The 57,671-nt window shown below is 61.8% G+C and carries 47 protein-coding genes and 1 tRNA gene (1 of these 48 only partly in view); 11 read left to right on the top strand and 37 right to left on the bottom strand.

All coding sequences use genetic code 11. From position 1 onward, the window contains the following. Both ACQ4WO_RS15975 and ACQ4WO_RS15970 read left to right on the top strand, forming a co-directional pair. Positions 1-2,386 carry the 3' portion of an indolepyruvate ferredoxin oxidoreductase family protein gene (locus ACQ4WO_RS15975; RefSeq protein WP_436482292.1) on the top strand. The gene continues 1,211 nt to the left of window position 1, outside the view, so only the last 2,386 of its 3,597 coding nucleotides appear in the window; the start codon falls outside the window, past its left edge; its stop codon occupies positions 2,384-2,386. Between the two features lie 543 nt (positions 2,387-2,929). Beyond that, complete coding sequence (locus tag ACQ4WO_RS15970) at positions 2,930-4,024, top strand: type I restriction endonuclease (RefSeq protein WP_139091386.1); 1,095 nt, start codon at positions 2,930-2,932, stop codon at positions 4,022-4,024. A gap of 65 nt (positions 4,025-4,089) precedes the next feature. Here the strand turns inward: ACQ4WO_RS15970 and ACQ4WO_RS15965 are convergent, their stop codons facing one another. Beyond that, a complete protein-coding gene (locus tag ACQ4WO_RS15965) occupies positions 4,090-5,100 on the bottom strand; it encodes a substrate-binding domain-containing protein (protein WP_436482291.1) in 1,011 nt (336 codons plus the stop codon). 444 nt (positions 5,101-5,544) lie between these two features. On the opposite strand from ACQ4WO_RS15965, the gene ACQ4WO_RS15960 reads away from it, so the two are divergent. Continuing rightward, positions 5,545-5,877, top strand: a complete 333-nt coding sequence (locus ACQ4WO_RS15960; protein ID WP_436482290.1) for a hypothetical protein — start codon at positions 5,545-5,547, stop codon at positions 5,875-5,877. Between the two features lies 1 nt (position 5,878). Here the strand turns inward: ACQ4WO_RS15960 and ACQ4WO_RS15955 are convergent, their stop codons facing one another. Then, entirely contained in the window at positions 5,879-6,922 is a 1,044-nt protein-coding gene (locus tag ACQ4WO_RS15955) for an MBL fold metallo-hydrolase (RefSeq protein ID WP_436482289.1), read from the bottom strand. 169 nt (positions 6,923-7,091) lie between these two features. Between ACQ4WO_RS15955 and ACQ4WO_RS15950 the strand changes: the two genes are divergently transcribed. Further along, positions 7,092-7,715 (top strand): TetR/AcrR family transcriptional regulator, encoded by a 624-nt coding sequence (locus ACQ4WO_RS15950; RefSeq protein ID WP_436482288.1) that lies wholly within the window; start codon positions 7,092-7,094, stop codon positions 7,713-7,715. Here ACQ4WO_RS15950 and ACQ4WO_RS15945 read toward each other — a convergent pair. Both ACQ4WO_RS15945 and ACQ4WO_RS15940 read right to left on the bottom strand, forming a co-directional pair. Beyond that, entirely contained in the window at positions 7,688-8,785 is a 1,098-nt protein-coding gene (locus tag ACQ4WO_RS15945) for a WD40/YVTN/BNR-like repeat-containing protein (RefSeq protein WP_436482287.1), read from the bottom strand. The two genes, ACQ4WO_RS15950 and ACQ4WO_RS15945, sit on opposite strands and share 28 nt — an antisense overlap. Before the next feature lie 14 nt (positions 8,786-8,799). Continuing rightward, positions 8,800-9,069: a MoaD/ThiS family protein gene (locus ACQ4WO_RS15940; protein ID WP_436482286.1), complete on the bottom strand. Its 270-nt coding sequence runs from the start codon at positions 9,067-9,069 to the stop codon at positions 8,800-8,802. Positions 9,070-9,161: 92 nt separating this feature from the next. Between ACQ4WO_RS15940 and ACQ4WO_RS15935 the strand changes: the two genes are divergently transcribed. Next, on the top strand, positions 9,162-9,473 hold the full coding sequence (locus ACQ4WO_RS15935) for a hypothetical protein (RefSeq protein WP_046681950.1): 312 nt from the start codon (positions 9,162-9,164) through the stop codon (positions 9,471-9,473). 18 nt (positions 9,474-9,491) lie between these two features. Here the strand turns inward: ACQ4WO_RS15935 and ACQ4WO_RS15930 are convergent, their stop codons facing one another. From ACQ4WO_RS15930 to ACQ4WO_RS15870, 13 genes are all read right to left on the bottom strand, one after another. Further along, positions 9,492-11,171, bottom strand: coding sequence for a BamB-related PQQ repeat family beta-propellar protein (locus ACQ4WO_RS15930; protein ID WP_436482285.1), 1,680 nt, complete (start codon positions 11,169-11,171; stop codon positions 9,492-9,494). A 115-nt stretch (positions 11,172-11,286) separates the two neighbouring features. Then, entirely contained in the window at positions 11,287-11,583 is a 297-nt protein-coding gene (locus ACQ4WO_RS15925) for a 2Fe-2S iron-sulfur cluster-binding protein (RefSeq protein ID WP_436482284.1), read from the bottom strand. Positions 11,584-11,592: 9 nt separating this feature from the next. Continuing rightward, positions 11,593-12,744, bottom strand: coding sequence for a Gfo/Idh/MocA family protein (locus ACQ4WO_RS15920; RefSeq protein ID WP_436482283.1), 1,152 nt, complete (start codon positions 12,742-12,744; stop codon positions 11,593-11,595). A 10-nt stretch (positions 12,745-12,754) separates the two neighbouring features. Further along, positions 12,755-13,807 (bottom strand): sugar phosphate isomerase/epimerase family protein, encoded by a 1,053-nt coding sequence (locus ACQ4WO_RS15915; RefSeq protein WP_436482282.1) that lies wholly within the window; start codon positions 13,805-13,807, stop codon positions 12,755-12,757. Between the two features lie 92 nt (positions 13,808-13,899). Beyond that, a complete protein-coding gene (locus ACQ4WO_RS15910) occupies positions 13,900-14,835 on the bottom strand; it encodes a substrate-binding domain-containing protein (protein ID WP_436482366.1) in 936 nt (311 codons plus the stop codon). A gap of 88 nt (positions 14,836-14,923) precedes the next feature. Then, positions 14,924-15,931: an ABC transporter permease gene (locus ACQ4WO_RS15905; RefSeq protein ID WP_436482281.1), complete on the bottom strand. Its 1,008-nt coding sequence runs from the start codon at positions 15,929-15,931 to the stop codon at positions 14,924-14,926. Continuing rightward, complete coding sequence (locus tag ACQ4WO_RS15900) at positions 15,912-17,399, bottom strand: sugar ABC transporter ATP-binding protein (RefSeq protein ID WP_436482280.1); 1,488 nt, start codon at positions 17,397-17,399, stop codon at positions 15,912-15,914. The genes ACQ4WO_RS15905 and ACQ4WO_RS15900 overlap by 20 nt, the downstream gene beginning before the upstream one ends. Beyond that, positions 17,399-18,424 (bottom strand): LacI family DNA-binding transcriptional regulator, encoded by a 1,026-nt coding sequence (locus ACQ4WO_RS15895; RefSeq protein ID WP_436482279.1) that lies wholly within the window; start codon positions 18,422-18,424, stop codon positions 17,399-17,401. Before ACQ4WO_RS15895 ends, ACQ4WO_RS15900 begins: the two co-directional genes overlap by 1 nt. A 192-nt stretch (positions 18,425-18,616) precedes the next feature. Next, on the bottom strand, positions 18,617-19,528 hold the full coding sequence (locus ACQ4WO_RS15890; RefSeq protein ID WP_436482278.1) for a glycerophosphodiester phosphodiesterase: 912 nt from the start codon (positions 19,526-19,528) through the stop codon (positions 18,617-18,619). Further along, positions 19,503-21,143: a hypothetical protein gene (locus tag ACQ4WO_RS15885; protein WP_436482277.1), complete on the bottom strand. Its 1,641-nt coding sequence runs from the start codon at positions 21,141-21,143 to the stop codon at positions 19,503-19,505. The genes ACQ4WO_RS15890 and ACQ4WO_RS15885 overlap by 26 nt, the downstream gene beginning before the upstream one ends. A 1-nt stretch (position 21,144) precedes the next feature. Then, positions 21,145-22,002 (bottom strand): hypothetical protein, encoded by an 858-nt coding sequence (locus ACQ4WO_RS15880; RefSeq protein WP_436482276.1) that lies wholly within the window; start codon positions 22,000-22,002, stop codon positions 21,145-21,147. A gap of 34 nt (positions 22,003-22,036) precedes the next feature. Then, positions 22,037-23,062: a hypothetical protein gene (locus tag ACQ4WO_RS15875; protein ID WP_436482275.1), complete on the bottom strand. Its 1,026-nt coding sequence runs from the start codon at positions 23,060-23,062 to the stop codon at positions 22,037-22,039. Continuing rightward, a complete protein-coding gene (locus ACQ4WO_RS15870; RefSeq protein WP_436482274.1) occupies positions 23,059-23,823 on the bottom strand; it encodes a hypothetical protein in 765 nt (254 codons plus the stop codon). The genes ACQ4WO_RS15875 and ACQ4WO_RS15870 overlap by 4 nt, the downstream gene beginning before the upstream one ends. A gap of 173 nt (positions 23,824-23,996) precedes the next feature. Between ACQ4WO_RS15870 and ACQ4WO_RS15865 the strand changes: the two genes are divergently transcribed. The 4 genes from ACQ4WO_RS15865 (at position 23,997) to ACQ4WO_RS15850 (ending at position 28,361) form a co-directional block, all read left to right on the top strand. Beyond that, positions 23,997-25,391: a caspase family protein gene (locus ACQ4WO_RS15865; RefSeq protein WP_436482273.1), complete on the top strand. Its 1,395-nt coding sequence runs from the start codon at positions 23,997-23,999 to the stop codon at positions 25,389-25,391. A gap of 75 nt (positions 25,392-25,466) precedes the next feature. Next, positions 25,467-26,276 carry a hypothetical protein gene (locus ACQ4WO_RS15860; RefSeq protein WP_436482272.1) on the top strand — a complete coding sequence of 270 codons (810 nt, stop codon included), beginning with the start codon at positions 25,467-25,469 and terminating at the stop codon, positions 26,274-26,276. 33 nt (positions 26,277-26,309) lie between these two features. Next, complete coding sequence (locus tag ACQ4WO_RS15855) at positions 26,310-27,041, top strand: hypothetical protein (RefSeq protein WP_436482271.1); 732 nt, start codon at positions 26,310-26,312, stop codon at positions 27,039-27,041. 54 nt (positions 27,042-27,095) lie between these two features. Continuing rightward, entirely contained in the window at positions 27,096-28,361 is a 1,266-nt protein-coding gene (locus ACQ4WO_RS15850) for a DUF6445 family protein (RefSeq protein ID WP_436482270.1), read from the top strand. Between the two features lie 108 nt (positions 28,362-28,469). Here ACQ4WO_RS15850 and ACQ4WO_RS15845 read toward each other — a convergent pair whose 3' ends face one another. The 17 genes from ACQ4WO_RS15845 to ACQ4WO_RS15765 all read right to left on the bottom strand — a co-directional run bounded on the left by ACQ4WO_RS15845 (position 28,470) and on the right by ACQ4WO_RS15765 (position 50,154). After that, a complete protein-coding gene (locus ACQ4WO_RS15845) occupies positions 28,470-29,411 on the bottom strand; it encodes a LysR family transcriptional regulator (RefSeq protein WP_128140959.1) in 942 nt (313 codons plus the stop codon). A gap of 93 nt (positions 29,412-29,504) precedes the next feature. Next, the gene (locus tag ACQ4WO_RS15840) at positions 29,505-30,479 is read right to left on the bottom strand and encodes a glycoside hydrolase family 43 protein (protein ID WP_436482269.1); all 975 of its coding nucleotides are present in this window, start codon (positions 30,477-30,479) and stop codon (positions 29,505-29,507) included. Positions 30,480-30,483: 4 nt separating this feature from the next. Next, the gene (gene yjfF, locus ACQ4WO_RS15835) at positions 30,484-31,458 is read right to left on the bottom strand and encodes a galactofuranose ABC transporter, permease protein YjfF (RefSeq protein WP_436482268.1); all 975 of its coding nucleotides are present in this window, start codon (positions 31,456-31,458) and stop codon (positions 30,484-30,486) included. Then, positions 31,455-32,537, bottom strand: a complete 1,083-nt coding sequence (locus ACQ4WO_RS15830; protein WP_139091368.1) for an ABC transporter permease — start codon at positions 32,535-32,537, stop codon at positions 31,455-31,457. Before ACQ4WO_RS15830 ends, yjfF begins: the two co-directional genes overlap by 4 nt. Next, positions 32,534-34,075 (bottom strand): sugar ABC transporter ATP-binding protein, encoded by a 1,542-nt coding sequence (locus ACQ4WO_RS15825; protein WP_436482267.1) that lies wholly within the window; start codon positions 34,073-34,075, stop codon positions 32,534-32,536. Before ACQ4WO_RS15825 ends, ACQ4WO_RS15830 begins: the two co-directional genes overlap by 4 nt. Before the next feature lie 9 nt (positions 34,076-34,084). After that, positions 34,085-35,047 (bottom strand): ABC transporter substrate-binding protein, encoded by a 963-nt coding sequence (locus ACQ4WO_RS15820; RefSeq protein WP_166446032.1) that lies wholly within the window; start codon positions 35,045-35,047, stop codon positions 34,085-34,087. Positions 35,048-35,206: 159 nt separating this feature from the next. Beyond that, positions 35,207-36,241, bottom strand: a complete 1,035-nt coding sequence (locus ACQ4WO_RS15815) for an arabinan endo-1,5-alpha-L-arabinosidase (RefSeq protein WP_436482266.1) — start codon at positions 36,239-36,241, stop codon at positions 35,207-35,209. 69 nt (positions 36,242-36,310) lie between these two features. After that, a complete protein-coding gene (locus ACQ4WO_RS15810; protein ID WP_436482265.1) occupies positions 36,311-37,861 on the bottom strand; it encodes an alpha-N-arabinofuranosidase in 1,551 nt (516 codons plus the stop codon). Positions 37,862-38,098: 237 nt separating this feature from the next. Next, positions 38,099-38,866 carry an SDR family NAD(P)-dependent oxidoreductase gene (locus ACQ4WO_RS15805; protein ID WP_436482264.1) on the bottom strand — a complete coding sequence of 256 codons (768 nt, stop codon included), beginning with the start codon at positions 38,864-38,866 and terminating at the stop codon, positions 38,099-38,101. Positions 38,867-38,913: 47 nt separating this feature from the next. Next, entirely contained in the window at positions 38,914-40,491 is a 1,578-nt protein-coding gene (locus tag ACQ4WO_RS15800; protein ID WP_436482263.1) for an aldehyde dehydrogenase (NADP(+)), read from the bottom strand. Beyond that, positions 40,488-41,480 carry an AraD1 family protein gene (gene araD1, locus ACQ4WO_RS15795; RefSeq protein ID WP_436482262.1) on the bottom strand — a complete coding sequence of 331 codons (993 nt, stop codon included), beginning with the start codon at positions 41,478-41,480 and terminating at the stop codon, positions 40,488-40,490. Before araD1 ends, ACQ4WO_RS15800 begins: the two co-directional genes overlap by 4 nt. 12 nt (positions 41,481-41,492) lie before the next feature. Then, a complete protein-coding gene (locus ACQ4WO_RS15790) occupies positions 41,493-43,235 on the bottom strand; it encodes an IlvD/Edd family dehydratase (RefSeq protein WP_034752921.1) in 1,743 nt (580 codons plus the stop codon). 200 nt (positions 43,236-43,435) lie between these two features. Then, positions 43,436-44,506 carry an aldose epimerase family protein gene (locus ACQ4WO_RS15785; RefSeq protein WP_436482261.1) on the bottom strand — a complete coding sequence of 357 codons (1,071 nt, stop codon included), beginning with the start codon at positions 44,504-44,506 and terminating at the stop codon, positions 43,436-43,438. A gap of 17 nt (positions 44,507-44,523) precedes the next feature. Then, positions 44,524-45,471, bottom strand: a complete 948-nt coding sequence (locus tag ACQ4WO_RS15780; RefSeq protein WP_436482260.1) for a glycoside hydrolase family 43 protein — start codon at positions 45,469-45,471, stop codon at positions 44,524-44,526. 24 nt (positions 45,472-45,495) lie between these two features. Continuing rightward, the gene (locus ACQ4WO_RS15775) at positions 45,496-46,848 is read right to left on the bottom strand and encodes an MFS transporter (protein ID WP_436482259.1); all 1,353 of its coding nucleotides are present in this window, start codon (positions 46,846-46,848) and stop codon (positions 45,496-45,498) included. Between the two features lie 109 nt (positions 46,849-46,957). After that, positions 46,958-49,615: a TonB-dependent receptor gene (locus ACQ4WO_RS15770; RefSeq protein WP_436482258.1), complete on the bottom strand. Its 2,658-nt coding sequence runs from the start codon at positions 49,613-49,615 to the stop codon at positions 46,958-46,960. Between the two features lie 463 nt (positions 49,616-50,078). After that, positions 50,079-50,154 (bottom strand) — tRNA-Arg (locus ACQ4WO_RS15765). A gap of 199 nt (positions 50,155-50,353) precedes the next feature. On the opposite strand from ACQ4WO_RS15765, the gene ACQ4WO_RS15760 reads away from it, so the two are divergent. Then, positions 50,354-50,914 carry a c-type cytochrome gene (locus ACQ4WO_RS15760; RefSeq protein WP_072455912.1) on the top strand — a complete coding sequence of 187 codons (561 nt, stop codon included), beginning with the start codon at positions 50,354-50,356 and terminating at the stop codon, positions 50,912-50,914. A gap of 183 nt (positions 50,915-51,097) precedes the next feature. Here ACQ4WO_RS15760 and ACQ4WO_RS15755 read toward each other — a convergent pair whose 3' ends face one another. From ACQ4WO_RS15755 to ACQ4WO_RS15745, 3 genes are all read right to left on the bottom strand, one after another. Then, positions 51,098-53,173: a M13 family metallopeptidase gene (locus tag ACQ4WO_RS15755; RefSeq protein WP_436482257.1), complete on the bottom strand. Its 2,076-nt coding sequence runs from the start codon at positions 53,171-53,173 to the stop codon at positions 51,098-51,100. 181 nt (positions 53,174-53,354) lie between these two features. After that, positions 53,355-55,430 carry a M13 family metallopeptidase gene (locus ACQ4WO_RS15750; RefSeq protein ID WP_436482256.1) on the bottom strand — a complete coding sequence of 692 codons (2,076 nt, stop codon included), beginning with the start codon at positions 55,428-55,430 and terminating at the stop codon, positions 53,355-53,357. Between the two features lie 174 nt (positions 55,431-55,604). Then, positions 55,605-55,826 (bottom strand): hypothetical protein, encoded by a 222-nt coding sequence (locus tag ACQ4WO_RS15745; RefSeq protein WP_436482255.1) that lies wholly within the window; start codon positions 55,824-55,826, stop codon positions 55,605-55,607. 367 nt (positions 55,827-56,193) lie between these two features. Here ACQ4WO_RS15745 and ACQ4WO_RS15740 point away from each other — a divergent pair, with 367 nt between their 5' ends. Beyond that, the gene (locus ACQ4WO_RS15740; RefSeq protein WP_034752905.1) at positions 56,194-57,636 is read left to right on the top strand and encodes a S41 family peptidase; all 1,443 of its coding nucleotides are present in this window, start codon (positions 56,194-56,196) and stop codon (positions 57,634-57,636) included. Positions 57,637-57,671: the final 35 nt, after the last annotated feature.

Raw genomic sequence — 57,671 nt, 5'->3', positions numbered from 1 at the left:
ATGGGTGGCGCCGCGCGGCGAATGGCTGCTGACCTCGAAGGCGGATTTTTCCGTCTCGCAAGTGGCGCGTGTCATCGCCAGCCGCATCGCGCGCCTGATTTCCGACCCCGTCACCTGTGACCTGATCAAGGCGCGCCTGAGCTTCCTCGACGCCAAGGATGCGGTATTAAAGAAAGCCGTGAACACACCGTTCCGCCCCGCGTTTTACTGCTCCGGCTGCCCGCACAACACCTCGACCAAGGTCCCGGACGGCAGCTTGGCGCTGGCGGGCATCGGCTGCCACGTGATGGCCACGTCGATCTATCCGGAAATGAACAAGCTGACCACGCACATGGGCGGCGAAGGCGCGCCGTGGATCGGGCAAGCCGCGTTCTCGGAGTTGCCGCACGTGTTCCAGAACCTGGGCGACGGCACGTATTTCCATTCCGGTTATTTGGCCATCCGTGCCGCGCAGGCGGCCAAGGTCAACATTACCTACAAAATCCTCTACAACGATGCCGTCGCCATGACGGGAGGCCAGCCCGTGGACGGCCTCATCACCGTGCCCATGATGGCGCAGCAGGTGGCGGCCGAAGGCATCGCCCGCATCGCGCTGGTCACGGAAGACCTGAGCCGCTACAGCGACCGCAGCAACCTTCCCGCCCACGTGACCTTGCACGACCGCAAGGACATGGATGCCGTACAGCGCGAATTGCGTGAAGTACAAGGCGTGTCCGTGCTGATCTACGACCAGACCTGCGCGGCCGAGAAACGTCGGCGCCGCAAGAAAGGCGAGTATCCGGACATTGCCAAGCGCATGGTCATCAACGACGCCGTCTGCGAAGGCTGCGGCGATTGCGGCGTGCAGTCGAATTGCGTGTCGATCTTGCCGAAAGAGACGGAATTTGGCCGCAAGCGCACCATCGACCAATCCTCGTGCAACAAGGATTACTCGTGCGCCAAGGGCTTTTGCCCCAGCTTCGTCACTGTCGAGGGCGGCAGCCTGAAGAAGACCAAGACGGGCGCGAGCAAAGCGGGCGAGACGGACAACTTCGGCCCCCTGCCGGAACCCGTCCTGCCCGCTTGCGACGCGCCGTACAACATCCTCATCAACGGCATCGGCGGCACCGGTGTCATCACCGTCGGCGCCCTGATGGGCATGGCGGCGCACCTTGAAGGCAAGGGCGCGTCCGTGCTGGACATGACGGGCATGTCGCAAAAGAACGGTTCCGTCACCTCGCACGTGAAAATCGCCAAATCCCCCGCGCACATCCGCGCCCAGCGCATTGCCACGGGCGAAGCGGACCTGATCCTGGGCTGCGACATGCTGACGGCCGGGGCGCAGGATGCCGTATCGAAAATGCGTCCGGGCCGCAGCCTGGCCGTCGTCAATCTGCACGAGCAGCCGCCGGGCACGTTTGCGCAGAATGCGGACTGGCAATATCCGACGGCCGAAGTGCGTCAGCTGATCGAGGAATCCGTCGGTGGCGCCGATGCGGCCGACTTCATCGACGCGACAAAACTGGCCACCGCGCTGATGGGCGACTCGATTGCCGCCAACCTGTTCATGCTCGGCTACGCCTGGCAAAAGGGCCGCATCCCGTTGACAGAAGCGGCCTTGCTGCGCGCCATCGAATTGAATGGCGTGGGCATCGAATCGAACAAGAAGAGTTTCCTGTGGGGCCGCCGCGCCGCCGTCGACGTGCGCCGTGTAACGCAAATCGCCACGCCGTCGCAAGCGATCATCGTGCAGATGCCGCAAAGCCTCGATAGCGTCATCAAGAAGCGCGTGGAATTCCTCACGGCCTATCAGAATGCCGCGTATGCGGATGGTTATGCGACCTTGGTGAAGCAGGTGCGCGACCGCGAAAACACTCTGGGGCTGGGACAGAAATTGTCGACCGCCGTGGCGAAAAGCTATTTCAAATTGCTGGCCTACAAGGACGAATACGAAGTGGCGCGCCTGTACACGGATGGCCGTTTCGTAGAGCAATTGCAGCAGCAGTTCGAAGGTAACTTCTCCGTGAAATTCAACCTGGCGCCGCCGCTGTTCGCCAAGAAAGATGCGAAAGGCCACCTGGTGAAAGCGGAGTTCGGTTCCTGGATGTGGCGCGCCTTCAAGCTGCTGGCCAAAGCCAAGGGCTTGCGCGGCGGTACCTTCGACCTCTTCGGTTACACGGCCGAACGCAAGATGGAACGCGCGCTGATCGTCGAATATCGCGAACTGCTGGCCGGCCTGCTGGTCAACCTGACGGCGGACAACCTGACGACCTGCGTGGAACTGGCCTCCCTGCCCGAGAAAATCAGCGGCTTCGGCCACGTCAAGGAAGCGGCAGTCGATACTTACCGCAAGGATAAGGCGAGACTATTGGCGGTGCTGGCGGCTGGAAGCAAGCACGCGGCCTAAGACTCTAAGCTACAGCGCTTGATTCGCAATGCGCTATGCCAGCAGCAGTACACACTGCCGGCATAGCGCATTTTTATTCAAGTCTGTACATTTTTTATCACACCAGAAAAACGATAACATCACATTTTCCATAAAAATCAGTCACTTACTATCACATGACCAAGCACCGGCTTACCCGGGCCATCGCGCTACTTCAGTCAAGCCGCGACCCGGTACCGCATGAGATCAATGAACTGGATTGAAAGCTGAACCTGTCTGACAATAAAGCGCGGCTCATCGAGCATCTAAGTTCCCTCGCTAATCTCAATAGGCCTCGTGACGGCAGATTTTCAAAAAAATATTAAATTATTCATATTTTCAATAAAAATAATTTCATTTAAGTTATCTAAATCGTCTCATGATTTTTCTCTGAATTTTCCTTTTTCATAAAATCCGATTTTCATTGCCACGAAGATGAAATTCGTGCAAAACTTATTCGTTCATTCTGTACTTCAACAGGAACGAGTACGTTCACGCATTTCTACCCACGTCATAGGAAAAGCAATGGATTTAATCGACCAACTCAGAGCACTTGCCTCCCGAATCGCAGCGACCAAAGATATTATCCAGACGGAGGAAGCCACAAAAAACGCGATGATCATGCCTTTCATCCAGATGTTGGGCTACAACGTATTCGATCCCACGGAAGTGACACCAGAATTAATTGCCGACGTCGGTACAAAAAAGGGAGAAAAAGTTGATTACGCCATTCTGAGTGATGGCAAGCCAATTATTCTCTTCGAATGCAAGAAAAGTGGCGGAGACCTGAGCATCAATCATGCTGGGCAGTTGTTCAGATATTTCCATGTCACCGCAGCACGATTCGGGGTGTTGACAAATGGACTTACCTATAAATTCTTCACCGACCTTGAACAACCCAACAAGATGGACGAAAAACCCTTCTTTGAGTTTAATATTTTGGACTTCAAAGAGCGGGATGTGGATGAACTCAAGAAATTTGCCAAATCTCAATTCGATATCGACACCATATTGACGACAGCGAATGATCTAAAATATACGCGTGCCATCCAGAACCGTCTGGCAGAATGGACACACAATCCCTCCGAAGAATTTGTAAAAATACTGTCATCAGATTTACTTGGAGGAAAGCGCTTTACACCCGCTGTCAAAGATCAATTTACCGTCATTACTAAACGGGCTTTTGAGCAATTATTGGGGGAGCGTATCAATGATCGCCTCAAGGGCGCAATGACGCCGGAATCATCGCCGGCACAAGAATTGGCACCAGTCATTCCTCCTGAAGGGGTCGTTGAAAACCCGATTATCACGACACCAGAAGAAATCGAAGGATTGCACATCATCCGCGCGATACTGCGCGGTGTTGTCAGTTCGCGCCGCATTGTTATGCGTGATTCGCAGAGTTACTGTGCGATCTTGTTAGACGACAATAATCGCAAGCCAGTTTGCCGCCTACGCTTCAACAATACTGAAAAACTTGCCGTTGGCCTGTTCAATCAAAAGAGGGAGGAGGAAAAGTTCCCAATTGCCAGCCTAGACGATCTGTACACCCATGCCGAACAACTGAAGGCTACCGTCCTGATGCATTTGCCTGCGGAAGATGCAGAGAAAACAGCGTAAGAGATAGCATTAGATACTGTAGAACCAAGTCCGGGACAAGTCCCGGGCTTGCAACGCATCCAGATTCAATCCAGGCAGCGCCCCACCGTCGCCCCCGGCAACAGCACCGGCTGCCATATTTCCTGCAGCCGTTCCGGCGGCGTGCCGGCCAGCAGGGATTCCAGCATTTCGACCATCTTGGCGCCGGCGCGGCGCAGATCGGGCTGGTCGATGGTGGTGACGTTGATGCCGATCAAGGTGTCTTCCACATTGCCCCAGACGATGACGGAGATTTCCTTGCCGATCTCGATGCCCGCATCCATCAGCGCGCGCACCACGCCCACGCCGGACAAGTGGTTGTCGACGATGACGGCCGTGGGACGCGGCGAGCAGGCCAGCAATTGCTGCATGGCCTGGTAGCCGCTGCGGCGATCAAAAGTATTGTCGAGCAGACAGGCGGGATCGACCGGCAACCCCGCTTGCGCCATGCAGCGGATAAAGCTTTCCTTGCGCTCATACGCAAAATGCAGATCCAGCGGCGCGCTCAGCAAGGCGATGCGCTGATGCCCGTGCGCCGCCAGGAAAGACACGGCCAGGTCGATGCCCGTGTCGTTGTCGTAGTCAAAATAGGCGTACGGCGCATCGATGCGCGTGCGGCCATTCGCGACAAAGGGAAAGCCGACTTTCGTCAGGTAGGCGATGCGTTCGTCGACCACCTTGGTGCGGCCCACCACCAGGCCATCGACCTGGCGTCCGCGCACCATGTTTTCATACGAGGGCTGTTCGTTCTGCGGCGACACGGGCGCGATGATCAAACTCATCTTCGACGCTTCGACGGCGTCGGACATGCCATTGACCACGGAAAGAAAGACGCTGTCGCCCAGGTCGCTGGGCAGCAAGGGGTAGATCATGCCGAGCACATTCGTGCGGCCGACGGCCAGGCTGCGCGCAAGCGGGTTGGGCCGGTAGCCGACTTTCTTGGCGGCGGCCAGGACGATTTCACGGGTGCGGGAATTGACTTCCGGATAGCCGTTCAACGCCCTGCTGACTGTCGTTTTCGACATGCCGAGGGCAATTGCGAGGCTCTTGAGATTCATGTTAACTACCTGTCTGTATGGCAAAAGAAACCAACTCTGACCGTCCATTATAGCCCAGAGCGCCAAACAGGCCGCGCATTAGCGGGCGCAGACATGGTATAAAAACAACAATACATTGACTATCTAAAAAGCAACGTTTTAAATGTGATCACTTGTGCCCCTCTACGGCATGGCGTCACCGATGGCAGAGAAACAATGCTCGCAGGCGACAGCATGTACTCACTTCGACAATCATCCCCTTACTTTCGGCATGACGCTTCGGCAACACGGGGCGCGCGCGATAGCATTATCAAGAAAACATATTTACTGGAACTGTGCGAGAATTTGTCCTACTCTTGATTCAGGTAAAGGTTACTGCCAAGCATGTTGCGCCTGGTGCAGCACATCTTCCTGGACTCCCCTCTTTTCTGTACACGCTTGGGCATACTTTCAAAGGTGAACAATGTGGTATCGCTAACGTCCGTCAACAACTTGCAAGCCTCGCTGGTCACGGCGCAGCGCAGGGTCGAACAAGGCCAGAACCAGGTGCAGCGCGACAGCGAACAGCTGGCGCAAAGCCGCCATTTGCTGGCGCGGGAACAGGAATCGCTGAGCCAGACCCAACGCAGCAGCCAGCAAGCGCAGGCCGATGCCCCGGCCGCCGTCAAGACGCCGCAGCTGGACCAGGCGATCAAGGTGGCCGTGCCGCAACAAGCGGCCCCGGCCGCACCGAAAAGCACGCCCCAGCTGAACGGCTATGGCCAGACCCTGGGCCGCCTGATCGATGTGACGGCGTAAATTACTGCCCCATCTCCTCCTCCAGCATCGCCAGCCACCACGTATCCCCCTTCTTCGGCTGCGCCAGGTCGACCGCTTCGCCCATCTGCGGCGTGGCCAGGTTCACGCCCTGCTTGGCCGCCAATCCCGTGATGCGGTCGAACGGTTCATGCCAGGCGTGCAGCCCCAGGTCAAACGTGCCGTTGTGCACAGGCATGAGCCACTTGCCACGCAAGTCCTGATGCGCTTGCAAGGTCTGTTCCGGCTGCATGTGCACGTCCGGCCAGAGTTTGTCGTAGGCGCCCGTCTCGATCATGGTCATGTCGAACGGGCCGTACCTGTCGCCGATCTGCTTGAAACCACCGAAATAGCCGGAGTCGCCGCTGAAAAACACGCGCACGTCCGGAGCATCGATGACCCACGAGGCCCACAGGGTTTGATTGCTGTCAAACAAGCCGCGCCCCGAGAAATGCTGTGATGGCGTGGCGACGAGTTTCACGCCGGCAATCGTCGTGCCTTGCCACCAGTCGAACTGCTGCACCTTTTCCTTCGGTACACCCCATTCGACGAGGGTATCGCCCACGCCCAGCGGCGCAACAAAATGTTCGGTCTTGGCCGCCAGTTGCAGCACGGCGGCATAGTCGAGGTGGTCGTAATGGTTATGCGACAGGATGATGGCCTTGATCGGCGGCAAGTCGGCGATGCTGATGGGGGGCTGATGGAAACGTTTCGGTCCAGCCCACTGCACCGGCGAGGCGCGCTCGGAAAACACGGGGTCGGTAAGGAAGAATTCATTATTCAGTTTCAGCAGCAGGGTCGAATGGCCGAGGCGAAACAGGCTGTTGTCGGGCGCGGCCAGCAGCTGCGCCCGGGTCAAGGCTTGCACGGGAACGGCTGCGGCCGGCACCGTGCTGTCCGGCTTGTCGAAGACAAACGTCCACAGCAGCTTGAGCGTCGCTGTCGTGCCCAGCTTGTACATTTCCACGGGATTGCGGAACTTGCCTTCGTGGCGTTGTGGGGATTCAGCGGGCGCGGCAGGCGCGGCGCGCAAGGTGCAAGAACTCATGAGGATCAGGACTCCCAGAAAGAAGAGACGGCGTGCGGCTCGGTGCAAGTGCATATGTGGCCCGGCAAGGAATTAACAAGGGTTAAATTACACTACACAGTGTAGTTCCTATTTCTGGCAAAGTAAACCAGGAGGTGTAAAATATTGTTTTCAAAGGAGATTTTCAGCCATGGCCGCACCGCAACGCCTCACCGACCGCAAGCGCGTCGCCATCGTCGATGCCGCCATCGCCGAGTTCCGCGACCACGGTTTTGATGCGACCAGCATGGACAGGATCGCTGCCACGGCCGCCGTTTCCAAGCGCACCGTGTACAACCATTTCCCCAGCAAGAACGAGTTGTTCGCGGAAATCCTGCAGCGCATGTGGGAAAGCAGCGTGACCCAGCCCGCCGTGCCCTATGTGGCCGACCAGCCGCTGCGCCCGCAAGTGCTGGCCCTGGTCGAGCAGAAAATGGAATTGCTGTGCGATCCGGCCTTCATCGACCTGGCGCGCGTGATCTTTGGCGAAACCATCCACTCGCCCGAGCGGGCGCAAGCCATGGTGGCGCGCCTGAATGAGAAGGAAACGGGACTGAATATCTGGATCCGCGCGGCGCAGCAAGACGGGCGCATCAAGGCGGGCGAAACCCTGGAAGTGGCGCACCTGCTGATGTCGCCTTTAAAAACCTTTGCCTTCTGGCCGCAGATCACCATGGGTGAGCCCCTGCTGGGCCCGGCACGCCGGCGCGAAGTAACGGAGCTGGCCGTCGATATCTTCCTGTGCTATTACGGCTTGGCGAAACAGACGGCATAAACGGGCGGCAAGTGGGCGGACAGCGTCTGCCAGTGTTCGCCCTCATCGCCGGAATACCAGGCGCCGCCCGTCGTCGACGCCATCAATAAACTGCGCCCGTCGTCAGCCAGCGCCAGCCCGTGGCGGTAGATCAAGTCGTAGCAATGCTGCTGCGGCAATCCCGCACGCAACACCTCGAAGGTTTTTCCGCCATCGCGCGTGCGCGTGACGGCCAGCGCGCCATCGATGGGAATGCGCACCACGTCCGCTTGCGCCAGCACGAACCAGGCCATGCCGCCATCGCGCGGATGCACGGCCACGGCAAAGCCGAAATGCGACAGCGGCGCCGTCGTCACTTCCTGCCAGTGCCAGCCGGCATCGTCCGAACGCCAGATGCCATTATGGTGCTGGCACCACAGCGCGTCCGGCGTGCCGGCGCTGCGCACGATGCGGTGCGGGTCTTGCACGGCTTCGTTTTCATCGAGCTCGGGCGGCATGTAGTCGGCGCGCATGCCCGTCGCGCTCAAGGCCCAGCTGGCACCGCCATCGAGCGTTTGCCACACACCGCCGCAAGACACGCCAACCAGCACTTTGTTGCTGTCGCGCGGGTCGACGCAGATGCTGTGGATGCCGGGCACGTCATAGCCGCCGCCAAACCACTGCGCCCGCTGCGGCACGTTCCACAACGACTCCACCAGCAGCCAGCTTTCGCCGCGGTCGCTTGAGCGGAACAGGCCGCCAGGCAGGGTGCCCGCCCACAGCACGCCGGGCTGGTCCGGGCCGCCGGCCGCCAGCGACCAGATTTGCCGCAAGGTCCAGTCCACGGTATCGGTGCTGTCTTCCGGCTTGGTGGGATAGGCGGGCACGGCAACTTCCTGCCACGCGCTGGCGCCCGCGTCGAGGCGGTGCAGCTTGGCGCCGAAGTGGCCCAGGTTCAGGGCAGCGTACACGGCACCGTCGCGGCCATCGTGCAGCAGCATGGAGACGGGATCGCCGGCAAACTGCACCAGCGCCAGCTGCCAGGCGCCGGCCGCATCGACATCGAGCTGAAACAGCCCCTTGCGGGTGCCGAGATACGCGCGTTGAGCCATGCCTTGTCCCATGCTTAACCTCCGGAAAGTGCCTGCAAGATATACACCTGGCTGTCGGGCAGCAAGGCGTCGTCGAGCACGCGCCGCTCGCGGCAGCGCACGCCGTCGATGAAGATCACCACGTTCGGACGCAAGGCGCCCTGCTCGTCGAGCACATAACCGCGCAGGCGCGGCTGCTGCGCAAACGCGGCATCGAGGGCGGCGCGCAGGCGTGGTGCATCGACGTCCACCGTGGGGACGTCGAGGTAGCGTGCCAGTTGTTGCGTAAAATGCAAATGCGCCATGCTGCCCTTCGACGTCGTCGGCCTCGACTCATTCTAGTCCGCTTTGCGGCCAATACAATTAAAATAGCGGCAAGCACACAAGGAGGCCAGGCATGACGATTACCCCGGAAGAACTAGCGGTGCTGATGCAGGAAGTGGAGGTGGCCGATCCCATCGATTTTGCCGACCTGCCCTTCAACGAGCAGGAATTGCGCGGGCTGATCGCCAACCACCTGTGCGAGATGGCCGACGCCATGGAAAGTTTCAGCCCGGAAGACCGCAACCTGGCCCTGCTGGCCGTGGCGGCCAAGCTGGTGCTGGAAAACCTCGTCTTGCACGTGCAACTGCTGCGCCGCCACGGCTTGCCCGTGAGCGACAGCGTGGATGCGCTGCTGCAGCGGCTCAAAAGCCCGGGCAAGCCCTAGCCGCCGCGCGGCAAGCCGCTATTGCAGGTTGATGGCGGTCAAGACCATGCTGCTGCCGGGCAAATCCGTGCTCTGGCGGATGTACAGCACGCCATGACGCGACAGCGCCAGGCTGCCGCCCATGCGGTAGGTCCAGACGGCCTTGCGGCTGGCCAGGTCGATCGCATAGGTATTGTTGCGCCCGCCAACAAACAGCAGATTGCCTGTGACGATCAGATCGCCGCCAAAGTACTCATCGAGAGCCGTATCGAGGGGCCAGCGCCACAGGAGCGCGCCATCGCCAAGCTGGCGCGCTTCGAGCGACCGGCTGGCCTGGTTGCCCACGTACACGATGCCCTGCGCCACCACCGGCTGCGTGCTGAACTGTCCCTGCACCGTCCAGCGCACGGCGCGGCTATCCACGTCAACCAGGCTCAGGCTGTTATTCGCCGCCTCGCCGGCCGGCGGCCGCTGATTGAGCACCAGCACGCTGCCGGCATCGGCCAGTACGGGCGCCTGGCGCAGGCTGCTCTTGTTGAGTCCGCCCAACACCTGTCCCGGCACCGCCACGCTGAAACGGGCCGTGCCATCGGCGATATTGAACGCCGTCAATGTCCCTGCCGCATGGCTGTACACCGTGCCCCCACTGACGGCGGGGGTCCAGTCATTGACATTGCCCAGCTTGGGCAAGCCGAGGCTGGCAGACCAGCGCGTCTGGCCCCCCGCCGCATCGATGCCGCTGACATCGTTATTGCCGCCCACGTAGACATTACCGCCAGAAAAGGTGGGCGCCGTCGCCAGGGAAACGCCCAGCAGTGCGCCGTTCGTATTCGGCGGACGCACGCCGAGCGGCGCGCCGCCAGCGAGCGCATCGAAAACATACACGGTATCGCTGCCGGCCATGGCCAGCTTGCCGCCCGCAACGGCCGGCGCGCCCAGATAGCCCTCCGAGGTGAGCGACTGGGTCCAGCGCACCTGGCTGTCGCTCTCGCTGAGCGCCGTCACGGTCGAGGTGGTCACATATTTGGTGCTGCTGCCTTCCACCGGCGCGGCGGACTGCTGGCTGACATACACGAGGCCGTTGGCAGACACCACGGGACTGCCGACGAAACCGCGCGGGGAAGTGGGGCCCAGCCAGGTCCAGCGCCGCGTGAAGCGGCCGCTATCGAGGGTGACCGGCACCAGGCCCGTATGCGCGGCATTGCCATTCACGCCTTCCCAGTCGCCCACGCCGGGCAAGGCCTGCAACGCGCCCATGCTGCCGGCGAGCGGCGCGACAGTGACCTTGTAATCCATGCTTTCCGTCTTGTAGAGGCCCACTGTGGCAGGCAGGGCCAGCTCGATCTTGCCCGTGTACACGCCGGGTGCCAGGTTCGGCAGCGCCTTGAACGTCAGCAGCCAGCTGCCATCGGCCTGCTTCTGGCGGTCGGCCATCTGCAGCACACTAGCCGTGCCGCTGGCCGGTTGTTCATGCGGCTGGGGACGCGCATCGGTCACGCCATCGGCCAGGCGCACGGTCACGCGGATGTCATCGCAGGTGGCGCCAGGCTGGGCCGTGCAACTGCCGCTCACTGCCGACAGTATCATGCCGGGTTTTTCCTGCAAGCCAGGCGGCACGCCAACGGCACTGCCGGAACCGCCGCCACAGGCGGACAAGGTAGTCATGATAGCCAGCGGCAATGCGGCGGCCTGCCACAACGAAGGGAATAATGTACGCATGCAATATCCATGTTGAGGTTTCATTTCCTCCCCAATGGAGGTGTGCTGGAAACCTTGACTGAACGTTATAACATGGGAAACATTGTTAAATCTAACAGATACTCACGGCAACACTTTACTTGCGCACGGCCCGCGCCTGTACCGTGAGATCGCTTTCGGCCACGGCCACGCAAGGCAAGATGTAGCCGTCGAGCCGTTCATCGGGACTGATGCCTGGCCAGTCCACCGTGTAGCGCACCTGGCCCGCCGGCATATGGCATAGGCAGGTACGGCAAGTGCCGTTACGGCAGGAACTGAGCAGGCGGATACCGGCCAGCTCGGCGGCAGCCAGCACGGTGGTGCCAGCCTCTGCCGGGAATTGCCAGCCTTGCGGAACGATGGTGATGGTAAAAGTGGTCAGGGGCGCGCTCATGCGCCCAGTTTAACAGTCCGCCAGCGCCGTCCAGCTGGCGCCCGCCGCATGGCTGCGCAGCACGGCCTCGGCAAAGGCCAGACCCGCCACGCCATCGGCCACCGTCGGCAACCAGCTCGCTTCCCTGGGTACGGGCAAGCCCGCTTGCAGCGCGCGGATGGCCAGGGCCGCATCCAGGTACAGCTGGGCGAACGCTTCCAGATAACCCTCCGGATGGCCGGCCGGCACGCGCGTGGCATGGCGCGCGGCGGCGCTGTCGACCCGCCCCGGACGCAGCAGCTGGCGGTTGCCGCCCTGCGGGGTACACCACAATTCGTTCGGTTTCTCCTGGTCGAAGTCCAGCTGCGCCTTGCTGCCGAACAGGCGCAGACGCACCGTGTTTTCGCAACCGGTCGCCACCTGGCTGGCCCACAACGTACCCTTGGCTCCATTCGCATAGCGCAGCATCACCTGCACGTGGTCGTCCAGCGTGCGGTTCGGTACAAAAGTCGACAGTTCCGCCAGCACGGCCTGCGGCGTCAATCCGCTGACGAATTGCGCCAGGTGATACGCATGCAGCCCCACGTCGAGCAGGGTGCCGCCGGGTCCGGCTTTCTGCGGGTCGTTATGCCAGTTGCCTTCGTTCATGCCGCCCGCCGCAATCGCATCGGCCAGCCAATCCTGCGAATACTCGACTTGCACGAGGCGCAGTTCGCCGATATCGCCCGCCTCGACCATCGCTTTCGCATGGCGCAGCAGCGGGTAGCCGCTGTAGGTATGCGTGAGCGCAAACAGCAGATTTTTCTGTTCGGCCAGCGCCGCCAGCTTTTGCCCTTCCGCCAGAGAAATGCCCAGCGGCTTGTCGCAAATCACGTGGATGCCCGCTTCCATGAACGCCGTGGCGACCGGTGCATGCAAATGATTGGGCGTGACGATGGCCACGGCCTCGATACCGTCCACCCTGGCGGCCTCCGCCTGCGCCATGGCGCGGTAATCGCTGTAGCAGCGGTCCGGCGCCAGGTGCAGCGCGGCGCCGCTGTCGCGCGCACGGTCCGGGTCGGACGACAAGGCGCCCGCCACCAGTTCGTACTGGTCGTCGATGCGTGCCGCGATGCGGTGCACGGCGCCGATGAATGCGCCCTGCCCGCCCCCTACCATACCCAGCCGTAAGCGTCGCTGCATGTCGTTTTCCTTATTTCAAGCCAAGCAAGTGATGGATTTGATCCTGGTCAACAGCGCTGCCGGCAAAATCGTCGAACGCGCGTTCGGCCACATGGATGATGTGCTCGCGGATGAAACGCGCCCCTTCGGCCGCGCCATCCTCCGGATGTTTCAGGCAGCATTCCCATTCCAGCACGGCCCAGCCCGGGAAATCGTACTGCGCCATCTTCGAGAAAATCGCCTTGAAATCGATCTGCCCGTCGCCCAGCGAGCGGAAGCGCCCGGCCCGGTCTTGCCAGTCGGCATAGCCGCCATACACGCCCTGGCGTCCGTTCGGCCGGAATTCCGCATCCTTGACGTGAAACGCCTTGATGCGCGCGTGATAAATGTCGATAAAGGCGAGATAGTCGAGCTGCTGCAGCACGAAGTGGCTGGGGTCGTACAAGATCGACGCGCGCGGGTGGTCGTTGACGGCGGCAAGAAAGCGCTCGAAGGTCACGCCGTCATGTAAATCCTCGCCCGGATGCAGTTCATAGCAGACGTCCACGCCAGCGGCATCGAAGGCATCGAGGATGGGCAGCCAGCGTTTCGCCAGTTCCGCGAACGCCGTTTCCACCAGGCCGGCCGGGCGCTGCGGCCACGGGTACAGATACGGCCAGGCCAGCGCGCCGGAAAACGTCACGTGCGCCGTCAAACCCAGGCGCTGCGAGGCGGTAGCCGCCCACAGCAGTTGCTGCGAGGCCCAGGCCGTGCGCGCAGCCGAGTCGCCACGCACGTGCTCGGGCGCAAAGCCGTCGAACAGCGCGTCGTAAGCGGGATGCACGGCGATCAGCTGGCCCTGCAGATGCGTCGACAATTCCGTCACCTGCAAACCGTGGCGCGCCAGCAAGGCGACCACGTCGTCGCAGTACTGCTGGCTGGCCGCCGCCTGCTCCAGGTCGAACAGACGCGGTGCCGTGGGCAGTTGCAAGCCCTTGTAACCGAGGCCGGCCGCCCATTGAGCCAGGTGCTCGAGCGAGTCGAACGGTGGCTCATCGCCGAGAAACTGGGCCAGGAAAATGGCCGGGCCCTGGATGGTTTTCATGTCAATATCCTGTTAGATAAAGCCGGGGTCAGCCCCTCAATGCCGCTAACGCACAGGCCATTGCTAGCGGGCGAGGGGGCTGACCACAGAATTTAAAAAGGCGAGTTCGGAAAGTAAAACTGCTTGGCGTTCTCGCGCGTGATCAGCACCGATGGGATGATCGTGTTGGCCGGCAATTTATCACCTTTCAGGCGCGCTTCCGTCGTCAGTTTGATGGCGTCGTACATGAACTTGGGTGAGTAGGACACATCGGCCACGATCAGCGGGTCGGAACCGTCCATGATCTTTTTCACGGCGCCCTTCGCACCCGCGCCGCCGAACACTTGCTTGATGTCCGTGCGCTTGGCTTGCGCGATGGCTTTTTGCACGCCGATGGCCATGTCGTCATCGGCGGCCCAGACGGCGTCGATCTGCTTGAAGCGCGTCAGGTAATCCTGCATGACCTTGAAGGCATCGTCGCGGTTCCAGTTGCCATACTTGGCATCCAAGATCTTGATCTCGGGATGGCTCTTCATGACGGCACTGAAGGCATCGTAGCGCTCGTTGTCCAGGGTGGTCGGCATGCCGCGCAGCACGACGATATTGCCCTTGCCATTCAGGCTTTTCGCCAGGTATTCGGCCGGCAGCTTGCCGAAGGCCGTGTTGTCGCCGGCGATGTAGGCATCCTGCGACTGCGTGTTCGTCAAGCCACGGTCGACCACGGTGACGTAGACGCCCTTGTTTTTCACTTGCGCGACGGGCTGCGTCAGCGAGGCCGATTCGATGGGGAAGATCACCAGGGTGTTGATCTTGTTCACCGTCAACATGTCCTGCAACTGGTTCGCCTGCTCGGGCGCCGTGGCGGCCGTCTTGACGATGATTTTCAGCCCCGGATGGGCCTTTTCCAGTTCCGCCTTGGCCTGGTTCGCCCACCAGACGATGCCCGACGTAAAACTGTGCGTGGCCGTGGGGATGGCCACGCCGACCACCAGCTTTTCAGCGGCCTGTGCGCTCGGCAGCGCCCACGCCTGCATCACCAGCACTGCCATCCCTGCTACCCGTATAAAGCTCTTCATGCTGCTCTCCTCCAAGGTTGTGGGCGCCCGTTGGCTGCCCTTTCAGAACGCCGCCATGTTTTTATTTGCGGCCTCGCTGCAGGAAGGCGACGGCGATGATCACCACGCCTTGCACTGCGGCATTCAGGTAGACACTGATGATGCTGGTCAAATTCAAAATATTGCTGATCACGGACAAGAGGATGGCGCCGATCACGGTGCCGACGATGCGTCCCTCTCCCCCCTTCAGCGCGGTGCCGCCCACGACGACGGCGGCAATGGCTTCGAGTTCCCACAGCAAGCCCGTCGTCGGCGTAGCCGAGCCCAGCCGCGGCACGTACAGTACCGTGGCGATGCCCACGCAGACACCCAGCAGCATGTAGGTGGCAATCTTGACTCTATCGACATGGATGGCCGCATAGCGCGCCACTTGCTCGTTGGACCCGATCGCTTGCACGTGGCGGCCAAAGGTCGTGCGGTTGAGGATGATGGCGCCGGCCGCGGCAACGAACAGAAAAATCCAGATCGGTATCGGCGCGCCCAGCACGCTCGTGTAGTAGACGGGGCTGTACAGCTCGGACAGGGTGGCGTCCAAGGTCAGGGCGCCGCCATCAGCCAGGTAAGTCAGCACGGCGCGGAAGATGCCTAGCGTGCCCAGGGTGACGATGAACGGTTCGATATTGCCCTTGCTGATCAACAAGCCATGCATCAGGCCAAAGCCGGCGCCCAGGACCAGGGCCATGGCGATGCCCAGCACCAGCATGGTGATCGGCGCCAAATCGCCGCCCGCGCCTTGCGCCAGCGCATTCATGAAATAGATCATGCAGCCGGCGATCAGGGCCGCCATGGAGCCGACCGATAAATCGATGCCGCCGGAAATAATTACGAAGGTCATGCCGACGGCGATGATGCCGATGAAGGCCGTGCGCGTAAGCACGTTCATCAGGTTGTCCACGGTGGCGAAGTCGCCGTTGAGCAAGGTTCCCGCGATGCACAGAGATAACAGGCCCAGCACGGGGCCAAAGCCCTTGATGCGCGCGCCGAAGCTGGCAAGCGGGGATACGGTGGTGTCAGTGCGTACCGGTTGCATGGGCAATCAACTCCTCTTCAGTCAGGTGGTCAGCAGACAGGGTGGCTTGCAAGGTGCCGGCGCGCATCACGGCGACCCGGTGGCACAGGCCAATCAATTCGATCAGTTCGGATGAAATCACGATTACGGCGCGCCCTTCGGCGGCCAGGCGGTGTATCAAAAAGTAAATGTCGCGCTTGGCGCCCACGTCCACGCCACGGCTCGGCTCGTCGAGCACGACGACACGCGGGTCCGAATGCAGGTATTTCGCCAGCGCCAGCTTTTGCTGGTTGCCGCCGGACAGCATGCGCGCGCGGCTGTCCAGGTCGCCCGTGCGGATATTGAAATCCTCGACGGCCTTGGCCAGCGCCGCCTTTTCCCCGGCCACATCGAGCCACGGCCTCGCATAGCGCTCCATCGTCATCATCGTGAGGTTTTCGCGCAAGCCCAGGTTCACGTGCAAGCCCTTGCCCTTGCGGTCTTCGCTCAGATAGGTCATGCCGTGCTGCATGGCTTGCTTGGGGGTACGGATGTCCACGGGCCGGCCATTGAGTTCGATCGTGCCCGCGCTGCGCGGACGCAAGCCCAGCAAGGCTTCGAACGATTCCGTGCGCCCCGCGCCCACCAGGCCCGCAAAGCCCAGCACTTCACCGGCGCGCACCTCGAACGACAGCTCTTTCGCCCAACCGGGCACGCACAAGCCATCGACTTTCAACAGCAAGGGCGCATCAACGGCCAGCGCTGCTTTCGGGGGGAACATGTCGGACAATTCGCGCCCCACCATCAGGTTCGCCATCTGCTGGCGCGTGAGGCTGGCCGTCGGCTCGCGCGTAACAAAACGCCCGTCGCGCATGACGATGACCTCGTCCGTGTTGCGCTCGACTTCATCGAGCTTGTGCGAGATATACAAAATCGTCACGCCGTCCGCTTTCAGCTGCGCCATCACGGCGAACAGGCGCTGCGTTTCCGACGACGTCAGGGTGGCTGTCGGCTCGTCCATGATCAGGAAACGGGCGCGACGCGACAGGGCCTTGGCGATTTCCACCAGCTGCTTCTCGGCGACGATCAGGTCGCGGATTTTCGTGTCGGGCGACACGTCCAGGCCCACCTGTTTCAAATAGCGCGACGCTTCTTCCTTCATGGCGGCCTCGTCGAGCAGCCAGCCGCGCGTCTTTTCGTGGCCCAAAAACATGTTTTGCGCCACCGTCAGGTGTTCGGCCAGGTTGAATTCCTGGTGGATCAGCACGATGCCGGCACTCTCCGCCGCGCGCGAACTGGCAAAGTGCTGGGGCTGGCCATCGATCAGCAGCTGGCCTTCGCTGACGGCTTCGTAGCCGGCAAGGATTTTCATCAGGGTCGACTTGCCGGCGCCATTTTCACCGAGCAAGCCATACACGCGTCCCGGCGACAGGCTGAAACTGACGCCATGCAAGACGCGCACGGGGCCGAAATCCTTGCAGACCCCCTCGAAACCGACGGCAACGCTCACTATGCACTCCCTCGCAGAATTAATTGGTGTTGCAGCAGCACACCCGGCACTTGCGCGGCCGGGTCCGCCAAGCGTTGCAGCAGCAAGCGGGCCGCCGTCTCGCCCAGTTCGCGCATCGGCTGGGCAATCGTGGTCAAGCCCGGGGCGATCTGCGCGGCGATGGCGATATCGTCGAAGCCGATGACGGCCACGTCCTCGGGCACGCGCTTGTTCAGCTGGCGCAGCGCGCTCAGCACGCCAATGGCCAGGGTGTCGGAAACGGCAAAGATGGCCGTCGGTGCGTCGGGCTGCGCCATCATGCGCAAAGTGGCGGCCGTGCCCGCTTCGTAATCGAGGCTTTGCACCGTGTGCACCCACTGCGGCTGCACGGGCAGGCCGGCCGCCGCCAGGGTGTCCAGGTAGCCTTGCTGGCGTTGCCGCGCGTACAGATAGCGCTCATCCGAATTGATCAGGCCGATGCGCGTATGGCCGCGCGACAGCAGATGCGCGACGGCGTCGGAAGCGGCCCGGTGGTTGTCGATGCCGACATAGGCCACGGCCACGGCGGGGTCGAATTCGCAGCAGGCCACCCACGGCAGGGTGACGGACTCATGCGACAAGGCATGCTGCACCGTGTCCGGATCGAGGCAGATGGCGCCGTCGGCGCGGTGCATGCGCAGCAGGTCGAAGTAGGAACGCTCGCGGCCCGCGTCGGCGCCCGTGTCGCACAGCAGCACGAAATAGCCGTGTTCGCGCGCCACCGTATCGATGCCGCGCACGATCTGCGCATAGAACGGGTTACCCACGTCGGGCACCATGGTGAGCAGCATGCGGCTCTCGGCCGTACGCAGGCTGCGCGCCAGGTGGTTCATGCGGTAGCCGAGCGCCGCCACGGAAGCGAGCACCTTGTCGCGCGTGGGCGCCCGCACTCCCGCCTGCTCGTTCATCACGCGCGAGACAGTGGCCACCGACACGCCCGCATGCGCGGCGACGGCGCTGATGGAGACGGTTTCTGTCGGCAAAGGAGAAGGAAGGGCTGCTGGCATGGCGCTTTTCAACAAAATGTAATCGATTACATTTATAAGCCAGTCGCGCGCGCGATGCAAACATTATCGATGTTGCGATGCGCAAAAGATGGGCAAAAAACGGCCCTGTGCGGGCCATTGGAAAAGCTATTTCTGGGGCGGCAAGACGTTCTGCTGCATGGCAAAACCGCCGTATCGCAGATCGGGGAGAACTTACTGCATCATCGCGCAAAACGTCTCGGGATTGCCGTCAAGGATGACGCCGCTGGGCCAGCGGTGGCTGCGCTGCTGGGCGCGCAGCAAGGAGGCGGCCAGGGCCGAATCGCCATCGATGGCATACACGAAGACGGGCATGTTCAGGCTGGCCGCGTCGCTGAGCAAATTCGGATTGGCGTCCAGGCTGCGCGCATCCACATGCACGCCCGTGGGCATGCCGATCTGCTGCTGCACGCGCTGCAGCCAAGGCTTGTCCAGCTTGGGCGGGCGGGCATTTTTCGCGATATAGCGGCTGACGCGGTTCGTGCCGGCCGCCTGCGCATTGCGCGCGTCAAACACGAGCAAGCCCAGGTAGCCCTGCGGATCGGCGCGGCGCGCGCAAGCGAGGTTGTTCGGCACGCCCGACGTCAAGAACCAGTTGCCGTGCTTGATGTTCGCGCGCAACTGCCCCACCAGGGAGGCGATCGGTGCGCACGATCCCACGACATCCTTGATTTCCGCGTTCAGGGTTTTACTTGGGAAAGCTGTGGCCAGGTCGGCGATGTCGGTCACAAAAGGCGGCGTTTCCGGCGTGGCCACGCCACGGTTCTTCATGCTGGCGGCGCGCCAGTCGTCGGCCGTCAATTGCTTGACGGTACGGGGCGAGCCCGTGTCGACGACTCTGCCCGTCAACAGGTCGTGGTGCACCACCCAGCTGCCGTCACCGAGCAGCTGCAAATCCGTCTCGACGCCGTCCCAGGTGCCGAAATACGTGTTGCGCAGCGCGCTCAGCGAGTTTTCCGGCGCATTGCCGGCGCCACGGTGGGCATGCACCTTCATGCCCAGGCAGTCCGCTTGCACGGCCGTGCTGGCCATGGAAAGCAGCAAAGCCAGTGCGGCCGCCTTATTTTTGTCCCGGATGATAGCCATAGTGAATTCCCTGCAAAACGTGGATGCGGATCGCTTCGTTGACGGGGTAGCTGTAGCCCTGCCCCACCGCCACGACGTGCGTGATATTGGCCAGCAAGCCCTTGCCGGCGATTTGCCAGCGCGTGCTGTCGTCGGCGGCCTGGCGGTTCCAGTCCAGCATCTGGCGGAACAGCTCGCTCTTCGTGACATTATTGTCCGAGAGGGTAAAGATACCCCAGGTTCCCAGGAAGGCGCCAGCCAGCACGCCCGTGGCGATCCAGGCGGAACGGCGGCTCAGCTGGTCATCGGCGCCCGCCTGCTCGCCGCGGCGCGCCGCCAGCACCAGCAAGCCCACCGTGGCGATCAGGTACAGCAATTTCGAGAAGTGGCCGATGGCGCCCAGCAAGGAGAAGAACAGGGCCACGGGCGGCACGATGGCCGCGCGCGCCGCTTCCTTGCCCTCTTCAAAGTACTTGCCGCCCACTTCGAAATCGTTGCGGCTGGCGCGGTATTCCACGAGTTTTTCCGCCGTCTGGCGCGCGGCGAACTGATCGAACAGGCGGCTGAACTCGGCCGGGCTCGCATACGCATCCTGCACCACGGCACCCTTGGGCAAACGCAAGCCCTTGCTCGCTTCGCTGCCATCGCCGCCATCCGGCCCGTCGCGCAGGACGGCCTGGATGCCGGGGCGCGCCACGAAGGCGGGGAAAGACAAGCCAGGCGGAATGCGGTCGCCCTTGATATGCAAACCCTTGCTGGCCGCTTCCGACGCATAACGGCGCTTGACGGCGGCGCGGAAGCTCAATTGGTCGGCAGGGTGCCAGTTGGCCGATACGGGCACTTTCTTACGCACATTGTTGACGACAGCCGCCTTGCGCCGCGCCGGAACGGAATGCGGTTGCCAGCCGTGGCGCGACAGGCTTTGCCGGTAATCGCTCCACGCCGTTTCCTGCTGCTGGCGCAAGCCCGCATCGTCGTCGGGAATGATGCCCGAATACAGTTTCCACTTGTCGCGCACTTCGCCGATCGCCTGCTGGTATTTTTCATAGTAACCGGCGGCGCCGCCAGCGATCTTGCGCACGTTGAAATTGATCAACTGTTCCTTGGCCGGCTCCATGCGCTCATCGAGGTGGCCCACCGAGACGGCCAGGAAGGGGAACAGCGCGAGAAAAGCCTTGCCTTCGGGCTTGGCAAACAGGGTGGCGTCATCAACCAGGCCCTGCAATTGCAGGCTGCCACCGACCAGCGAGCGCTGCATCAGGGTCGTGTTGAAGGCCAGACGGCGAAATTGCGCGTCACGCGTTTCGACCAGCATGGTGACCGTCGTTTTCAAAATGCCGAACACGACCGCCGCCGTGGCGACGCAGCAAAAGATGATCTTTTTCCAGCTGGGGCCGCTGCCATTGTTCTTCAGGCGGCGGCGCCACATCAGCTGCAGCACCACCAGCGCGGCGGCGATGCCCGACAGGCTGCGACCATAGAATTCCACACCCTCCACGTCGTGCGGCTTGACGTCGCCGCCCACCACGTCGAGCAAACGGGCATTGAAGCCCAGCTCGAAGCACAGGTAAACGATCGTCAGGACGATCAGGATCAAGGTCTGCCGGATCTGCAGACTGCGCAAACTCGCGGCCATCTTATTTCCTCAAATCGATGACGACGGGCTTGATCTCTTCAGCCTGGAAGATCATCGGCGCCGCCGGAGCAGGCGCAGCGCTACGCTGCGCGGGCAGGCTGATGGCGGCGGGTGCCGCCGCCCTGGCCGGGGTCTCCTGGCGGCGCGCCTTGGCGCTGGCGCGGCTGGCCGCTTTCGGCGCGGCGGCAGGCGCCGGGGCCGATGCCGGGGCCGGTGGCGCGGGGATCACGCGGCCGCTATCGCTGCCGGGCGTGGTGGCGATGGCAGGACCCATGCCGCGCAAGGCGTCGTCGGCAAACGGCTGGGCGCGCGTATCGACACCGGGCGGCACGGCCACGCTGGCGTTGAGCAGGCGGTTGTCCGTGTAGATCATGCGCGACAGGCGGTTGTAGTTGGGGAAGTCGATATTGAGCGATTTTCCATCGGCCGCCAAGTCCGCGCGGGGGCGGTCCTTGCAATTGCCGACCGTCCACTGCAGCACGTCCGAGCCCTGGAAAGCCAGCACTTCATAGCGGTAGGCGCAGCCGCGCTCCTGGGTTTCCACGATCACCACGGTGCGCTCGCCCACGTTTTCCACGCGCGCCACGCGGGCCGTGATGGCGTTGGCCAGCGGCACGACGCGAAACGCCTGCGACAGCTTGATCGAATACTTGCCCTGCGGATCCTTGCGCAAGGTCCCTTCCGTGCCGTCGCGCAGGCGGAAGGTGGAAATCGGCGTGCCGAACAGCTCGGCCGTATCGAGGCCCATCAACACGCCGCCACGGCCGTTCGGCGTCATGGCGCAGCCCGTCAACAGGATGCCAGCGGCCACGCCGGCGATCAATTTGCGCCAGTGCGCGGATGCAAAATTCTTATACATTGTCATACTCGATAACTTTCTCTTATTTTACAATTCAGGGATTGATGACAGCCAGCGGATTGCCCGGGCCTGGCGGCGGCAAGACTTTCTGGCGGTTGCGCGACAGCACGGTGAAGGCGCCCAGGGTGTCCGGTCCGGCGACGATTTCCAGCTGCTCGCGCTGCAGCCAGGTGCGGATTTCCGCCTCCGTTGCCTCGGCGCGGAACAGCACGCGCGTGCGCACGCCCGTCTCGACGCCGCTGCCGCCGCTGCGGAATTCCGCATTGCCGACGACGGCGCCCTCTTTCGGCAGGAACAGCCACGCCGATTGCACCACCATCACGCTAGCGGCCACGGCCGTGACGATCTTCAGCCAGCGGCTGGCATTGGCCGCCTGCACCGGCGTCTTCATCTGTGGCGCGGCGGCATCGGCCGAAGCGATCTGCAATTGCTGCAGCCCCTGGCGCAGCAGTTGGCGGTACGCCACGCGGCCATCCTTGCCCAGTTCGCTCGACAGCGGTGTGCCGGTCAAGGCGTAACCATCGCCGGGCAAAACCACGCGGGCGATCACGCCGGGCGCGGCCGTGGCGCCATTCGCGCGGCCATGCAGCTCCAGCCAGCGCGCCGCCTGCAGGCGCTCTTGGCTGAATACGCCCAGGCAAGCGCCCAGGTCCGTCACGGCCAGGGCCACCGGCATGTCGCACAACACCAGGCCCGCGCGCGGGTCGGCGGGCGCATCACGCTCCTCGACCACGAGGCCGCAGGCGTCCGCATACGCCGTGTCCGGCGTGACGAGCCAGCCGCGCCAGCGCTGCCGCGTGCTATCCCAGGCGTCGAGCAGCACGGCGCCAAAGCCGGGAAGGCGCGCCAGCAGGTGGATCTGTCCACCGGCGATGGGCCGCGCGGCCAACGGTGCCGCATCGCTGCGGCGCGCAAAGCGTTGCAGCAGGTGTTCCGGCACGGCAATGCCGCGCCAGTCCGGGGTAGTGCCCGCCACGTCCCCCTCCAGCAATTCGGCTGAAGATGGAGGCGACGACAGGCGCGCGGCAACGATGGCCAGCGAGGGCGTCAATGCGTTCATGCCGATGGCCTTTCATCAGGGTTCGGGTGGGTGGACGCGGGGTCCATGTGCAGGGATAACGCGGCCACGCACAAGATATCCAAAACTATTTGCGCCGCCTGCATATCGCGCGCGGCCAGGGCATCGCCCACGCGCAGCTTGAGCAGGTTCAAGACCCAGCTGCCCAGCAAGGTGGCGCGGTGAGCCGGCTCGACGATCTGGCGACCCGCGCTAGCAGGATCGCCCTTCTGCTTGTGGACGAGGCCCAGCTTGCCGCCGTGGTAATGCGCGGAAGCGATCTGCTCGGCCAGTTCCTTGACGGGCATGCCGCCGCAGCCGCAATGGCGCAGCAGCAAGATCAAGTCGTCGGGCAAGGTGGTGATGAACACGTCGGCCGCGTCGCGCACTTGCTGCGGCGTGAGCTGGTAATCGCGCAGCGGTTCCGCATACGCATCGGGCGCGCGCAGCTCGCAGCCCTCTTGCGCATCGGCATCTTCGTCATCGCGCTGCTTGCGCAGCTGGTCGATGATGAAACGCTTGAAGTACAAAAACAGGGCGCCGATGTGGTGGGGCGCGGCCTCGCTGTCGCCGTGCAGGACTTTTTCGATGAAAAACTGGTGGCGCAAGTCGGCCAGCGAGTCGCCCAGCGACGCCGCCTCGCGCGGACGGCACGGCGTCAGCGCGGCGATAACGCGCTGGTAAAACTCGCCCAGTTCGCCTTGCGTCAGTTGCTGGCGGCGGGTCCAGAAAGCATGAATCCGTTCAAATTGTTCCGATTGCAAAGCCGGTCCGATCGTGTGTTGGGCGGCACGCGCCACTGGCCGGCGGCGACGCACCGTGCGCTGGCCAGACAAGAGAAACTTGTCAGTAAGGTAAAATGCATTTAAGCAATTTTCTCATATCACAGTAAAAATCGCTAACTTTTGTTACTTTCACGACAATTCCCGAGACGCCGATGCATCGCCTGATTCCCCTGTTTTTCAGCCTCATCTTTTTACTCTATGGTAACGTCGCGCAGGCGGCCGTGGGCAACGCCGCCAGCGGTCCCGGCAAGCGCATCGCCCTGGTGATCGGCAATGCGGCCTATCCGCAGCCTCTATTGAATCCCGTGAACGACGCGCGCGCCATGGCCGAGCGCCTGCGCCGCTTGGGCTTTGAAGTGCTGTTGCGCACGGACATCAATGCGCAACAGCTGCAAAAGGCGTCGGCCGAGTTTTCCACGCAGGCGCGCGGCGCCGATATCGCCCTCGTGTTTTACGCGGGCCACGGCGCCCAGGCGGGCGAAGCGAACTATGTGTTGCCGCTGGGCGCCAACATGAATGCATTGAGCGCGGCCGCCATCGCCGCGCAGGGCGTGTCCGTCTCCAGCCTGGCCGGTGATTTGCAGCGCACGGGTGCGCGCGGCGCCGTGCTGATCCTCGACGCTTGCCGCCAGGAATATACGCGCGGCGGCGCCGTGGCGATTCCCGGCGGCGGCAATGCGGCCAGCCACGGCTTTGCCGACACGCAAGCGCCACGCGGCGTGGTAATCGCCTATTCGGCCGGTCCCGGTGCCCTGGCGCGCGATTTCTGGTCGCCCGATTCGCGCAACAGCCCCTACACGAGCGCCCTGCTCGACGCGCTCGACGCACCGGGTTTGCCGATGAGCGACGTGTTTTCGCAAGTGGCGGCCAGGGTTGCCGCCATGACGCACGACGTGCAAAAGCCCCGCGTGTCGTTTGGCGAAACGTCGGCGCGCCTGGTACTGAACATGGGCAGCGGCAAGGGTGTCAGCCAGGCCACGCCGGGCGTGCTGGCCGGCGCGCAAGGCCAGGGCGGCGTGCGCGCGCCTGCGCCAGCGGTGGAAAAGCCGGCCGCACCGGGCGCCAAAGTGTGGCCAGGCAATGTACTGCAAGACATCAACTATGAAATCCGCATGCAGATCGCGGCCCGTCCGTTTCCCCGCCAGCAGCTGGAAAAACGCGCACGGGGCGGCGATCTGGTGGCGCTGACGGCCCTCGGCTATGGCATCGGCGGCGGCGACGCCGGCATCAAGCAGCCGAAGGCGGGCATGCAGTGGCTGGAAAAGGCGGCCGCCAAGGACTTTCCGATTGCCCAGACCTATCTGGCGGAATTGCTGATGGTCAAGGGCGACCCCGCTTCGCTGAAGCGGGCGGGCGTGCTGCTGGACGCGGCATCGCAAGCCGGCTACAGCCCCGCCCATGCGTATAAATTCGATCTGGCCCGGCGCACGGGCGCGCCGCCGCAGGATGCGGCCCGGCATTTGCAGGATGCTTTCATGGGTTTGATGAAGGATTACCAGGGTGCCGCCAAGGACATGATGCAGCCGCAAAAAAATAATTCAAAATAATTTTAGATTTCCCTGAACTGCCCCCGTTATCCGTGGGTACATGCAATAGAGCATGACAGTGACCAGGGAAATCTCATGCAACCATTCACCACCACCGGCCAACGTGGCCGTATCCTCGCCTACCAACCGAGCGGACAAGGTTCCGTCAGCGTGGCCGGCATTCAACATGCGTTCGACGTGGCCACGCACTGGCGCTCGGACGTGGCGCCCGCCATCAACGCCGTCGTCGACGTGCGCTTCGATGACGCCGGCAGCCTCGCCACCGTCAGCGCCGTGGCGACACAGCAACTGGCGCAGGAAGAAATGGCCGGCGCGGCGAAACTGGCGCGCGAAAAAAGCCAGCAGTTGTGGGGCCAGGCCGTGTCCGCCCTGGGCATCAAGGTGCTGGCCAGCCTGGGCGTCCTGATCGCCGGCGCCTTTATCTTCAACACCATCGGCATCCGTTTGTTCGCCTCCGTCTCGCGCACCTACTGGCAATTGCTGGGCTTGTCCGCCGACAGCCTGGAAAGCTTTGCCCGCGATGGCGGCGGCGGTTTTACCTCGGCACAATTTTTCTTCCTGCTGGCCATTGCCGGATGCTGCGCCACCATGGTTAGCCGCCACCCGAAAGCGGCGCTGGGCAAGTGCGCCCCGCTGCTGTTCATCGTCATCCACAGCAGCTTGCTGTTCATCAAGATCAAGGGCGCCGTCAGCGACGCGGGGAGCGCCATGGGCGGCATCATGGGCACCCGCGCGGCCCGCATGGCCGAGCAGATGGCCAGCGAAATGCTGGGGCAAGTGTGGCAAGGCCTCTCGTTCGGCATCGGTTTTTACCTGGTGCTGGCCTCTTCCATCGTCCTGGCCGCTTACGGCGTCGGCGAATACAAACGTAAAACCATCGGCTAATTCACCTCTTGCACATTCATTGAAGGAAATATCATGAACCGTACTCTGCCTACCCTGCTCGCCATCGCCGTCCTGCTGTCCGCCTGCGGCAAGACCGAAACCGCCACACCGGCCGCCTCCGCTCCCGTCGCCGCGAATGTCGCCGACCTGGCCGCCAAGGCGCAAGTGAAGGCAGCCGCCGCCAGCCTGCCGCAAGCGGACGCTGCCACGCCAACGTCCAGCTATGTCGACATCACGAGCGGCCACCAGCTGATGTACAGCTACCTTGCCCTGTCCGGCGTGCCGCCCGACTACGCGGCCGTGGCCCAGCGCATCTCGCGCGAATATGCGGCCAGCAACGACGCCTTCCGCAAGCAGGAAGTGCTCGACGCGCTGAAACCGCAGATCGACGCCAAGGTCAGCGAAGCGAAAACCAAACGCTACCTGCGTTACCAGATCAATGGCCAGGGCGCGCTGTCGCCGTATGCCATGGACAAGGCCGCCTTCCCCGCCAAGTTCGCCGACGCGGGCACCTATTACTACATGTACGACAACGGCGACTACAAGCTGGCGTTTACGAATGGCGACGGTTATTCGCTGCTGAAAGTGGACCAGGATGCGGCGCGCAAGATCGAAGCGGCGCGCAGCGGCTACAAGGATTTCGCCATCGTCGTGTATGCCTATGCCCAGGAAGCGGACATGGCCAGCAACCAGGTCAAGGCGCAGATCGTCAAGGTGGCGATCAAGCTGAACGGGGAAGAAATTCCCGTCAGCCAGGCGCGGTAGAACGGGCTCGGTTACACTGTTCGCCACATTGCATCGGGATCGGGATCGGGACATATGGGCGAACAGACACTGGCGGAACAACATCTGGCAAACGGGCAACGGCTGCAGCAGGCGGGCAAGCTGATCGAAGCGATCAACGCCTACCAGGCCGCGTATAAACTGAACCCGGCCCTGGCCGAAGCGCAGCATTTCCAGGGACTGGCCATGCTGGAGCTGGGCCAGGGCGCCATCGGCCTGGGCTTGCTGAAACTGTCGCTCAAGCAGCAGCCGGACAACGCCCTGTTCCATTACAACCTCGGCAACGTGCTGCGCGGCACGGACAGCGACGCGGCGCTGGCCAGCTACGCCACGGCGGCGCGGCTGGCGCCACACGAACATGATTTCGCCATCAGCCATGCGGAATTGCTGATGGGAAAACAGCGGCTGATGGATACCATCGCCGAACTGGAACGTGCCCACGTCCTGCGTCCGCAGCGCTGGCAAACACTGCAGGGACTGGCCGAACTGTACTACCGCACGGGACAGCAGGAACTGGCGTTGCAACGCTACGCGCAAGGCCTGGCGCTGCATCCGGCGCTGGCGCAAACATGCCGCATCGGCTTTGCCAGCCCCGGCACGGACAATACAGAACGGCTGACGACGCCCGACGTACCGGCAAGCTTGCACGATTTCCTGCGCGAAACGGATTTGCACATCCTCGACGATTTCCTGCCCGATCCCGCCGCCTGGCGCGCGCAAGCGCTGGCTCTGCCGTTCGAGCAGCAGCGCTATGCGGGACAAAACTATCCGGGCAGCCAGACGGCGGGCCAGCCCAGCCAGGCCATCATGGAGCGCATCGCCACGGCGCTGGGCCGCCCCATCCGTTTTATCTCGCCCGACAATGGCTCCTACCGCCTCAGCTATGCAGACGCGATGGCGCGCACGGATATCCACGTGGATAACGAGACGGGCAACAATTTCAATTTCTATGCGGGCGTGCTGTACCTGAACCCGCCCGAGCAGTGCCAGGGTGGCACCACCTTCTGGCGCCACCAGCCCAGCGGCTGGTACCGGCGATTACCCGAAGCGGACGTGAAAGCGGGCGGCTACGCCAGCTTCAAGGATTTCCAGAAACGCTGGCTGCCGAACAGTAAAGTACAGAAATTCAATGACTTGCAGGAACAGCGCGACAGTTGGCAAGCCCTGCTGGAAGTGCCGATGCGCCACAACCGCCTGATCGTGTATAAGGGACACTACTTTCACTCGATCAGCAATGTGTTTGGCGACACGCCGGAGAATGGTCGATTGGTGCAGCTGTTTTTCTTTGAGGTACCGGATTGAGCATGCTGCGCGGATATTGTCGGATTACGCCCTGCGGGCTAATCCGACCTACCATGTGGCGTAGGTCGGATTAGCGGAACGCGTAATCCGACAACACCAGCACAGCACTCAATACATATCCGCCGCAGTCGCCCGCACAGCTTTCAACAGCATATCCGCCCCCGGCGACAGCAAATGGTCCTGCTGGCGAATAATGCCGAACGCATCCATCTTGCACGGCAATTCGATGGGCAGGATGCTCAGCACGTTCAACGATTCGTAGTAATGGGCCACTTCCGTCGGCATCACGTGCAGCGAGTCCGTTTGCTGCAGCAAGGATGTGATCAGGAGCAAGGCGGTCGTGTCGACCACGTCGACGGGCGGTTCCTGGCCCGCGCGGCGGAACATCATGTCGAAGCGGTGGCGCAGGATGCTGCCTTGCGGCGGCAAGATCCACGGCTGGGCCGCCAAATCCTTCAATTGCAGATTCTTGCGCGACAGCAGCGGATGGCCATTGCGCGCCACGGCGCTGGCAGGCTCTTCCGTCAATTCCTCGTAGATGAGTCCCGCGCTGCTTTCCTTTTCCAGGATGCGCCCGATCATGAAATCGAGGGTGCCGTGCTGCAGCATGTCCATCAGGGTGTTGCTGTGCTCCAGATGCACGCCGATGCGCATCAACGGTGCCTGCTGCTTGATGCGGGCAATCGCGCGCGGCAGCAAGGCCATGGCCGGCGTCATGATGACGCCCACCTCCACCTGGCCCGTGAGGCCCGACTTCAGGGCAACGATGTCGTCATGCGCCAGCGACAGACTCGTCAGGGCCATGCGCGCGTGGCGTATCATCGTCTCGCCGTAGATCGTCGGCTCCATGCCGCGTGGCAACCTGTCGAACAGGCGCACGTCCAGCATCTCTTCCAGGTCCTTGATTTGCTTGGACGCGGCCGGCTGCGTCATGTGCAATTCTTCCGCCGCGCGGTGAATGTTGCGCTGCTCGTCAAGGGCGATCAACAGCAGCAATTGCCGCGTCTTCAGGCGGGCTCGCAAGAACCAGTTGGGGTTGAGGGTATCCATGAATAAATCATATCATGATCGATATCAGTTTTAATTCAATATCGATGTTATAGATATCGGTATGTCTCCTTTTGATGCGTGGTCAACAAGCGTTCACAATGCCTTGCAGCCGGCGCTCGGGTTGGCGGCCGGGCCAGCCGTTTGCGCGATGAATTCGATGGTGCCGTCCGGCTTGTATTTCAGCTCTTCCACGGCCACGGAACGCCGGTATTCTCCGCCACCGGGCAACTTGTCGTTGTGATAGAAGATGTAGGACTTGCCGTTGAATTCGATGATGGCCTGGTGAATCGTTTTCACGACGGCGTTCTTGTCCATGATGGTGCCGCGGAAATGCCAGGGGCCAGTGGGCGTCGGGCCCGTCGAGTACGCCGTCTCCTCGGGGAAATTGCGCGAGTACGACAGGTAATACGTGCCCGCATGCTTGTGCATATAGGCCGCTTCCGTGAACGCATCCATGCCGAAGGTGAGAATCGCACCGTCCAGCTCCGTCATATTGGGCTTGAGCTTGGCGTATTTCAAGACCGTGTTACCCCAGTAAATGTAGGCCTGGCCATCCGTGTCGATGAAGACGGCCGGGTCGATGTCGTCCCAGGGAATGGCCGTCTGCTTCGTCATGTCGTTCGTGACCAGGGCGCTGCCGCGCGCGTCGACAAACGGCCCGGTCGGGCTGTCGGACACGGCCACGCCGATGGCTTTGCCGGGGATGGTTTTATGGTCGACGGTCGAATAGAAATAGTATTTATTGCCGCGCTTGACGATGTCGCCGGCCCACGCATCCTTGCCGGCCCAGGCGAAGGTGGAAAAGCGCACGGGCGAGCCATGATCCGTCCAGTTCGCCATGTCGCACGAGGAATATACGCGCCACTCGTTCATGCGGTAATCCGTATCCGTGGCGCTCGCTTCATCGTGGCCCACGTACAGGTAGACCCTGCCATTATCGACCAGCGCGGCCGGGTCGCCCGTGTAGATATCCTTGACGATGGGGTTGGCCGCCTGCGCGCCGAATGGGGCGCAGGCGAGCGCCGCCGCCATGCCGATGGCTGCGGCAAGTTTATTCTTGTGAAACATGGTATTAACTCCGATTGGTATTTTTCTGGCCCATGGCCATCAGTCTTTGCACGACGCAAAAGACGAACAGCAGGCCGCCGATGACGATCTTGGTCCACCACGAGCTGAGCGTGCCGTCGAAGGCGATCAGGGTCTGGATGGTGCCGAGCACGAGCACGCCCGACAGCGCGCCCGCCACATAGCCGTAGCCGCCGCTGAGCAGGGTGCCGCCGATGACGACGGCGGCAATCGCGTCCAGTTCCGTGCCTTGCGCATGCAAGCCATAGCCGGACAGCATGTAGAACGAAAACAGCACGCCGCCGAGTGCGGCGCAAAAGCCGCTGAAGGCGTAAATGAAAACCTTGGTGCGGCCCACGGGCAGTCCCATCATCAGGGCCGACTGCTCATTGCCGCCGATCGCATACACGGCGCGGCCGAACGGCGTGGCGTGCGCCAGCCAGATGGCCAAGAGCAACGTGATCACGGCGATCACGACGCCGGGCGAAACGAAGCCGCCGAGAAACTGCAATTGCGTCTGCGACATGGCGACGAACAGCGGGTCATCGATGGTGATGGAATTGATGCTGATCAAATAGCACAGCCCGCGCGCCAGAAACATGCCGGCCAGGGTGACGATGAACGGCTGCAATTTGAAATAATGGATCAGCGCGCCCATGCTGGCGCCAAACACAGTGCCCAGCGCCAGCACCGTGACGATCACCAAGAGCGGCGGCCAGTGCACCACGTTCAGCAGCCAGGCGGCGATCATGGTCGACAGGGCCAGCACGGAACCGACGGACAGATCGATGCCGCCGGAGACGATGACAAAAGTCATGCCGACGGCGATGACCAGCAAAAAGGCGTTATCGATCAACAGGTTAAAGATCACTTGCGTCGACAGCAGGCCCGGATAGGCGGCGCCGCCCAGGCCCAGCATCACCACCAGCAGCAGGACCGTGACGAGCGAAGTGAAATACGGGGTGTGCAGCAAGCCCTTCATGCTTTTCTCCGATGCAGCAATTGCTTGAATTCCGACGATTGCGACAGGCAAACGAGGAAGACGACGACCGACTTGACGACCATGTTCACTTCCGGCGGCACACCCAGCGAATAAATCGTGTAGGTCAGGGTCTGGATGATGAGCGCGCCGATCATGCTGCCCACGAGGCTGAACTTGCCGCCAGCCAGCGAGGTACCGCCCAAAGTGACTGCCAGGATGGCGTCCAGTTCCAGCATCAGGCCCGCGTTATTCGCGTCGGCGCTCTTGATGTTCGAGCTGATCATCAGGCCCGACAGGCCCGCGCAGGCGGCGCAAAACACGTAGACGAAGAAGATCAGCGTCGCCGTCTTGATGCCGGCCAGGCGCGCGGCGACGGGGTTGATGCCGACGGCCTGGATGAACAGGCCCAGGGCCGTCTTGCGCATCAGCACGGCCGTGATGATGAACACGGCAGCGACGAGGAACAGCGAGAACGGCAAGCCGAACAGGTAGCCGCTGCCGATGAAAAAGAACGGTTGATAATAGACGGTGACGATCTGCCCATCCGTCAGCAATTGCGCCAGGCCACGCCCCGCCACCATCAGTATCAATGTCGCGACGATGGGCTGCAAACCGAGGCCAGCCACCAGCACGCCATTCCAGGCGCCGCACAGCAGGGCCGCGCCCAGGGCGGCCGCCAGGGCCCAGCCCATGGGGATATTGCTCACGTAGGTCGGCACGCCGTTGTCCATCACCATGGTGCCGCCGATCAGCATGGCGGCCACCGTGCCGGACAGGGCCACGACGGCGCCCACGGAAATGTCGATGCCGCGCGTGGCAATGACCAGGGTCATGCCCAGGGCCGCCAGCATCAGCGGGGCGGCACGGTTGACGATGTCGATCACGCTGCCGTACAGGTGGCCGTCACGAATTTCCAGATGGAAAAAGCCGGGGATGGCAAAGAAGGCCACCAGCAACAGCAGCAACAGCGCGGCCAGGGGCCGGCTCAAGGGGTGATGCAGAACGGTATGCAAAGCGGACGTACCCGTAGTGGAAGCCGGACGCGCCAGGGGCGCGTTCGATGGCGTGGATAAACTCATGTGGCGTCTCCGGCGATCACTTGCAGCACGGAGCTGTCGTCGAGCTCGCCGCGCGCATAGTCGCCGCAGGCCTTGCGGTCGCGCATGACGAGAATACGGTCGCTGCAGCGCAGCACTTCCGGCAACTCCGACGAAATGAACAGGATGGCCATGCCCTTGCGGCACAGCTTGCTCACATAACTCATGATTTCCTGCTTGGCGCGCACGTCGATGCCGCGCGTCGGTTCATCGAGGATCAGCATGGCCGGCGACGTCACCAGCCAGCGCGCCAGCAAGGCTTTCTGCTGATTGCCGCCCGACAGGCTGCCGATCGGCGTTTCGATGCTGGCCGTCTTGATGCCGAGCGCCTTCACATACTCGTCGGCCAGCGCCTGCTGGCGTTTGAAGGGAATCGCACGCAGCAAGCCCGTGCGGGCCTGCAAGGCCAGGATGATGTTTTCACGCACGGACAGCGACAAAATCGCCCCTTCGTGCTTGCGGTCTTCCGAGCAAAAGCCGATATCCTGGGCAATCGCGTCGCGCGGCACGTTGAACTGGCGTATCTTGTCCTGCATGACGATGCTGCCGGAATCGGCCTTGTCGGCGCCGAACAGCAAACGCGCCAGTTCCGTGCGGCCCGAACCAAGCAAGCCGGCCAGGCCCAGCAATTCGCCCTGGCGGATGTGGAAATCCATGGGCAGCAAGGCGCCCTTGCGGCCCAGTCCCTGCGCTTCGAGCACGTTCGGCCCAAAGCTGGCGGCGCCCGCTTCCTGCGCCAGGTCCAGCGTTTGCTCCTGCGTGTCGGCCGCCACGCCGATCATTTTATTGACCAGCGCCAGGCGCGACAGTTCGCTGCACGCGTATTCGCCCTCGCGCTCGCCGTTGCGCATGACGGTGATGCGGTCGGAAATGGCGTAGGTCTGGTCGAGGAAGTGGGTCACAAACAGAATCGCCATGCCCTGCTCGCGCAGGCGGCGCAGCACGGAAAACAGCAGATTGACTTCCGCCTCGTCCAGGCTGGACGTGGGTTCATCGAGGATCAGCACGCGGGCCGAAATGTTCAGTGCGCGCGAAATGGCCACCATTTGCTGGATCGCCAGCGGAAAGCTGGACAATTGCGCCGTGACATCGATATCGATCTGTAATTGCTGCAGCAAGGCACGCGCCTGCTGCTGCATGGCACGCCAGTCGATGGCCCCGAAGCGGCGCGGGTAGCGGCCAATAAAGATGTTTTCCGCCACCGACAGGTTCGGGCACAGATTGACTTCCTGGTACACGGTGCTGATGCCGAGCAACTGGGCATCCGACGTGGATGCGGGGGCGATGGGCTTGCCTTCAAACAGAATCTGGCCACTGTCGGGCGTATAGACGCCCGTCAGCACCTTGATCAGCGTCGATTTCCCGGCGCCGTTCTGCCCCATCAAGGTGTGCACTTCGCCCGGATACAGGCGCAGGGCAACGTCGCTGAGGGCTTTGACGCCAGGAAAGGACTTGCTGATGCCGCGCAACTCCAGCAAGGGAGCTGGCGCGGCGTTGTGATGCTCTTGCGTATTCATCATGCGGCAAGCTTAGTACTTACGGTTCGGGAATTCCTTGGCGGCCACCTCGGCAGGAAACACGCCTTCCACCGTCGTGATGCGCGCTGGCACGGGTTTACCGGCCACCACGTCGCGGGCGATCGACATCAATTGCGGGCCCAGCAGCGGGCTGCATTCGACGGTGACGTTCAGCTTGCCGGCGATCATGGCTTCGAACGCGCCTTTGACGCCATCGATCGAAATGATGATGATGTCCTTGCCCGGTTTCATGCCCGCTTCTTCGATGGCCTGGATGGCGCCGATGGCCATGTCGTCATTGTGCGCGTACAGCACGTTGATCTTCTTGCCTTCGGCCTTCAGGAACGCTTCCATCACTTCCTTGCCCTTGGCGCGCGTAAAGTCGCCCGTTTGCGAACGGATGATCTTCAATTTCGGATTCTTGCCGATGACTTCCTGGAAGCCTTCCTTGCGGTCGATGGCCGGCGCGGAACCGACCGTGCCTTGCAGCTCGACGATGTTCAGTTGCGCGTCCGGGGTTTTCTTGGCGTGCTCGAGCAGCCATTGGCCGGCGCGGCGGCCCTCTTCCACGAAATCGGAACCGATGAAGGTCACGTACAGCGATTTGTCGGTGACATTGACGGCGCGGTCCGTCAGGATGACGGGAATCTTGGCAGCCTTGGCTTCGCGCAGAACCGTATCCCAGCCGGACTCAACGACGGGCGAGAAGGCGATCACGTCGACTTTTTGCGCGATGAACGAGCGCAGGGCCTTGACCTGGTTTTCCTGTTTTTGCTGCGCATCGGCAAATTTCAGGGTGACGCCATCTTTCTTGGCCGCCTCCTTAATGGAGACGGTATTGGCGGTGCGCCATTCGCTCTCGGCGCCCACCTGCGAAAAGCCCATGACGAGGGGCTTGGCGGCAAAAGCGGAAGAAGTAGCGGACAGTGCCAACAACATGGCGCTGGCGAGGAGTGTGCGGCGTGTCAATTTCATTCTTGTCTCCAGTTTTTTTTGGAATACCATCACAGCCGGATGCCGGATGGGCGGTTTTTATGAACCCATGGTAGGAGAAAGCAACATAGCCATCCAATCAATTCTTTTTCGCTTGTGATATCGATTTGCGTATCACCTGCCGCCCATCCCCTGGCCTGCTTACCGTTTGGCGGCCGGCAATTCGCGGCTTTGATAGCGGTTCAAATCGCGCGCATCGACTTGCGGCCAGCCATCCTTGTCCCACGTCATGGGCAGGATCTTGAGCTTCTGCAAGTAATTGTCCGCCGTTTCATAGGCGTGCAGCACCAGATAATCCTTGCCGTCAAACGTATAGGCGCTGTTGTGGCCGAGGCCTTGCCAGTCCTTGTCGCCTTTCAGCACCACCGTGCCGCCGCCCTGCGCCATGTCGCGGCCCTCCTTGTCCAGGTAGGGGCCCGTCACGCTTTTTGAGCGCCCCACAGCCAGGTGATAGGTACTTTTTTCCTTCTGGCAGCACAAGCCCCAGGAAACGAAGAGGAAGTAATCGTTGCCGCGCTGGAAGATGAACGGTGCCTCGATTTCCTCGGGCGCCGGCTTGAATTCGCCTGCGCGTGGCGGCAGGGGTACGCGGCGCGCCAGCGAGTGCCACTCTTGCGGTTCCGCAATATGGGTCCAGTCAGGCGTCAGTTTCACCAGCTTGATGCCATTCCAGAACGAGCCGAACGACATCCACGGCGTGCCCTTGGCATCGGTGATGATGTTCGAGTCGATGGCATTCCACTCGTCGCGCTCGGGCACGGATTGCAGCAGCATGCCCTGGTCGACCCAGCGGTAGTCGGACGAACGGGGATTCAAGGTCGTATTGACGGTCACGCCGATGCCGGACGTGTTCTTGCCGAAGCCGGACACCGAGTAGTACAGGTAATATTTTCCGTCGTGAAATTGCACGTCGGGCGCCCAGATATGGTCGTCAAAGCTGGGAGCAGCTGTTTTTGCCCACGTAGGCTGGCCGGCGAAGACGCGCCCTTCCGGCTGCCAGTCGAGCATGTTTTTCGAACTGTAGAAGGTAATGCCGGGCCCCGTGCTGAACAAATAATACGTGTCGCCTTCCTTGGCCATCACGGGGTCGTGCACGCTGACCTGGGCCGCGTGCGCGGCAGCCATGATCGCCAGGGTGCTCAGGATGGCGGCCATGCCGCGTGTCAATGTGTGCATCGTCTTCTCCAAAATGGTCAGCCGGCCCGTCATGCGGGCCGGCCTGATGAGTGACAGGTGAGCGACAGCTTAGTCGACGGCCACCACCACGACGGCCTTGGCGGGCACCGACACGGTCAGCTTGCCGCCTTGCGCCTGGGCATTGAACGCCACCGGCTGCACGGCTTGCGGTTGCGCAAAGCTGTTGACGGCATCCATCTTGCCTGCGGTCAGCACGCGGCCCGTCACGCTGGCCACTTGCTTGCCGGCCAATGCCACGCTCACGTCGACAGCCTTGTGCGGGTTCGTGTTGACCAGCGACAGATACACCTTGCCATCCTTGCCGCGCGCGGCCGAGGCGCTCACTTCCGGAATGCTGACCTTGCCCAGGCTGTACTTGCCATTGCCCTGGATGGCGACCGGCAGGGACGTGGCATCCTGGAACGGCACGTACATTTCAAAGGCGTGATATGTAGGCGTGAGGAAATATTTATCCTTGTCCGTGATGATCATCGCCTGCAGCACATTGACCATTTGCGCGATATTCGTCATGCGCACGCGGTCCGCGTGGGCGTGGAAAATATTGAAGTTCAGGGCGGCGACCAAGGCGTCGCGCAAGCTGTTTTGCTGGAACAGGAAACCCGTATTGGTGCCCGGCTCCACGTCGTACCAGGTGCCCCATTCATCGACGTACAAGCCCGTCTTTTTCGAGGGATCGTTCTTGTCGATGGCGGCGATATTGTTCTTGATCAAGCTATCGATGCGCAGGGTGCGGCTCAGGGTGGAGATCCATTGATCTTCGCCAAAGCCCGTGGCCGCGCCCTTCTTTTCCCAGACGCCGGTCGGCACCGTGTAGTAGTGGAAACTGATGGCGTCCATCATGTTCGGCTTGATTTCGCGGCTCAGGGTGCTGGACCAGCTGATGTCGTCGTCATTGCCGCCGCTGGCGATGAATTTCGGGCGCGCGCTTTCCGGCGTCTTCATGAAGGTGTGATAGTGCTTGTACAGGTCGGCGTAGTACTGCGGGCGCATATTGCCGCCGCAACCCCAGGCTTCATTGCCGATGCCAAAGTAATCGACTTTATACGGCTGGGCGCGGCCATTCTTGCGGCGCAACTCCGCCAGGGTCGACTTGCTGTCCGACGTCATGTATTCGAGCCATTCGGACATTTCCTGCGGCGTGCCGGAACCGAGATTGCCGTTGATGTAGGTCTGCGCGCCCAAGAGCTCGGCCAGGTCGAAGAATTCGTGCGTGCCGACGGCGTTCGATTCTTCCACGCCGCCCCAGTTGGTGTTGACCTTGGTCGGACGCTTGTCGCGCGCACCGATGCCGTCCTTCCAGTGGTATTCATCGGCAAAACAACCGCCCGGCCAGCGGACCAGGGGCACGTGCAACTGTTTCAGCGCGCCCAGCACGTCGTTGCGCCAGCCCCTGGTATTCGGAATGGAAGACTCCGGCCCCACCCACATGCCTTCGTAGATGCCCGTGCCCAGGTGCTCGGCGAACTGGCCGTACACGTTCTTGTTGATCACGGAACCGGGCTTGGCCACGTCGATGGTGACCTTGACGGGCGCGGCAAAGGTGCTGCCGGCGGCCATGGCCAGGCTGAGGGCCACGATGCTGGTATGGATGAGTTTCATGCTGTCTCCTGTTTTTTAGTGAAAAGCAAGGGCCGGGATCAACCCGGCAATATGGATATGGCGATGCCTCTCCTGCCGCGGGGTTGGGGCGGCAAGAGGGTATTTCAAAGGAGGAAGGTGGCTGCGGGCACACCCGCGGCCGACAAAACGCCCAGGGCTAGGCGCAGGGTCGAAGACAGTACGCTAGTACATCAGTACGATGACATCCGACCCTGCAACAACGCTCTGGACGTTTTGTCACACCCAGCCGGCGTCGACGATGAATTCTTGGGAGGAGCACATAGCGCCATCGTCCGACGCAAGGAACAGCACCATGGCGGCGATGTCCTGTGGCATCAGCTTGCTTGGCAAGCATTGGCTTTTCTTGATTTCCACTTCCGCCGCGTCGTCGACCCACAGGTCGATCTGGCGCTGCGTCATGACCCAGCCCGGCGTGACGGTGTTGACGCGGATATTGTGGGCGCCAAAGTCGCGCGCCAGGCCCCGCGTGAGGCCCACGACGGCCGCCTTGGTGGTGGCATACACCGGGTAGCCGCCCGACTTCATGTGCCAGGAAATCGAGCTGACGTTGATGATGGAACCGCCGCCCTTGCGCTTCATGCCCTCGAAGACGGCCTGGCACGTGAAGAACATGGGACGTTGATTGATCGCAATGCGCTCGTTCCAGTATTCCAGGGTGACGTCCTGCGCCTGGTGGCGCTGGTCGTTGGCGGCATTGTTGACGAGGATATCGAAGTCGCCCAGCTTGTCGGCCAGTTCGGCCATGACGGCTTGCAGCGATGGAATATCCGTGATGTCGCAATGGCGAAAAATGGGCGCCGTCAGGCCCGCTTCGGCCAGGCGGCGGCACAGGGCCCCGCTCGCTTCCACGGCGATATCGACAAACGCCACCAGCGCGCCCTGGGCGGCAAACTCCGCCACCAGGGATTCGCCGATGCCGCTGCCGCCACCCGTGATGAACACGCGCTTGCCCTGCAAGCTGCCATATTTCGCCAATTGCTTCATCTTGTCTCCGCCTGTGTATGTTTATTTTTTCTGATTAATCTTATGATTTAAACTTTACCCAGCACGCCATCGTGACGACGCCAGATCCCCAGCGGATTATCGTCGCGCAGCGACTCCGGCAGCAAGTCCTGCGGCAGGTTCTGGTAGGACACGGGACGCAGGAAGCGGTTGATGGCTGCCGTGCCGACCGAGGTGCTGCGGCCATCCGACGTGGCCGGGAACGGGCCGCCGTGCACCATGGCCGTCGACACTTCCACGCCCGTCGGGAAACCGTTGGCCAGGATACGGCCCACGCGGCGCTCCAGCACGGGCAGCAAACGGCGCGCGTCTGCCACGTCGCCGGCATCGATTTGCAAGGTGGCCGTCAACTGGCCTTCCAGGCTTTCCGTAATCGCCAGCAATTGCTCGATGTCGCGGCAGGCGACCAGCAGCGAGGCCGGGCCGAAGACTTCGTCGCGCAGATCGTGCTTGGCCAAAAACGCTTCGCCCGAGGTGACGAACAGGGCGGCGGCGCCCTTGCCTTCGTCGCCCGTGTTTTGCACCAGCGGCGTCACGTCGGCGTGCTGCGCCAAAGCGGCGACACCCTTGGCATAGCTGCTGGCAATACCGGCCGTCAACATGGTGGCAGCAGGGGCCGGCGCCAGCGCTTCGGCGGCAGCGGCGGCAAACGCCGTAAAGTCAGGGCCTTCCAGGCCCAGCACGAGGCCGGGATTGGTGCAGAACTGGCCCACGCCCATCGTCAGCGAGGCGGCAAAGCCGCTGGCGATCGTCGCGCCACGGGCAGCCAGCGCTTGCGGCAACACGAAGACAGGGTTGATGCTGCTCATTTCCGCATACACGGGGATCGGTTGCGCACGTTCCGCCGCCACCTTCATCAGGGCGATGCCGCCCGAACGCGAACCCGTAAAGCCGACAGCCTGGATGGCGGGATGCGCCACCAAGGTCTGGCCGATGCCATTGCCCGTGCCTGTCAGCAAGGCGAACACGCCGGCCGGCAGCTTGCAGATGGCAATCGCTTTCACGATGGCGCGCGCCACCAGCTCCGACGTGCCCGGATGGGCCGAGTGGGCTTTCAGGACGACGGGGCAGCCGGCAGCCAGGGCCGAGGCCGTATCGCCGCCTGCCACCGAGAAGGCCAGCGGGAAGTTACTGGCCGCAAACACGGCGACGGGGCCCAGGCCGATCATGCGCAAACGCAAGTCAGGACGCGGCGGCGTGCGGTCAGGCAGCGGGCTGTCGATGCGTGCATCGGTCCATGAACCCTCGCGCAGCAAGCCGGCGAACAGTTTCAGCTGACCCACCGTGCGGCCACGTTCGCCTTCCAGGCGCGCGCGCGGCAAGCCGCTTTCCGTCATGGCGCGCACGATCAGGTCGTCGCCCAGCTCAAGGATTTGCGCGGCGATGGTGTCGAGAAAATCGGCGCGTTCCGCATCGCTGGTGGCGCGAAACGGGTCGAACGCGGCTTGGGCCAGACGGCACGCCGCGTCGATTTGCGCGGCGTCGACCATGTGGAAAGCGGGCGCGATATGCGCGCGCGCGGCCGGGTCCCAGGCTTCGAAAGAGCCGCCGTTACCCTTGACGGCGACGCCGCCGATCAATGCATCACCGGTGATATTGAAACTCATAATGTGCTCACTTTCGCAAATTCGGTTGGGAAGACATCGAGGCGGTTGCGCAAGGCAGGGCCAAAGGCCGGCGCTTCGATTTCAAAGGTTTCGCCCGGCGCCACGCTCACGCCATCGGCAAAGCTTAACGTTGCCGTGCCAAAGAAGTGTACGTGCACATCGCCAGGGCGCTTGAACAGCGGATACTTGAAGTGATGGTGTTCCAGGTTGGCGATCGTGTGCGACATATTCTCTTCGCCGCTGACAAACGCCTTTTCCCAGCGTACATTGCCAGCCGTGTCGAGCACGCGCGAGGCGCCGGCGATATGCGCGGGCAATTCGCCCACCAGCAGGGCCGGGCCCACGCTGCAGGCGCGCAGTTTCGAGTGGGCCAGGTACAGATAGTTCTGGCGTTCCGTCACGTGGTCCGAAAATTCATTGCCGATGGCGTAGCCGACCCGGTAGGGCTGGCCGTCGTCGCCGATCACGTACAGGCCGGCGATTTCCGGCTCTTCGCCGCCATCGAGGGCAAAGTCCGGCATGCGCAGCGGCTGGCCGCCGGCGCGCACGATGGAGCCGTCGCCTTTATAGAACCATTCGGGCTGGGCGCCGGCCGTGCCGTCGGCCGGCTTGCCGCCTTCCACGCCCAGGCGGAACATTTTCATCGAGTCGCTCAGGGACTCGGCATCGCCGCCGATCTTCTTGTGCATGGCGTCGCGCGCGCCGGCGCTGCCCAGGTGGGTCAGGCCCGTGCCCGTCACGTAGCAGTGCGCTTCGTCGGCGTGGTCGAGCGGCGGCAGCACACGTCCGGCAGCTGCCACATCCGCATAGGAATGCGTAGTGTTGCCGACGGTGGCGTTGACCAGGTCCGCCAGGCTCACCTTTTTGCGGATGGCGTCCTGCGCCAGCGCATACGTCGTGTTGTAGCCTTCGATGACGCGGATGACGTCGTCTTGCAGCAGGCCGACGAGACGGCCGCCGTGTTCATTCGTAAATTGCAGCAACAGCATGGGATTCTCCGCTTAGTGTGAGTGGCGCGGCACGGCGGAACCGCGATTGCCGACCAGGAAGTCGAAATCGCAGCCTTCATCGGCCTGCAACACGTGTTCGATGTACAGCTGCTGGTAGCCGCTCTTCGGCCCGGGCGCGCTGCCCAGTTCGCGGGCCGCCAGGCGCTCGGCGATTTCCGCGTCGCTGATGTCGATGTTCAGGCTGCCGTTGTGGCAATCGAGGGCGATCATGTCGCCATCCCTCACGATGCCCAGCGGGCCGCCGGCCATCGCTTCCGGCGCCACGTGCAAGACGACGGTGCCGTAGGCCGTGCCGCTCATGCGCGCATCCGAGATACGCACCATGTCGGTGATGCCTTGCGCCAGCAGTTTCGGCGGCAAGCCCATGTTGCCCACTTCCGCCATGCCAGGATAGCCTTTCGGGCCGCAGTTCTTCATAACCAGCACGGAGTTCGCGTCGACATCCAGATCTGGATCAACGATGCGGGCCTTGTAATGTTCAAAGTCTTCGAACACGACGGCCTTGCCGCGGTGCTGCATCAGATGCGGCGAGGCGGCCGACGGTTTCAGCACGGCGCCGCGTGGCGCCAGATTGCCGCGCAGCACGCAGATACCGCCATCGGCCAGCAATGGGTTGTCCAGCGTGCGTACCACTTCATCGTTGTAGATCGGCGCTTCGACGCAGTTGTCCCACAGCGACTTGCCGTTGACGGTCAGCGCATTCTTGTGCGGCAGCAAATCGCCCTCGCCCAGGCGGCGTATCACGGCCGGCAAGCCGCCCGCATAATAAAACTCTTCCATCAGGAAACGGCCCGACGGCAGCAAGTCGACGATGGTCGGCGTGCCGCGGCCTACCTTGGTCCAGTCTTCCAGCTCCAAAGGCACGCCGATGCGCCCGGCAATCGCCTTCAGGTGGATCACGGCATTGGTCGAACCACCGATGGCGGCATTGACCTTGATGGCGTTTTCAAACGCTTCGCGCGTCAGCACTTTCGACAGGCGCAGGTCTTCGTGCACCATCTCGACGATGCGGATGCCCGACATGTGCGCCAGCACGTAGCGGCGCGAATCGACGGCGGGGATGGCCGCGTTGTGCGGCAGGGACGTGCCCAGCGCTTCGGCCATGCTGGCCATCGTCGAAGCCGTGCCCATGGTGTTGCAGGTACCGGCCGAGCGCGACATGCCCGATTCGGCCGACATGAACTGGTGCAGGGTGATCGATCCGGCCTTCATCTGCTCGTGCAGCTGCCATACGGCCGTGCCGGAACCGATGTCCTTGCCATTGAGCTTGCCGTTCAGCATGGGGCCGCCGCTGACGACGATGGTGGGGATATCGACACTGGCAGCGCCCATCAGCAGCGCCGGCGTGGTCTTGTCGCAGCCGACCAGCAGCACGACGGCGTCCATCGGGTTGCCGCGGATCGATTCTTCCACGTCCATCGACGCCAGGTTGCGCGTCAACATGGCTGTCGGGCGCAAATTCGATTCGCCATTCGAGAAAACGGGGAATTCCACTGGGAAACCGCCCGCTTCCAGGATGCCGCGCTTGACGTGTTCGGCCAGCTGGCGGAAATGTGCGTTGCAGGGGGTCAGTTCGGACCAGGTATTGCAGATGCCGATGATGGGCTTGCCGTGAAACTCGTGGTCAGGTATGCCCTGGTTTTTCATCCAGCTGCGGTACATGAAGCCGTTCTTGTCCTGCGAGCCGAACCACTCGGCAGAGCGCAGGGCAACCTTCTTTTTTGTCTCAGACATGCCATTCTCCTGGTTGTGCCATGCCGGATCTAATGTCGTCGGCCCGGGCAGCGATGTTGGAATACTAAAGAATCCTGCCATGCCTTTCCAATCAATTTTTAATGCGTTCCGATATCGAAAACGATATCCATAAGCACCAGTGAAAACGCCCTGCGGGCGCGTGGCGGCAGGGCGTGGAAGGTTTTTGGGGTTTGCGACGATTAGTCTGCGGAAAACCGATAGACCGTTTCCGTCTGATACACCTCGCCCGGGCGCAAAATGGTATTCGGGAAATGCGGCTGGTTCGGCGAATCCGGAAAATGCTGGGTTTCCAGGCATAGCGCGCCGCGATAGCGGATGGCGTCCTGCTTGCCCTGCCGGCTGCCGTCGAGGAAATTGCCCGAATAAAACTGGATGCCCGGCTCCTGCGTGTACACCTGCATCACCCTGCCGGAAACGGGATCACGCACGGTGGCGGCCAGGTTCAGTCTGTGCCCCGGCTTTTGATTCAGCACAAAGTTATGGTCGTAGCCGCGGCCGATGCGCAGCTGCTCATGCGGCACATCGATGCTGCTGCCGATGACGGTGCTCTGGCGCAAGTCGAACGGCGTGCCGGACACGTCCGCCAGTTCGCCCGTGGGGATCGCCCCCGCGTCCACGGGCAGGTAGCGGTCCGCGTTGATGGACAACTCGTGGCCGAGGATATCGCCCTGCCCCGCCAGATTGAAATAGCTGTGGTTGGTCAAGTTGATCGGCGTGGCCTGGTCCGTCACGGCGTGATAGCGCAGGCTCAGCGCGTTCTCGTTGTCCAGTTCGTACACCACGGTGACGTCCAGCTGGCCCGGGTAGCCGTCTTCGCCGTGCGGGCTGCTGCGCGTGAACGTGATACCGACGGCCTCATCCCTGGTGAACGGCGCGGCTTGCCACATGACCTGATGAAAGCCTTGGTTTCCGCCATGCAAGTGATTGGGCGGGTTGTTGACGGCCAGCTGGTAATCCTTGCCGTCCAGACTGAACCATCCCTCGGCGATGCGGTTGCCGAAACGGCCGATGACGGCACCCAGGAAAGCGCTGTTGTGCAGATACGGCTCGATGCGGTCGAAACCCAGCACCACGTCGGCAAAGCTGCCGTCGCGGTCCGGCACGTGGATTTCGCTGATGATGGCGCCAAAGTCGAGCACCTTGACTTGCATGCCCTGGCGGTTCGTCAGGGTAAATACGCTGACGTGCCGGCCATCGGGCAGGATGCCGAACGGCAATTGCGTCACTGAAACAGAATCAACTGGGGTCATGGCGTCGGGTCCAGGTTTTACAGGGTCGATGAGCGGCCAAACACGGGCATGCCTTGCGCGTCCCAACGCAACGGTTTGACAAACGTGTGGCGGTCCGGGTTCCACAAAGGGTCGCCAACGATTTCCGTATAGGTGCGGGCATGGTACACCAGCAATACGCCGTCGCCATCGCCGGCCGTCGTGAAGCTGTTGTGGCCGGGGCCGTAAATGCCGTGCTCGTAGCAGGTGGCAAACACGGGCTCGGGCGACTTGGTCCACGCCGCGGGATCGAGCAGGTCGGCGGAGTCGTCGGCCCACAGCAAGCCCATCGCGTAGTTTTCATCGGTGGCGCTGGCCGAATAGCTGATGAAGATCTTGCCGTTGCGCTTCAGCACGGACGGCCCCTCATTGACCCAGAAGCCGCGGATTTCCCAGTCGAATTCCGGTTTGCTCAGCATCACGGGCGGGCCGGCCAGCCGCCACGGCGTGGCCATCGGCGCGATGTACAGGTTCGAATTGCCCTCGATGGCGACATCTTTCTGCGCCCACAGGTAATACAGCACGCCATCGTGCGTAAAGGTGGTGGCGTCCAGGCAGAAGGTGTCGATGCCCGTGTCGATCTGGCCCATGAATTCCCACTCGCCAATCAAAGGATTGGCGTTCGTGTTGCGGATCGCATACATGCGGTGCTGGAACAGTTTATGTTTGATCTCGCGGCTTGGCGCGGCGGCGAAATACACATACCAGGCGCCCTGGTTGAAGTGCAATTCCGGCGCCCACACCAGTTCGCTATACGGCCCCGTTTCCGGCTTGTGCCACACGTCGACCGTTTGCGCGTCGGCCAGGCCGGCGATGCTGTCGGCACGGCGCAGTTCGATGCGGTCGTACTGGGGCACGGACGCCGTAAAGTAATAATAGCCGTCGCTGTGACGGTAGATATGCGGGTCGGCGCGCTGTTCGATCAGCGGTTTCAAGATGTCTGCCATGTTGCTTGCTCCATTCAATTATTCTTACGCGGAGACAAAACCGCGCTTGTGCATTTCCGACTTCACGCCGCTGTAGTACGTATCGTTGATGCGGTACTTGAACATCAACAAGCCCATCAGCAAGTGGAAGAAACCGGGGATGATCGACAGCATCAGGGCGATGCCGTTCAGGGCGAATTGCGTTTGCTCATGGTTGGGCTGGTAGTCAAAATATGCGAGCAGCACGCCGACCAGGCCGCCCGCCACCGCCATGCCCGCCTTCTGGCAGACGGAGATGCCGCCAAAGGCGAAGCCCGAGACGCGCTTGCCCGTTTTCACTTGACCATAATCGATGGTTTCCGCGATGGCGGACCAGAACACGGGCGCATGCAAGTCCACGACAAAGGACAGCAGGAAATACAGGGCGAAAGCCAGCACGGTGTCGCTCGGCTTCACAAGGAAATAGATCGCCAGGCTGATCAGCGCGACGCCGATCTGCGTGTAACGGAACAGTTTTACCTTGCAGTAAAACTTGGTGATCCAGGTCGAGGCGATCATGGCCAGGATGGCGGCCACCACGCCGGTCGTGAGGAAGGCGGCCACGGTTTCCGTCCCGCCGCCCAGATAGTATTTCGCGTAATAAATGGCGACCGAGCCGCGCACCACGTAGCCGATGGTGCCCGTGACGCACACGCCGCACAGCACCAGCCACTGGTCGTTCTGCAGCAGCACTTTCAATTGATCGAGCAACGATTGCTTTTCCACCACGTGCAAGACGCGCTCGGTGGTGGAGAAATAGCAGAACAGGAACAGGGCCACGCCCATGACGGCCATCACGGCCATGGCCGCCTGGTAGCCGACGGCCGGGTTGCCGCCGCCCCAGCGCTGCGACAGAACCGGCACGACAATGGTCACCATGAAGGCGCCGATCTTGGCGAAGAACAGGCGGTAGCCGTTGGCCGACAGGCGGTCCTGCGGGTCGCTGGTCAGGCCGCTGATCAGGGAGATATACGGGATGCCCACGCCGGCCGTCATGATGGTCATCAGGATATACGTCGAATATGCCCAGATCAGCTTGGCGTCATATTGCCACTCGGGCGTGCTGAAGACAAAGAAGACGCTGACGCCATACGGCACGGCCAGCCACAGCAGGTATGGACGGTAGCGGCCCGAGGCAAAGCTGTAGCGGTCGGTGATCTGGCCCATGACCAGGTCGGCAATGGCGCCGATGACTTTCACGGCCACGAACAGCAGGGCCAGGTCGGTGGTTTTCAAGCCATAGATATCGGTATAGAAAAAGGTAATGATCAACATCATCGACGAGATGACGACATTGAGCGCCATGTCGCCGGCGCCGAAGCCGACCTTTTCAACGGTAGATAATTTTTGCGTCTCCATGCTTTCCGTCCATTCTTTTTATGATGAATCGTGCGTGACTGCCCAACTGACAGGGGCGTTGCCGGCCGAAACCATGGCAACGCCCTTGATTTTTTACTGTGCGACCAACTTACATTTTCCAGCGCAGTGATAACCCTACCGTGCGGTCATAGCGGCGCGTGTCGCGCGGATACACGCCCGCAGTGTTCCAGTAATCCTTGAACTTGGTGTCGAGCAAGTTATTGCCGTCGAGGGTTACCGTGAACTGGTCGTTGATCTTGTACGACAGCGAACCGTCGAGCTGGGCCGTCGACGCCACTTTCAAGTCCAGGCCGGGACCGCCCTGGTTGTAGCTGTCGACGAATTTCGAGCGCCAGTTGTAGGCCAAACGGCCCGACCAGGCGTCTTTTTCGTACAGCAGCACCAGGTTGTAGGCATAGCGCGACACGCCCGTGATGGCATGGCTGCCCGTCTCGTCGTCCGTGGTGCCGCTCATGTAGGTGCCGTTCGCTTGCAAGCCCAGGCCGCTCAACAGGCCAGGCAAACCGTCATAGAACTGCTGGTAGCCAATTTCCAGGCCCTGCAGCTTGCCGGCGGCCGTGTTGTACGGGCGGTCCACGTCATAGGTCTTGCCGGCGATGGTTTCGCTGGAAATGCGTTGCTGGATATAACCGTCGAACTTGTGGTGGAACACGGTGGCCGTGACGGAACCGGCGGGCGCGAAATACCATTCCAGCGCGGCATCGACATTGTCGCCCGTCACCGGCTTCAAGTTCGGATTGCCGCCCGCGCCCGTCGCCTTCACCGTTTCCGTCGAGTTGACGAGGGCCACGCCCGGGTTCAGCTGGGAAAAGCCGGGACGGCTGATGGTGCGGCCCGCAGCGAAGCGGCCGACCAGGTCCGAGCGCAGCTTGATTTTCAGGGCCACGCTCGGCAGCACGTCGGTGCTGGACGTGTCGCTGATGACCGGCGTGTAGACGCCATCTTGCGAACTGTTGCCTTGCAGGCTTTGTTCGGTGCGCACGACGCGCACGCCCACAGTGCCATCGACGGGATAGGCGCCCAGCTTGAAGGCAACCTTGGCCTTGGTATAGATCGAGTACGTCTTTTCCGTATCCTTGAAGAATGAGCCAGGGTCCATGGCGCGCGCCGCGCTGCTGCCCGTGACGGCTTGGCGGATGGTGCCCGTGTTATTGAGCAGGAAGCTGGCGCACGGCGTGTACCATTGCTTCAAGCCATAGTCGGGGCCGCCGCTGGACATCGGTTCCGACAGACAGTTGAGGCCCGGAATCGACGTCACGCTCTGGCGGCCGAACGGAAATGCGGCGCCGGACACGTCCGGTGCTTCCGCATTGCCCTCGAAACTCTTGATCGATTCGGCTTCGCGCTTCACGCCGCGCAGGCCGACGCTGATTTCCCTGAAGATGCCACCCGCGCTCGGCGTGTACGCCAGGTCGGCGCGCACGTCGTTCGAGCTGCCCTGGTCACGGCCGTAGCGGTCGAAGAAACCCTTCAGATAGTAGTTCGACGGGTCTTGCAAATCGCTGCCCGTGTAGTCGACGTGCAAGGTGCCGTTCTGGTTGGTATTGACGCGGGCATTCGGCACAACGGTAATGGCATCGAGAATCGGATTGCGCCAGGCATACGTGCTCTTGGTGCTGGCCACTTCCGACGTGAGCCGCCATTCCGGATTGATATCCCACAAGCCGCCCACGGCAAATTGATGCGTCTTCGTCTGGTTCTTGTTCGCCTGCGTCGACATGATGGTGTTGACGTTGGTGGACGTGAGCGTTTGCAGCTGGTCGGTGCCGGGAATTTTTGTTGCCGACACGGGCGTGCCCCACCATGGCAAGCCGACAAAGTAATCGGACTCGGCATCGAGCAGGAAGCGCGTGGCCATGCCTTCCGCGTACAGCTCCACGTCGGCGTTCGGACGCCATTGCAGCACGGCATTGGCGGTCGTGCGGCGGCGGTCGCCCTTGATCGGCAGCAAGCCCACCTGGTCCGGCCCCGTCAAGCCAGGCGACAGGAAACTTTTATCCACGGGCGCCGTATTGAACGCGCGTTCCTCATGGTAACGGTGCTGCTGCTGCGACAAGCCCAGCAGCGCGCCCACTTCGCCGATGCCCGTCTTCCAGCGGTTCGACAGCATGCCGCTAATGTTCGGGTCGGTGGCCTTGGACTTGTCGCTGTAGACGGCGCGCGTATTCACGCTGGCCGTGAAGTCCTTGAAATCGAACGGACGGTTGGTGCGCACGTCGATGATGCCGGCTACGCCGCCTTCGACCTGGTCCGCGCCCTGCGACTTATAGACGTCAACACGCTGCAGCATCGTGGCGGGAATGTCGGCCAGGTTGACGTAGCGGCCCGTGGTGGTGAACAGTTCGCGGCCGTTGAGCAGGGTCGTGACATCGCGCAAGCCGCGGATCATGACGGCGCTCGCTTCGCCAGAATCGCGGCGGATCTGGATGCCGGAAATGCGCGCCAGGGTCTCGGCCACGTTGTTATCGGGGAATTTGCCGATGTCGTCGGCCACGATGGAATCGATGACCTGGTCCGAGCGCATCTTGATCTGCTGCGAATTCTGGGCCGAGCGGCGCACGCCGCTGACGGTCACGACCGACACTTCCGCCGCCGGCTCGGCACCGGCATCGGCCGCCACCGCATCCTGCGCCCAGACCGAAGCCGTGCTCAGCAAGCCAATACCGGCCAATGCAGCAACGGCTGCCTTCAAGGTGAATGGACGAGGGGAAGTGGCCGCGAGCGGGCCGGTGGCGTTGCGCATCATGAATCTCCAGATATTGTATTGATATTTTTTGTATCGCTTGCATGTCGTTCGCATGCTCGGCGTTTATCTTAGGGGCTGGGAGATAATCTCTCCAATCAATTTTTCCACTGTTTTGATATCAATATTGATATCAGCGGCCGGAGGACTTTGGAGGTTGCAAACAGACAACGGCAGGGGCGTCAGGAGTATTCTTCAGGAGTATCTGCACAAAAAAGGGGCAGATCGACCTGTGCCGGCGCGCGGTGCCCATGGCGAGCAGAAACGGGCACGTGCAACAGCAAGCGTCTTTCTTGCTCGAGGGAGTTGAAGTTATTGGATGGGCACGCTGCGCATGCGAAAGGCGGCGCAGGTAAGCCACTGCACAGCGTTACAGACCCTGCCGGGTTGGTTGAAATCACGATGGAGACACGGCATGCAGCCGCATGGCAATGCGGGCTGGATAAAACGGGAGTCTTGATTTGTCTGGTGCGGCTGGCGGGGATCGAACCCACGACCCTTGGCTTCGGAGGCCAATACTCTATCCACTGAGCTACAGCCGCGTAGGGGGAATTTCTGAAGTGATGCGAAGGATACCGTTTTTCTTTACCTACGTCTACGGAAACTGTCGTATCGCTGGCAATTGCATGTCACTGCTCAATTTTTGTGCCTATAATTGTGGGTTTCATAAAGGTTTACATCCAGGCATGTAAAAATGCTACCTTACACGGCCATCAGTTTCAAATCTGGACTAAGGACATCATGAGCGACGCACATAACGAACAACAATCAGCGATCAAAACGCCTAAACAATTGCTTGCCGCCGTAGCTGGCTTCTTCCTCGTCACCGTCATCGGCATCATCTTGCTGGTGCAGTTCGTCACGGCGCAAAAACTGACGGGCGCCGGTACGGACAGCCAGTCGCCGGAAGCCATTGCCGAGCGTTTGAGCCCGGTGGCCAACGCCGGCTTTACCTTCAAGGATGCCAGCGGTCCGAAAGTGCTGCAAAGCGGCGAAGCCGTCTACACGGCCACCTGCGTGGCTTGCCATGGCGCCGGCGTGGCCGGTGCACCGAAATTTGGCGACGTGGGCGGCTGGTCTGCCCGCCTGGCCCAGGGCTACGATACGGTCCTGAAGCACGCCATCGAAGGCTTGCGCGCGATGCCGGCCAAGGGCGGCAATCCGGACCTCGACGATGTGGAAGTGGCGCGCGCCGTCGTCTACATCGCCAACGCGTCGGGCGGCAAGTTCAAGGAACCGGAAGTGCCGGCACCAGCCGCTGCCGCTGACGGCGCTGCTCCTGCAGCCGAGCCTGCCAAATAATTCAGCCAGCGCGCTGAACCAGGAACCGCCCGGATGGGCGGTTTTTTTTCGCCTGCGCATAAGCAAGCGATTTGTCGGATTACGCGTGTCGCTAATCCGGCCTACGCGACGTTCGCGACGGACGTGAAAAAGCCGCCCGGCTTGATAGCGGGGCGGCTCGGTGCTAGTGCGTCAGCACTGCTGTTACCACATGATGACGCGGTCTTTCGGCGGCAGATACATCTTGTCGCCCGGTTTCACGTCGAAGGCTTGATAGAAGCCGGGTTGGTTGCGCATGGTGCCGTTGGCGCGGAACTGGCCTGGCGAGTGCGGGTCCGTTTTCAGCAAGACCAGTTGCTGCGCTTCGCGCATCTTCATGCGCCATACCTGGGCAAAGCCCGCGTAGAAGCGCTGCTCGCCCGTGAAGCCGTCGATGACGGGGGCTTTCTTGCCGTTCAGCGACAATTTGTACGCTTTATAGGCAATCGCCACGCCGGAATTGTCGGCGATGTTCTCGCCCAGGGTCAGCTCGCCGTTGACGAAGTGGCCTTTCACCGGGCTGAAGCTGTTGTACTGCGCCACCAGCTGCTTGGTTTTCTTGGCGAAGTTTTTATGGTCGGCCTTGGTCCACCAGTCGCGCAAATTGCCGTCGCCGTCGTACTGGGCGCCCTGGTCGTCGAAGCCGTGGCTGATTTCATGGCCGATGACGCCGCCGATGGCGCCATAGTTGACGGCGTCGTCCGCGTTGGCGTCGAAGAACGGCGCTTGCAGGATGGCAGCCGGGAAGACGATTTCGTTCAGCTCAGGATTGTAATAGGCGTTCACGGTTTGCGGCGTCATGCCCCACTCGTCGCGGTCGATCGGCTGGCCCAGCTTGTTCAGCTCGCGGTTGTAGTTGAGCAAGTGCGAACGCTGGATGTTGCCGATCAAATCGTCCGGCGCCACCGTCAGGCCCGAGTAATCGCGCCATTTGTTCGGGTAGCCGATCTTGGTGGTGAACTTGGCCAGTTTGATTTGCGCCTGTTTCTTGGTGACAGGGCTCATCCAGTCGAGCTTGTCGATGCTTTGCTTGTAGGCCGTCATCAGGTTTTTCACCAGCGCTTCCATGCGCACCTTGCGCTCGGCCGGGAAATACTGCTCCACGTACAGCTGGCCCACGGCTTCGCCCAGCGCGCCTTCGACGGCGCCCACGCCGCGTTTCCAGCGCGGACGCATTTCCGTCACGCCCGTCAGGGTGGTGCCATAGAAGGCAAAGTTTTCATCGACATACGCTTTCGGCAGGTAGCCGGCGTTAGCGTGCAGCAAGTGCCACTGGAAATACGCTTTCCACGTTTCCAGCGGCGTCTTGTTGGCGATCTCGGCAAAACCCTTCAGGTAGCTGGGCTGGCTGACGATCACATAATTGACCTTGCCGGCGATACCCGTGTCCTTCAGGTAGCGGTCCCAGTCATAGCCTGGCGCCACGCTGGCCAGTTTCGCCAGTTCCACCTTGTTGTAGGTTTTGACGGGGTCGCGGTTCTGCACATTGCTCCATTGCGCCTTGGCCAGCTCCGTTTCCAGCGCCAGGATGGCCTTGGCATTGGCGGCCGCATTCGCGTCGCCAGCCAGGCTCAGCATTTTTTCCACGTGGGCCAGGTATTTGGCGCGCGTATCGGCCTTGCCTTCTTCCAGATAGTAATCACGGTCAGGCAAGCCCAGGCCGCTTTGCACGATGTCGGCCACGTATTTGGTGGAATCCTTGGCGTCCTGGTGGATGCCGAAGTCGTAAGGAGAGGTCACGCCCAGCTTGCTGAAATGGGCGATCACGGCAGGCAATTCGGCCTTGTCCTGCAGCGCGGCGATCTTCGCCAGCTCCGCGTTCAATGGGCTCAAGCCCAGGCTTTCCAGCTTGGCTTCGTCCATGAAGCTGTTATAGAAATCACCGATTTTCTGGGCATTCGAACCGGCCGCGCGTGCCTTGTCGGCGGCAGCGCCTTCGACGATGCCGCGCAGCTGCGTTTGCGTATCGTCGGCCAGCTTGGCAAAGCTGCCCCAGCTCGACTTGTCGGCAGGTATGACAGTTTCCGCCAGCCATTTGCCATTCAGGTGCTGGAACAAATCGTCCTGCGCGCGCACGGCAGGATCGACGTATTCGACGGCGATGCCGGACGTCAGCGCCGCAGCGGCGACGGCCGTGGAGGGCGCGGCGGCGGCTTTCTTGGCGCTATCAGCGGCGCCAGCCATGCCGGACACGCCGGCCAGCAAACTCAGGGTCAAAGCACTTAACAAATAACGATTCACGGTTGTCCTCTATATTATATTGTGTGGAATATAAGGGTCAGAAGGCCCAAGGCTTCTGGCCCGGTTTTTGACTGTAGCATACCGGCCGAAATGACAGAAAAAACTTTGGCCAGAATGCAAAAAAGACCACGCAAGTGGTCTTTTTTGTTGTGACAAGATAACGTTTACATGGATACGACGTTTACCAGATGATCACGCGGTTTTCCGGCGCGACATACATCTTGTCGCCCGGTTTCACGCCAAACGCTTCGTAGAAGCCAGGCTGGTTGACCATGGTGCCATTGGCGCGGTACTGGCCCGGCGAATGCGGGTCGGTCTTGATCTGCACGATCTGCTGCGCTTCGCGCATCTTGCTGCGCCACACCTGGCCAAAGCCCATGTAGAAGCGCTGGTCGCCCGTCAGACCGTCCAGCACGGGCGCCGGCTTGCCGCCCAGCGAGATTTTATAGGCCTTGTACGCGATCGCCACGCCCGAATTGTCGGCGATGTTCTCGCCCAGGGTCAGCGCGCCGTTGACGTGATAGCCAGGCAATGGGCTGTAGCCATCGTACTGCTTGGTCAGCGCATCGGCCTTGGCGGCAAAATTCTTGCGGTCGGCCGGGGTCCACCAGTCGCGCAGGTTGCCGTCGCCATCGGACTGGCTGCCCTTGTCGTCGAAGCCATGGCTGATTTCATGGCCGATGACGGCGCCGATGGCGCCATAGTTGACGGCGTCGTCCGCATTGGCGTCGAAGAACGGCGGCTGCAGAATCGAGGCAGGGAAGACGATTTCATTCATCGTCGAACTGTAATAGGCGTTCACCGTTTGCGGCGTCATGCCCCACTCCTCGCGGTCGATCGGTTTGCCCAGCTTGGCCACCTGGCGCGCGGAGCCGAAGTTGGCGGCGCGCATCATGTTGCCCACCAGGTCGCCCGAGACGATTTGCAGCTTCGTGTAATCGCGCCATTTGTTCGGATACGCGATCTTCGGCGTGAACTTGGCCAGCTTGGCTTGCGCTTCCTTCTTGGTCTCCGGGCTCATCCAGTCCAGGGTATCGATGCTGTCCTTGTAGGCGGCCAGCACGTTTTTCACCAGTTCCTGCATGTGCGCCTTGCGCTCTGCCGGAAAATATTGCGCGACATACAGCTTGCCGACGGCTTCGCCCAGCACGCCTTCGACGGCGCCCACGCCACGCTTCCAGCGCGGCTGGTTTTCCTTCACGCCACTGAGTACCGTGCCGTAGAAGGCAAAGCTTTCATCGACGAAGTTTTTCGACAGGTAGCTGGCATAGCTGCGCAGCAACTGCCATTCGAAATACGCTTTCACGGTGTCCAGGTCGCTTGATGCCAGCACCTTGTTGTAGCCGGCCAGGTAGCTTGGCTGGTTGACGATGACGTAATCGACCTTGTTGGCGATACCGAGCGCGGCCAGGCCCGACTTCAGGTCGTAGCCCGGGGTCAGGTCGTTCAGTTTTTTGATGTCGGTCTTGTTGTAGCGTTTGACGGGGTCGCGGTTCTCGACCTTGGTCCATTGCACTTCGGCCAGGGCCGTTTCCAGCGCAACGACCGCCTTGGCGCGCGCGGCGGCGTTCTTGTCGCCGGCCATGGCCAGCATTTTTTCCACGTGCGCCTGGTATTTTTCCTTGACGCCAGCTTGCTTGGCTTCCAGGTAGTAATCGCGGTCTGGCATGCCCAGGCCGCTTTGGCTGACATATGCCGCATATTTCGTCGAGGCACGCGCATCCTGGCCCACGTAGACGGCGTAAGGAGTCGACACGCCCGTCTGGCTCAGGTGAGCGATCAGGGCCGGCACGCCCTTCTTGTCGCGCAGTGAGCGGATGCGGTTCAGTTCGCCGGCCAGCGGCTTCGTGCCCAGCGCATCGAGCTTGGCTTCATCCATGTAGCTGGCGTACAGGTCGCTGATTTTCTGCGCTTCGGAACCGGCCTTCTTGTTTTTGTCCTGTTGCGTCGCTTCGATGATGCCGCGCAATTGCGGCGTCGTGTCATCGCGCAGCTTGGCGAACGAACCCCAGCTCGACTTGTCGGCAGGGATCTCGGCCGTCGCCAGCCACTTGCCGTTCAAATGGGTAAAGAAATCGTCCTGCACGCGCACGGCAGGGTCGATGTACTGCACATCGATGCCGGAAACGACGCCAGCGGCGGCAGGCGCGGCGCCTGGGGCCACGGTCGGGGCGGCAGCGGCAGATACGGGTTCGGCGGCATGGGCAAACGCAGCCAACAGGGTCAGGGTCAGACTGCTCAAGAGATAGCGATTCACGAATTGTCCTTATGGGGCATGTCAAAAAGACCGGGCAGATAGCTGCGGGCGGATAGCCCGCCGCGCCAGGCGCTGCAGGAATGTAGCACGCGCCCCTCAGTTCGGCCAAGCTCAAGGGGCGTTCATTGTCCAGTCCGGCGAGCATGGCGTGGGCTGGAGCAGCGCATGCAGCGTTTATCCATACAGATAGAGCAGGTCGTCGATCAGCGCCAGCTCCTGTTGCGTGAACTGCGTATTGTTGAACTGCCCGATAGCTTCGAGCACACATCTAATCGGCACTTGCCGTGACGGATCCTGAACGATGTCGATCAGCAGGCCGACATCAGGATCCCGCCCCCTCAGATACTTTTCAATCAGCGCTTCGAGCGAGACACGTGCCTGCATATCAGTTAACATTTTTTATCTGCTGGGAAGGAAGAAGCTCCAGTCTAAATGACCCGGAGCCCGCGGATAAAAAAAAGCCTGCGTCCGCGGACGCAGGCAAAACCACTTCGGGTCGAGAATGCGAGTCCACTATAGGGCCGCCGCACACGCTTTTTTTCGACTCTTACAAATGCTTACTCCCCTCAAGACTCCCTATACATCGCATACAAAACCGCAACATATGGCAAGCTGGCAGCCCCGTTTCCGCGCGTAGACTGGGTCCAGGCACGCTTTTTCCACGGCCGGCCCACGCCGGCAGAGATTCAGGTCTATACTTTCAACAAAGCGCCGCTCCACGGGGACTGGCGCTTGTGCAAGACACGCTAGCTGCAAAGGTGCAATGATGGGCAAACTCAAAAATACCGGCTTGATCGGCCTGGGCGTGGTGGCCGGCGTCGCCGTGTCGCTGCAATTTTCCGCCATGGCGCAAAAGACCGTCGAGCCGCCCCTGCCGCTGGAAGAGTTGCGCCAGCTGGCCGATGTGTTTGGCCTGATCAAGTCCGATTACGTCGAGCCGGTGGAAGACAAGAAACTGCTGGAAGACGCCATTTCCGGCATGGTTGCCTCGCTCGATCCCCATTCCGCCTACCTCGACAAGAAAGCCTACGCCGAGCTGCGCGAAGGCTCCGAAGGCAAGTTCGTCGGCCTGGGCATTGAAATTGGCCTCAGCGAAGACGGCTACATCAAGATCGTCTCGCCCATCGAGGATTCGCCCGCCTACCGCGCCGGCATCAAGGCTGGCGATCTGATCACCCGCCTCGATGGCCAGCCCGTGAAAGGCGTCAGTCTCGACGACAACGTCAAGCGCATGCGCGGTGAACCGGGCACCAAGGTATCGCTGACCATTGCCCGCAAGGATGAACCGCAGCCGCTGGCCTTCACCATCACGCGCGAGGAAATCCATCAAAAAAGCGTGAAGGCGAAGATGGTCGAACCGGGCTACGCCTGGCTGCGCGTGTCGCAATTCCAGGAACCGACCGTCGACGACATGGCCGCGCAGATCACGGCGCTATATCAACAAGATCCGAACATCAAGGGCATGGTGCTCGACCTGCGCAACGATCCGGGCGGCGTGCTGCAGGGTGCCATCGGCGTCTCGGCCGCCTTCCTGCCGAAGGACGCGGCCATCGTCTCGACCAACGGCCAGCTGCCGGACTCGAAACAGGTGTTCTACGGCCGCGCCGAATACTATACGTTCCGCTCGGAAGGCGATGCACTGGCGAAATTGCCTGCCGCCATCAAGAAAGTGCCGCTGGTGGTACTCGTCAACACGGGGTCGGCCTCGGCCTCGGAAATCGTCGCCGGCGCCCTGCAGGATTACAAGCGCGCCACCATCATCGGCACGCAAACCTTCGGCAAGGGTTCCGTGCAAACCATCCGCCAGCTGACAGCCGACACGGCCGTCAAGCTGACAACGGCCCGCTACTACACGCCGAATGGTCGCTCGATCCAGGCCAAGGGCATCGTGCCCGACTTGCTGGTCGATGAAAATGCGGATGGCGACGGCCTCAACGGCTTGCGCATCCGCGAAGCGGACCTGACCAAGCACCTGAGCAACGACCGCGACAAGGAAAGTACCAAGGCGGCCCCCGTCAACGACGAGATGGAAGAGCAATTGCGCATCATCGCGCTGGAAAAGACCCGCAAGCCGCTGGAATTTGGCAGCAAGGACGATTTTCAATTGCACCAGGCGCTGAACCACCTGAAGGGCTTGCCGGTGCAACTGGCCAAGGCCGAACCGGTGGTGGTGCAGGCCGATGTCAAGAAAGAACAGAAGAAGTAAGCAGTACCAGCATCACAACGGGGGGCGCCATGCCC

The organism is Janthinobacterium aestuarii (genome assembly GCF_051380835.1).
Classification (GTDB): domain Bacteria; phylum Pseudomonadota; class Gammaproteobacteria; order Burkholderiales; family Burkholderiaceae_D; genus Janthinobacterium; species Janthinobacterium aestuarii.
Note: the sequence above shows the minus strand (reverse complement) of the source record. Positions and strands in the feature narration are given on the sequence as shown.

Excerpts from the sequence above, each read along its gene's own strand:
- ACQ4WO_RS15970 (WP_139091386.1), top strand. The coding sequence starts at position 2,930 with ATGGATTTAATCGACCAACTCAGAGCACTTGCCTCCCGAATCGCAGCG.
- ACQ4WO_RS15965 (WP_436482291.1), bottom strand. The coding sequence starts at position 5,100 with ATGAATCTCAAGAGCCTCGCAATTGCCCTCGGCATGTCGAAAACGACA.
- ACQ4WO_RS15955 (WP_436482289.1), bottom strand. The coding sequence starts at position 6,922 with ATGAGTTCTTGCACCTTGCGCGCCGCGCCTGCCGCGCCCGCTGAATCC.
- ACQ4WO_RS15950 (WP_436482288.1), top strand. The coding sequence starts at position 7,092 with ATGGCCGCACCGCAACGCCTCACCGACCGCAAGCGCGTCGCCATCGTC.
- ACQ4WO_RS15945 (WP_436482287.1), bottom strand. The coding sequence starts at position 8,785 with ATGGCTCAACGCGCGTATCTCGGCACCCGCAAGGGGCTGTTTCAGCTC.
- ACQ4WO_RS15940 (WP_436482286.1), bottom strand. The coding sequence starts at position 9,069 with ATGGCGCATTTGCATTTTACGCAACAACTGGCACGCTACCTCGACGTC.
- ACQ4WO_RS15935 (WP_046681950.1), top strand. The coding sequence starts at position 9,162 with ATGACGATTACCCCGGAAGAACTAGCGGTGCTGATGCAGGAAGTGGAG.
- ACQ4WO_RS15930 (WP_436482285.1), bottom strand. The coding sequence starts at position 11,171 with ATGCGTACATTATTCCCTTCGTTGTGGCAGGCCGCCGCATTGCCGCTG.
- ACQ4WO_RS15925 (WP_436482284.1), bottom strand. The coding sequence starts at position 11,583 with ATGAGCGCGCCCCTGACCACTTTTACCATCACCATCGTTCCGCAAGGC.
- ACQ4WO_RS15920 (WP_436482283.1), bottom strand. The coding sequence starts at position 12,744 with ATGCAGCGACGCTTACGGCTGGGTATGGTAGGGGGCGGGCAGGGCGCA.
- ACQ4WO_RS15915 (WP_436482282.1), bottom strand. The coding sequence starts at position 13,807 with ATGAAAACCATCCAGGGCCCGGCCATTTTCCTGGCCCAGTTTCTCGGC.
- ACQ4WO_RS15910 (WP_436482366.1), bottom strand. The coding sequence starts at position 14,835 with ATGGCAGTGCTGGTGATGCAGGCGTGGGCGCTGCCGAGCGCACAGGCC.
- ACQ4WO_RS15905 (WP_436482281.1), bottom strand. The coding sequence starts at position 15,931 with ATGCAACCGGTACGCACTGACACCACCGTATCCCCGCTTGCCAGCTTC.
- ACQ4WO_RS15895 (WP_436482279.1), bottom strand. The coding sequence starts at position 18,424 with ATGCCAGCAGCCCTTCCTTCTCCTTTGCCGACAGAAACCGTCTCCATC.
- ACQ4WO_RS15890 (WP_436482278.1), bottom strand. The coding sequence starts at position 19,528 with ATGGCTATCATCCGGGACAAAAATAAGGCGGCCGCACTGGCTTTGCTG.
- ACQ4WO_RS15885 (WP_436482277.1), bottom strand. The coding sequence starts at position 21,143 with ATGGCCGCGAGTTTGCGCAGTCTGCAGATCCGGCAGACCTTGATCCTG.
- ACQ4WO_RS15880 (WP_436482276.1), bottom strand. The coding sequence starts at position 22,002 with ATGTATAAGAATTTTGCATCCGCGCACTGGCGCAAATTGATCGCCGGC.
- ACQ4WO_RS15875 (WP_436482275.1), bottom strand. The coding sequence starts at position 23,062 with ATGAACGCATTGACGCCCTCGCTGGCCATCGTTGCCGCGCGCCTGTCG.
- ACQ4WO_RS15865 (WP_436482273.1), top strand. The coding sequence starts at position 23,997 with ATGCATCGCCTGATTCCCCTGTTTTTCAGCCTCATCTTTTTACTCTAT.
- ACQ4WO_RS15860 (WP_436482272.1), top strand. The coding sequence starts at position 25,467 with ATGCAACCATTCACCACCACCGGCCAACGTGGCCGTATCCTCGCCTAC.
- ACQ4WO_RS15855 (WP_436482271.1), top strand. The coding sequence starts at position 26,310 with ATGAACCGTACTCTGCCTACCCTGCTCGCCATCGCCGTCCTGCTGTCC.
- ACQ4WO_RS15850 (WP_436482270.1), top strand. The coding sequence starts at position 27,096 with ATGGGCGAACAGACACTGGCGGAACAACATCTGGCAAACGGGCAACGG.
- ACQ4WO_RS15845 (WP_128140959.1), bottom strand. The coding sequence starts at position 29,411 with ATGGATACCCTCAACCCCAACTGGTTCTTGCGAGCCCGCCTGAAGACG.
- ACQ4WO_RS15840 (WP_436482269.1), bottom strand. The coding sequence starts at position 30,479 with ATGTTTCACAAGAATAAACTTGCCGCAGCCATCGGCATGGCGGCGGCG.
- yjfF (WP_436482268.1), bottom strand. The coding sequence starts at position 31,458 with ATGAAGGGCTTGCTGCACACCCCGTATTTCACTTCGCTCGTCACGGTC.
- ACQ4WO_RS15830 (WP_139091368.1), bottom strand. The coding sequence starts at position 32,537 with ATGAGTTTATCCACGCCATCGAACGCGCCCCTGGCGCGTCCGGCTTCC.
- ACQ4WO_RS15825 (WP_436482267.1), bottom strand. The coding sequence starts at position 34,075 with ATGATGAATACGCAAGAGCATCACAACGCCGCGCCAGCTCCCTTGCTG.
- ACQ4WO_RS15820 (WP_166446032.1), bottom strand. The coding sequence starts at position 35,047 with ATGAAATTGACACGCCGCACACTCCTCGCCAGCGCCATGTTGTTGGCA.
- ACQ4WO_RS15815 (WP_436482266.1), bottom strand. The coding sequence starts at position 36,241 with ATGCACACATTGACACGCGGCATGGCCGCCATCCTGAGCACCCTGGCG.
- ACQ4WO_RS15810 (WP_436482265.1), bottom strand. The coding sequence starts at position 37,861 with ATGAAACTCATCCATACCAGCATCGTGGCCCTCAGCCTGGCCATGGCC.
- ACQ4WO_RS15805 (WP_436482264.1), bottom strand. The coding sequence starts at position 38,866 with ATGAAGCAATTGGCGAAATATGGCAGCTTGCAGGGCAAGCGCGTGTTC.
- ACQ4WO_RS15800 (WP_436482263.1), bottom strand. The coding sequence starts at position 40,491 with ATGAGTTTCAATATCACCGGTGATGCATTGATCGGCGGCGTCGCCGTC.
- araD1 (WP_436482262.1), bottom strand. The coding sequence starts at position 41,480 with ATGCTGTTGCTGCAATTTACGAATGAACACGGCGGCCGTCTCGTCGGC.
- ACQ4WO_RS15790 (WP_034752921.1), bottom strand. The coding sequence starts at position 43,235 with ATGTCTGAGACAAAAAAGAAGGTTGCCCTGCGCTCTGCCGAGTGGTTC.
- ACQ4WO_RS15785 (WP_436482261.1), bottom strand. The coding sequence starts at position 44,506 with ATGACCCCAGTTGATTCTGTTTCAGTGACGCAATTGCCGTTCGGCATC.
- ACQ4WO_RS15780 (WP_436482260.1), bottom strand. The coding sequence starts at position 45,471 with ATGGCAGACATCTTGAAACCGCTGATCGAACAGCGCGCCGACCCGCAT.
- ACQ4WO_RS15775 (WP_436482259.1), bottom strand. The coding sequence starts at position 46,848 with ATGGAGACGCAAAAATTATCTACCGTTGAAAAGGTCGGCTTCGGCGCC.
- ACQ4WO_RS15770 (WP_436482258.1), bottom strand. The coding sequence starts at position 49,615 with ATGATGCGCAACGCCACCGGCCCGCTCGCGGCCACTTCCCCTCGTCCA.
- ACQ4WO_RS15760 (WP_072455912.1), top strand. The coding sequence starts at position 50,354 with ATGAGCGACGCACATAACGAACAACAATCAGCGATCAAAACGCCTAAA.
- ACQ4WO_RS15745 (WP_436482255.1), bottom strand. The coding sequence starts at position 55,826 with ATGTTAACTGATATGCAGGCACGTGTCTCGCTCGAAGCGCTGATTGAA.
- ACQ4WO_RS15740 (WP_034752905.1), top strand. The coding sequence starts at position 56,194 with ATGATGGGCAAACTCAAAAATACCGGCTTGATCGGCCTGGGCGTGGTG.